The organism is Flavobacterium covae, assembly GCF_001534645.1.
Lineage (GTDB): Bacteria > Bacteroidota > Bacteroidia > Flavobacteriales > Flavobacteriaceae > Flavobacterium > Flavobacterium covae.
The window spans coordinates 627,672-685,342 of the sequence record NZ_CP013992.1; the positions used below are offsets into that span (position 1 = coordinate 627,672).

Below are 57,671 nucleotides of genomic sequence, written 5' to 3' on the forward strand. Positions count from 1 at the left end.
TCTCCTATTAATTCGTGTTTTTCAATTCCTGTTTTCCATGTTTCTGGAGTTTTGTCAAAAGAAATGAAAATAAATTTAGTATCAGGATTTTCTATTTGTAATTTTTTTAGATTGGGCATATTTTTAATGCAATCTCCACACCATGAAGCCCAAAATTCTAGAACAATACTTTTTCCTGCATTTTGAGATATTATTTCTTTTAATGTAATTTTTTGACCGTTAATGTCAGTTAAAGAATAATTTAAGGTTTCATTGTTGAGTTGTGTATCTTGTGCTTTTGAGCATGAGATATTAAGTATCATTGTGAGTATTAATGTTATTATTTTTTTCATTTATTTTAATTGTGTAAAGGGTTTATTAATTAATTCTTGGTAGTCTTTAGGATTGAATTGATTTTCGTTTATTCCAAAATAGTATTTATATTCATTTCCGTTCCATAAATATTTTACACCAGGGGTATCTTTTCCTGTTCCTAATAATTTCCAGAAGGGTATGATTTCTATGATTTTATAAGGGTATTCTGCGCCTGTTTCTTTGAAGAAATCAGGTATTTTTTCTGGTTCTTCGTTCATGAATAGAACTAGGATTTCAGGGAAATTTTTATTTGTGCGTTTTAACTCTGTTAGTTCTTTTGCTGCTTGACGACAATGATCACAACCAGGAACAAAGAAGCACAAGGTTTTACGACCATTATCAATTTTAGAAAAGAATTGAGTATAGCCTGATTTCTTTTTTAGAGGTTCATTGGTTGTTTTTTCTTTCTCTTCTTTTTTCTTTTCTGAGTTTTTTATTATAGAATCTTGAATAGTTATTTGTTCTTTTATACTATCTTTTTTAGTTGTAGAGGTGTCTATGGAAGTTGTATTTGTTACAATTTCAGTTGGTAATGCTAACTCACTTGCTGATTTGATAGGGGCTAATATGAAAATTATAAGGATAGAGACTAATGTGATTAGATTTATTGGCCAAATTTTATGGATTTGTGTATTGTCTTTTGGTAGCATAAAAAGAATTAAGCCAAGAATGATAATAGCAATGAAGTTTTTGATGATGGCTTCTATGGGAGTCATAGGTATTAATTCTCCAAAACAACCGCAGTTCCCTGAATTACCACCATTAATGAAAGTTTCATAAGACAAATGAATAATAAAAACAATAAGCAACGTAATGGTTGCAGGAATAATTACTTTTTTAAGATAATTATTTTGTAGAATTAGTATTCCTAGCGCCATTTCGATACCTATCAAAATTCTTGAAAACCAAGGGGCTATGCTTTCAGAAAATCCTAAAGGATACAATTGTTTTACTTCAAAAGTTGAAATTGCAAAATAGGGTGATGGGTACATTTTTGCAATAGCTGATATAATAAAGAGTAATGCTATTATAATTCGTAATAGGAGCGTCAGGTTTTTTTTCATTTTTTTATTTTTAAAGCATATAAATCCTGTATATTTCAGGATTTATAAAGTTGAGATTATTTCATGTTTTCTAATAAAATTAAGGCAAAAACGGAATAATTAATCATGTCTTGATAATTTGCATCAATGCCTTCACTTACTAAGGTTTTTCCTTTGTTGTCTTCAATTTGTTTTACTCGTAAAATTTTTTGTAAAATAAGATCTGTTAATGAACTTACTCGCATATCACGCCAAGCTTCTCCATAATCATGATTTTTAGCTTCCATAAGTTGTTTGGTGATTAGTACTTTTTCATCATATAGTTTTGTGGCTTCTTCTACATTTAGATCGGGTTGTGTTGCAACGCCTTTATCCAATTGGATTAGAGCCATGATAGAGTAGTTTATGATTCCTATAAATTCAGAGGTTTCTCCTTCATTTATTTTTCTTATTTCGTTTTCTTGTAAGGAACGAATACGTTGAGCTTTTATAAAAATTTGATCTGTAAGAGAAGGTAAACGTAAAATACGCCAAGCACTACCATAATCTTTCATTTTTTTAGTGTATAAATCGCGACAGTTGTTTATTATTGTGTCGTATTGTTGAGATGTATTACTCATTTGTATGCTATATTTGTGTCAAATTTTTCCAAAAATAGGGATTTTAAAATAAAATGTTGTTAATAAAATGCAAATGACTACGATAAATTGTAAAGGTAAACTTATTGATTTGATGATTCCAAGGGTTATGGGGATCTTAAATATAACGCCTGATTCTTTTTATGATGGAGGAAAATTAAAAACGGATGTTTCTGTTTTAAAACAAGCGGAAAAAATGCTGCTTGATGGAGCTACTTTTTTAGATATAGGAGGTCAATCAACAAGACCTAATGCACAGTTCTTGTCTGCAGATGAGGAATTAGGTAGGATAGAAGCAATTGTTTCGCTTTTGATAACTAAATTTCCAGAAGTATTGTTATCTATTGATACTTTTCATAGTAAGGTAGCGGATGAGTGTTTGCAAATAGGTGCTTCTTTGATTAATGATATTTCAGCTGGCGAATTAGATGAGAATATGTTTCGGATTATTGCTAAGCATAATATTCCATTTATTATGATGCATTTGAGAGGAACTCCTAAAACAATGCAGAAAATGGTAGATTATGATGATTTGCTTAAGGAAATATTGTTTTATTTTTCAGGAAAAATAGAAAAGGCAAGGAGTTATGGTATTAACGATTTGATTCTTGATCCTGGTTTTGGATTTTCTAAAACATTGGAACAAAATTTTGAGTTATTATCTAAAATGGAGCTTTTATCTATAGCTGAATTACCTATTTTAGTAGGGATGTCAAGAAAATCTATGATTTATAAGACATTAGATATTACGGTGCAGGAGGCATTAAATGGGACTACTGTTCTAAATACGATTGCAATAACTAAAGGGGCTTCTATTTTGCGTGTGCATGATGTAAAGGAAGCAGTAGAGGCTATCCGCCTTTGTCAAATGATATAGAAGAGACTGTCCAAAAAGTTCGCAATCTTGTCATTTCAATCAAAGGGAGAAATTACATAATGTTGATTATGAGACTCCTCCTTATCGGAGTGGCAAACTGCATATTGATTTATTACTTTTTGGACAGCCTCTTGAATGTTTTGAAATCTATTAGATAAAATTTTATTATATCGGATATTTTTCTAGAAGGAAATATTGTTAAATAAGATTCTTTTAGTTACAATATTTTAATAATTCTTTTTCTTGAGTACCTGATTTTTTCAAATCGTTACATACTGAATCTGTTTTTCCCAGTTCAATATTAGCCTTAGCTCTATAATAATTTAATGCATTTTCCTTTGGACCAATAATTAAACCTTTAGTACAAATTTCAGCACATTCTGAATATTGTTTGTTTTCAAAATAGGCTTGTGCTAAATAAAAATAAGGTATTTTCTGTTCTTTATTAGATGAAATTAATTTGTTTAGCATCTCTATAGCATCAGGGTATTTTTTAGAATTTAATTTTTCTAGTGCTTTAGAAAAAAGAGTATCTTGTTCAGGTGTAAAAGGATTATTAATTATTTCTCCATTTTGAGCAAATGTGATAAGACTTGATAATAAAGTAATAATAAAGATTATTTTTTTCATATTAGTAGGATTTAAAGATCAAATTTAATTAATTTTAATTAGTTGATTATTTGTTTTAGAAAAAAGTTTTATTATTAAATAACTGCTGTTGTAAATAATTGTGCTATTTGTGGGATAGTGTCGGGAGCTACAGGACGACCATTTTTTATAGCTACTCCTGTTATCTTAGCAGATACAATGAGTTTGTTATCGGATACTCGAATGATATTTTGATGAAAGATTACTTTTAGATTTCCTTCTTTTTCAGCACTTACTTCTACTTTAAAATGGTCTCGGCTAACAAGTGAATTTTTAAAATTGATTTCAATATTTTTTACGACTAATAAGATGTTGTTTTGAGCAAATTCAACAAAGTCTACTCCATGGTGGTGTAAAAATTGGTGTCTAGCGTGTTCTAGGTAGTTCTGATAAACGGAATTGTTTACAATTCCTTGTACATCTAATTCGTAATTGCGAACAGACATTTCAATAAAAAATTTTTCCATTGTATTTGGTTTATTTTATGTGATTACTAAATTGTGCTTCGTATAATTTTCTATAGACTCCTTTCTCTTTTTTTAAGAGAGAAGTATGAATGCCTTCTTCTACAATGATTCCTTTGTCTAGGACTAAGATCCGATCTGCATTTATAATTGTTGCTAAACGATGTGCAATGATAATAGAAGTTCTATTTTTTGTTAGGGTTTGCGTTGCTTTTTGAATTTTTTCTTCTAGATAAGGATCTATAGAAGACGTAGCTTCATCTAAAATTAATATGCTAGGATTGCTTACATAGGCTCTTAAAAAAGCGATTAACTGTCTTTGACCTGATGAAAGAGATGCACCTCGTTCTTTGACGTTATAATGATAATTGTTGGGTAAAGTCATGATGAAATCATGTACTCCAATTATTTTGGCGGCTTCTATGACTTGATCTTTAGATATTTTAGGATTTCTTAAGGTAATATTGTGATAGATGCTATCAGCAAATAAGAATACATCTTGAAGAACAATAGCTATTTGGGTTCTTAAGCTTTCTATGGTAAAATCTTTAATGTTTTGATTGTCTATGTAAATAGATCCTGCTTGGATATCGTAAAATCGGTTGAGTAAGTTAATAATAGTTGTTTTGCCAGCTCCAGTAGCTCCTACTATGGCAACGGTTTCGCCAGGGTTTAAACTTAAATTAAGATTTTGGAGTATATAATCATCAGATTTATAACCAAAATAGACGTTTTTGAACTCTATTTTTCCTATAAATTTAGGAGCTTCAATCCTTCCATTTTTTTCTATGTTTTCTTGATAATCAAGAACTTCAAATACTCGTTGAGCAGCAATCATTCCCATTTGCATTTCGTTAAATTTATCTGCTATTTGCCTTAAAGGGGTAAAGAAGATTGTAATATACATAGTATATGCAAAAAGATGTCCTATGTTAGTAAAAGAATCATGTTCTAATAATAAATTACAGCCAAACCAAATTATAGCACTTAAGGTTAAATAGGTAACAATGTCAGCAATTGGAAAAAAAATAGAGTTATACCAAACATTTTTAACCCAAGCTTTACGATGTAAATGGTTTATTTTTTTAAAATTTTCAAATTCTTTTTCTTCTCGTGTGAAAAGTTGAACAATTTTCATTCCTGTTAATCGTTCTTGAATGAAAGTGTTCATGTTGGCAATTTGAGTTCGAACATCTTCAAATGCGTTTTTCATTTTTATTTGAAATATACGAGTGGCGTACAATAATATTGGCATAGCTGCTATTACGATTAGAGTTAGTTTCCAATTCATGTATAGCATAAAAAAAAAGATAGTTCCCATTTTCATTAAATCGCTCATGATCATGAATAAACCTTGACTGAATATACGAGCTATAGCTTCAATGTCAGAGACAGAACGAGTAATTAATTTTCCCACAGGTTCTTTGTCAAAATATTGTATTTTGAAACTACTTATATGATGAAATAATTTTACACGGATATCTTTTACTATATCTTGCCCTAATACATTGGCCCAATAAACGAAGTAAAACTGGGCTAATACTTCAAGTAATAATGTAGTACCCATGATGCTTAGCATAATCAAAAAACCTGTTAGTTTTTTAGGAATGACATAATGATCTATAATGTTTTGTAACAAGTAGGGGCGTAATGCAGCAAAAATAGATAATAGAATAGCCCATATAATAACGCTGTAGTACCGCCATTTGTAGGGTTTGGTATAAGTGAGTATTCTTTTGAATAATGTACTATCAAATGCTTTCATCTATGTAAGGATAGGTTACTTTACTTAAAAATAATCCTTGTGCAGGAACTGAAAAACCTGCTTTTTTCCGGTCTTTACTTTCAATAATGGAAATTAAATCTTCTTTGGTGATTTTATGAGTACCAATATTAACCATAGTTCCTACAATAGCTCTTACCATATTTCGTAAGAAACGATCGGCAGTGATGGTGAAAACTAAATTTTGGTTTTCTTTACGCCAGTAGGCTTCTGTTATTTTGCAGTTAAAAGTGTGTACGTCTGTATGTGTTTTTGAAAAGCATTCAAAGTCAATGTATTTAAAAAGAATTTTGCATGCGTTATTCATGGCATCTATATCTAAAATATGATGATTATACCAAGCAAGTTCTGTATTAAAGGCATTTTTTTGAGTGCTGATATAATAATGGTAGGTTCTAGAGGTGGCATCAAAACGAGCATGTGCTTCATCATGTACTGGAATAATACGAAAGAGAGCAATATCTTTTGGTAAAAAAGAATTAACCCTTTGTTTTAGTTTCGCTAAATCTAGTTCTTTTTGAGTGTCAAAATGCCCATACATTTGCGAAGCGTGTACGCCAGTATCGGTTCTACCAGCTCCTACAATTTCTATATTTTCTTGTAAAAGTGTAGAAAAAACTTTATTTAAAGTCTCTTGTACGGAAATAGCATTGGGTTGATATTGCCAACCGTGATAATGAGTGCCTTTATATGCAAATTCAATAAAATATCTCAAGGTGTAAAAATTTGAGAACAAAGATAAAAGAAATGAAACAGATATTGAATGATCTTATAATACTATTAAAAAAAGCAGTATGTGATATTACTGCTTTTTTGATTTGATTAAAATGTTTTAAAATCGTCTACCATGTGCATGGTTAGGTTCTCTTTCTTCAGTTCTATACTCTTTTTGATCTCTATAGGAATTGTTATTTTCTCTTCTGTCTTCATAATGATCATCATTTCTTCTGTAATAATAATCATGATCATAGTCTCTATTTCTATAAGTTACATAATTTCCTCTTCTTGAATAAGCAGGTCCGTAATATTCGCTATGGTAGTTACGGTAGTTGTTTTTCCAATGATGTTTTTTGTGATAATTAAAAGAGGTCCAAGGACAGTTTCCTCTATAATCTATAATTACTCTAGGTGCTCTTTGTATATCATATTCTCTGCAATAGTCTGGAATAGTACTTGAACGACACCAGCCTCTTGGTCCTAAGTAGATATATGTTTGGTTAAAGTTATCATAATAGCATTCTAATTCAGGTAAATACACATACTGAATTTGGTTTTCAGAATAATTGGTACACCAATTAGGGTGTTCTGCTATGTTTAAATTTACTGAAACCTGAGCAGAAATTTGAAAATTTAGTATAACTAAAAAGACTCCGATTATAAATGATAGTTTTTTCATATTTTATGGTTTTGTTGAATTGTCTTTGTTATACTTTTCAATTATTATGCCAAAAAAATGAAGAATGGATCGTTTAAAAATTTAATAAATATTGGTAAACTTTTTCTGTTGGTAATCCTACTACGTTGGTATAAGAGCCTTCAATTTTTGAAATTCCAATTAAACCTATCCAATCTTGAATACCATAACTTCCCGCTTTGTCAAAAGGTTTGTAGTTTTTTAAATAATAATGTATAGTTTCGTCTGTTAGTAATCCAAAAGTTACTTTTGTTATTTCGTTAATAAGATCTTCTCTTTCTGTGGTTTTAAAACAAACAGAGGTAATGACTTCATGAGTGTCATTAGATAAGCTTTTAAGCATATTAAATGCGTCGTTATAGTCTATGGGTTTTCCTAAAGCTTTGTTGTTATGCCATACTAAAGTATCACTTGTAATAAGTAATTCGTTGGATTGTAATTCTTCATTAAAAGCAGAGGCTTTTAACTTTGCTAAGTAATCAGTAATTTCTAAAAAACTTAATGTTTCAGGGTATTTTTCTTCAATTTCTTTTAATTTAATAGTAAAATGAATGTCTAAATCTTTGAAAAATTGTTGACGACGGGGTGAGCCAGAAGCTAGTATTATTTGATGATTTTTAAATTTAGTGTGTAGCATAAAAATTCATGTTTAAACCAATAATTCCTATAGAAAGACTGCCTAATAATATGATTAGTTTTAATACATTACTCAGATGTTTATAGTCTTTTTGAGATTGAGCATTCCATACTTTTATAGCAAAATAAATAAGAGGTCCTATGATAAAAAAAAGAATATAAAGAGTGGCGTATAGGAGTTCAAAAAGGTTGATATATACATAAGATAAGATTAGGGTGATGGGAATAAAAGTAAGACCAAAAACAAGTTTTAATGTTCTGTTAGTTCCCAAGATAATGGGTAGTGTACGTATATCTTCGTTATAATCGCCTTTTATATCTTCAATATCTTTTATAATTTCTCGTAAAAAATTAATCATAAAGGCTATTATGGAAAAATCAATTAATACTGAGAATAAAAAGAGTAAATGTCCTTTATCTCCCATGGGAAGTACAGGGAAGAGGGTGAATAATCCAATAATAATAACGCTAAAGGCTAATAATAAAGACACAATAATATTCTTAATGAGTACTATTTGTTTTAGATCGGTAGCATATAAATACAATAGAGAAGCACATAAAATAAAAACAATTACAAAGTTGGGATGCTTAATTACGTGTGATAAATAATAGCCTGTAAGAACCCCTATGAGAGTAAAAGCAGTATAGAGATTATATGCTTTAGATTCACTAATGGTGTTACCTATAGGATTTTTGTTGGGTTTGTTAATAGCGTCAGTACCTTGATCAAAAATAGCATTTATAATGTATCCACCTGCTGCAATAAAAAGGGTTGCAACGATTAGTAATATATATTGCCAATTGTTAATAGCCAAAAGAGTAGGTTGTAGTTTTAAAAAACCAAAATAACATACTAATTGCATTAGTGCAATTAGGAGTAAGTTTTTGTATCGTATGAGGTGTAGGAATTTCATATTTTTTAATTTTATTTTGAATGTTTAAAAAAACTTTCCATCAAAATAAGTATTCCATTTTTCTTGGACTTTCATAACTTGTTCAATGACATCTCTAACGGCTCCTTTACCTCCGTTTATGTGTGAAATATATTTGGCAATCATTTTTATTTCAGGACTTGCATCTTGAGGACAAGTAGGAAGACCTACTAATTGCATGACATGATAATCAGGAATATCATCGCCCATATATAATACGTTTTGGGGTTGGATATTATAAATGTCGCAATATTCTTTAAAAGTTTCTACTTTGTTAGTTGATCCAAGGTAAATATCTGTTATGCCTAAGTTTCGTAATCGGATTCGTACGCCTTCATTACTGCCTCCAGAAATAATACACACATTATAGCCACTTTCTATGGCTGCTTTCATGGCAAAACCGTCGCGTATGTTCATTTCTCGAAGCATTTCGCCTGTAGGAGTAATATGTACGGTTCCATTGGTTAAAACACCGTCTATATCCAATACAAATGTATTGATTTCGTTCATTATTTCTTTATAACTTTTATACATTGTCTATAATCGATTTTGTTAATAATTTATAAATTTCTTTATGAGTATCATTTTGTAAAAAATGAAGGTGTTCATTAATTGTAATGGAGTCTTTTCTCTTTGCTGGACCAGTTTGTGCATCTTTTGGGTTAAGTTGTTTTATTTTATTAGCTGTTTCTTTTATGAGAGGATAAAGGATTTCAAAAGGGACTTTATGTTCCATACAAATTTCATGTCCAATTTGGTATAAATGATTTACAAAATTACAAACAAAAACGGCTGATACGTGTAATGATTTTCGCTGATCTGAGTTAATTTTAAATGTGTGATTACTAATGGATTGTGAAATTTTTTCTAATAAAAAATAATCTTGATCAGATTCTGCTTCAATACAAATAGGAATTTCTTGAAAGTTAAGGGGTTTGTTTTTAGAAAAGGTTTGTAGTGGATAAAAAACACCTTTTCTTGCGGTTTTAGGAAGTATTTGAATGTTTAGAGTTCCTGATGTATGTACAATTAATTTGTTTTGAAAAGGTATTTTTTCTGCCAAAGAGTGTACTGCGGTGTCACTAACTGATAGAATATATATATCTGCTTCTTTTAATTCTTCTAAAGTATGAACTATATTTTCTTTTTTAAAATTAGGTATTTCAGTTGTAGTGTTTCGTGTATATACTTGTGTTATTTTTATCTCTTCTGTTAGTAGAAAAGCATTTATAAGATGAGAGGCTACATTTCCTGAGCCTAAAATTACCACTGTTGTCATGAAGCGAAATTACTAAAAAAGAAATTTCGTCCAAAATTTTACCTTAGAATGCTTGGGGGCTAAGAAAAAATAATGAAAAAGTGAATATATTTTTTATTAAATCGACAAACGAAAAGAAAAAAGTTTTATTTTGCGGATATTCAATTTCTAAAAATAATATTTTATGAGAAAATTATTAAGCTTATCCCTATTCTTTATTTGTTCTTATTCTGGTTTTAGTCAGATAAAAGTAATCCCTACGACTCCTTTAGAGCGTTTAGGAAGGGTAGGGAACAATAGTATATATGTGCATAAAGAAGGAAATATTTATACCTTTTTTTATAAAGATATAGAAAATCCAGAAGAATCACCTATACGTAATTTTTCTTTTAAAAATTTAGAGAATGATTATGAAAACTTTTTTAAAATCATAATAGACGGTTTTAGTGCTTCTCCAATGTATGATATAAAATTAGAACTACCAAACGATTTTATTTGGTTACATTACACAAAGTCAACAGCTAAAACAACAGTACAGTTTATGACTACTAATAAAGCTACAGCTACCACAGGTATTTCGGAAGCAATGACGTTAGATGAGGTTAAAAAATTATTTGAGAAATCTTAATATATTTTATAGAGCATTTGTATAACGAGATCTTACTTGTAGGGTCTCGTTTTTTTATTGATAAAAAAATCTTAAAAAAGAGCAAGATAAAAGTATTAAAGAAACAAAATAAGTATTTTTGTGCAGCTTAAAAATTTGAATTTCCCAATCATGGATAAAAAGATCTATTCCTTTCTGTTTTCAACCCGATTGATGGCTCTCTTATTTCTAGTTTTCGCGGCGGCTATGGCGGCTGGAACTTTTATAGAAGATGCCTATAATACAGATACCGCACGTATTATTATTTACAATGCTTGGTGGTTTGAGGTGATAATCGTGTTTTTTATTATTAATTTCTTAGGAAATATAAAACGATATCAATTGTATAAAAAAGAAAAATGGGCTACCCTGATGCTTCATCTTTCTTTTTTATTCATAATATTAGGTGCTTTTATTACCCGTTATATTAGTTATGAAGGAATAATGCCCATTAGAGAAGGTGCTACTGAAAATCAATTTTATTCAGATCGTACTTATTTGACTTATTTTGTAGATGGTATGCGCCAAAATGAATTTAAAAGAAGAATTTTTGAAAAACCTCTATTATTGTCAGCCACTGTTAATAATCACTTTATGGATGAGGAACAATTTGATGAAATTCCATTTAAAGTAGAGCTAGTAGATTTTATAATGGGAGCTAAAGAAATTGTAAAAGAAGATCCAAAAGGTAAATTGTATCTTAAGATGGTAGAAGCAGGAGGAGGACAGCGTCATGAACATTATCTAAAAGAAGGAGAAGTAGCCAGTATACATAATATTTTGTTCTCACTCAATCAATATACAAAAGGAGCTGTTAATATTACAATTAATGGTCAAGAATCTACAATAGAATCACCTTTTGATGGTAATTTTATGAGAATGGCAGATCAGTTAAAAGGAGTTGTTGTAAAAAACAATAAATCCACATTAATGTATCGTTCTTTATATAACGTGGGAGGCGCGCAATTTGTGTTTCCTGAAACAGCAATAAAAGGAGTAAAAGATTATCAGTCTAATGGAAACTATAAAGATAAAGAAAGCAATGACGCTTTGGTACTTAAAATAACAAATGAAGGAAAAGAAAAAAGAATAATTCTATTAGGTCAAAAAGGGAGTCCTGGTGAACCAGTTGCTTTTAAACAAGGAGGTTTAGAATATACCTTTCAGTATGGTAGTAAAATTTATGAATTACCATTTAAAGTTCGTTTGAACAAATTTATAGCCGCTAAATATCCAGGTACCGAAAAAAGCTATTCCGCTTTTGAGAGTCAAGTAAGTATATTAGACGACAAACCATTTGATGCACGTATTTATATGAACCATATTTTAGATTATAGAGGATACCGTTTTTTTCAATCAGGATTTGATCCTGATGAAAAAGGAACAAAATTATCTGTAAATCATGATTTTTGGGGGACTTGGATGACTTATCTAGGTTATACTTTATTATATATAGGATTAATAGCGATATTGTTTTTCGGAGATACTCGTTTTAATGATCTTAAAAGAAAATTAGAAAAAGTACGTAATAAGAAAACTAATATGTTAACTATTGTTATTTTATTTTTTGCATTTTCTTTAAATGCCCAAAAAAAACATGCACACGCAATTCCTACAGAACAACAGATTGATTCAATACTAAATCGTTATAAAGTACCTGAAGAGCAAGCAGCCAAATTCGGTCGTTTAGTAATTCAGGACGAAGGAGGGCGTATGAAGCCAATCAATACTTTTTCATCCGAATTATTGCGTAAAGTCAGTAAAAAAGATACTTATAAAGAAATGAACTCTGACCAAGTTTTTTTGTCTATGACACAATTTCCACAAGTTTGGTATGAAATTCCTATCATTTTTATGCAAAAAGATAATGATAGTATTCATAAACTATTAGGTATTGAAAAGAAAGCTAAATATGCTAAACTAATTGATTTTTTTGATGAAAGAGGGAATTATAAATTATCCCAACAATTGGATAAAGCTTATAAAGCAATAGTGCCTAATCAATTTGAAAAAGATTTTATAGACGCAGATAAAAAAGTAAACTTATTATATTCGGCTATTTCAGGACAAATTTTAAAGATATTTCCAGTACCAGCTGATAAAAATAATAAATGGGTTAGTTTTTTAGAAATTAGCCATTCTACTGGAACTTCACTAGACACAATTAAAAATGTTTTGCCTTTTTATTTGAATTCATTGGATAAAGCAACAGCTTCTAAGGACTATAAATTAGCCAATAGTTTAGTGATAGGATTAGAAAAGTATCAAAAAAAATACGGATCAGCTGTAAGACCTTCGGATAAAAAAATTGATGCAGAAATATTATATAATAAATATGATGTGTTTAAAAAATTGTATTCTTGGTATATGTTAGCAGGACTGTTAATGTTTGTTTTTGTTATTGTGCAAATATTTAATAAGGCAAAATGGGTTCGTCTTTCTGTTAAAATTTTTCATGTACTTTTAGGAGTGTTTTTTCTGATCCACACTTTAGGTCTTGTTGCTAGATGGTATATTTCAGGACATGCTCCTTGGAGTAACGCGTATGAATCTATGATTTATGTAGGATGGTCTATTATGTTATTTGGGTTGTTTTTTGGAAGAAAGTCTAATTTAACAGTGGCTTCAACAGCTTTTGTGGCTTCTATGATTTTATGGGTGGCACATCAGAGCTGGTTAGATCCTCAGATAGCAAATCTTCAACCCGTATTAAATTCGTATTGGTTAATGATTCACGTAGCAGTAATTGTAGGAAGCTATGGTCCCTTTGCTTTAGGTGCCATTTTAGGATTGGTAGCTATGTTCTTAATGTTATTTACTAATAAAAAGAATCAGAAAGTAATGGATTTAAATATTAAAGAAATTACTTATATCAATGAAATGGCATTAACAATAGGTCTAGTTATGTTAACAATAGGTAACTTTTTAGGAGGTCAGTGGGCTAATGAGAGTTGGGGACGTTATTGGGGCTGGGATCCCAAAGAAACATGGGCCTTAATTAGTATTATGGTTTATGGCTTTGTTATTCACATGCGTTTTGTGCCTGCTTTAAGAGGAAAGTTTGTTTATAATTTTTTCAGCGTTTTAGCTTTTGCTTCTGTATTAATGACCTATTTTGGGGTTAATTTTCATTTAAGCGGACTCCATTCCTATGCAACTGGAGAGCGTCAAAATGTAGAAATTTATATTAAAATTCTGACTGGATTTTTATTGTTTTCAATAATAGTATATTATAAAATTTTAAAATTTAAAAAAAATGAATAGAATTATTGCAACTTTATGTATGCTTTTTTGTGCGATAACATGGGCACAAAAAAGTAAATCAAATACTGAAATTGAGAATACCATTTATCAATTTAAAGTAAAAGATATAAACGGAGAAATGTTTGATTTTGCTAAATTAAAAGGCAAAAAGATCATGATTGTTAATACCGCATCAGAATGTGGTTTAACACCTCAGTATGTTCAATTAGAAGAATTATACAAAACTTTTAAAGAACATAATTTTGTTATTGTAGGGTTTCCCGCTAATAATTTTGGAGCGCAAGAACCAGGTAGTAATGAACAGATTGCTACTTTTTGTAAGAAAAATTATGGAGTTTCTTTTCCTATGATGGAAAAAATATCTGTAAAAGGAAGTGATATACACACTCTTTATTCATTTTTAACCGAAAAAAAGAAAAATGGGGTGTTAGATAGTGAAGTAAAATGGAATTTTCAGAAATATTTGATAGATGAAAAAGGAAAACTAGTTAAGGTGGTAGCCCCTCAAACTTTACCAAATGCTGAAGAAGTGATTAATTGGGTGAAATCATAATATAGATGCTATCGTAAAAAATATTGAAACCTTAGTTTTTTTTCAAAAAGAAGATAAAATTTATTACGTATTCTAAGGATCTTTCATTCAAAAAAGATAGAATGATTATAATCTTTTACTATTTACACTTGTTTTTATTAAAAAGATAAGCATAGTCTTAACTTTTTTTTTAAATTCGCTATATCCACAAACAGCAAATTAAAATAAGACCAAAATGAAAAGAGGAGTTTTATTGTTAATGTCTATACTTGTATTTTCATGTAAAAATCAAGAAGAGACGTTAAAAAATGATGATTCAAGTAAAGAAGCTAAGAGTTTACAAGAAATTGTTATTGAAAAAAATTTAGAAGGACAGACTATTTATCAATATCAAGTTGTAGATATAAATGGAAAAATTTTTGATTTTTCAAAATTAAGAGGTAAAAAGGTTATAGTTGTTAATACTGCTACTGACTGCGGTTTTACGGATCAGTTAGAGTCCTTACAAAAAATGTATACTAAATACAAAAGAAGAGGATTAGAAATTGTTGCGTTCCCATCTAATGATTTTGGAGATTCTGAACCTTTGGAAAATGAAGAAATCAATGCTTTTTGTAAGACAAAATATGGTGTAACATTTCCGATAATGAGAAAAGTTAGCTTAAAGGGAAGTAATAGACATCCTGTGTATCAATTTTTGATGAGTAAAAATAAAAACGGTTTAAAAGATAACGTACTCCATTGGAATTTTCAAAAATATTTAATTAATGAAAGCGGTCATGTAGATCAGGTTTTAGGACCTCATGTAGCACCAGATAATCCAGCTGTTTTAGAGTGGATTAAATCATAAAAAATAAATGCGTTATTTCTTAATTGATTAACGCATTTATCTTTTGCCATAGGGTGTTATCAAAATCAGACAAAGCAAAATTAGGATTTTTAGGATTACTAGGTTCTCCCATTCTTATGATAACCATCTTTTTGCTAGGAATTACATATATTCTTTGATCAGAAGCTCCCATGGCAGCATACATATCAGAAGGAGCATTTGGGATTAATGTGCCAGTAAATACATTTTGTGAGTTAGGTAGCATAAAAGAAGTTTTACCATTTAACCACCAAAAATAGCCATAAGCTTGATTTATATTTTGAGAACTTGAAGTACTCTCATTAAAAAAGGTTTCATTTATTATTTGTTCATTATTCCACTTCCCTTTATTGAGAGCTAATAGACCAAAGCGAGCCATACTTCGGGTAGTGCTATAATAAATTCTATAAATAGGTCCCAAATACCAAGAACCATCCATTCCAATTTTATTTTTTAGTTTCAAATTATAATAATCCTCAAAAGAAGAGTTACTAGCATTTGCTATCACATCCATTTGTTTTTGAAAAATGTTATGATAAGCCCATCTATTACCTGCATCTGATTTATAGATAAGATCAGAAGGACTTGTTTTTTCTCCTTGTTCGTCATCAATACCTGAAGTCATCGTTAGGAGGTGTTTACACGTAATTAAATTTTCTTTTTCAATAGGAGTAATAGTCCATCCTATTCCTAAGTATTTAGAAACTTTATCGTTTATATTTAATATTCCTTCTTGTTGTGCAATTCCTGTAAGAGTAGAGATTAGGGTTTTTCCTGCGCTATTCCATTGCCATATTTGAGATACTGAATGACCATTTAAATATTCTTCTACCACAATACGACCGTTAACTAAAATCATAAATGATTTAGTATTCGTTTCTTTTAAATATATTTTTAATGTTTCAAAAGCAGCAGAATTCCAGTTAAGATCACTCTTGTTTTTAGTTTCCCAAGTACCTAAAGAGTTAGGAGGAAAATACATTTCTTCTGTTGTAGTGTTATTTTCAAAGGTTTTCTCGGATTGACAACTGATTATTCCTAAGAAAATAAATAATAACTTAGTCATTAGAATATTTTTTTTCATAAACTATTTTAGATTTTTATAAGTAATGAAACAAAAACAAGATTTTAGATCAATTCATTAATTTGATCAATACTAGAATCTTTATGGTTATGATATACATTAAAATGAAATTCATTTAGTTTTTTGAGTAATGAAAGTAAATTCTTTTTTTCTTCCTCATCTAATTTTGCTGAAAGTATTCTTGCTATTTGAGTTACATCTTCTACGGATTCGTTGAAAAAAGATTTTCCTTTTTGAGTGACTCGTAATCGTGTAATACGTTTGTCTTTTTCGTCAGGAAATTCTTCTAATAAAAGATTTTTTACGAGGCGTTTTATTATTTCAATACCAGTTTGTTTTTCGTGGGCATTTCGTTCAATTAACTGCATTTTTGTCAAGGATTCTTCATCTATGATGCGATACAAATAAGTAAATTCCTCGTTTGCTAATTGAGGGAAATCTTTTAATCCTCTACGAATCATTTGTTTGGAAAAACGACCTAATAAAATGACTTGTTTAGCAATTTCGTTTTCAATATCAAATACCGTCTTTTTTTTCTTTTTGAACAAAGCTGTAGGATTAGTGTTTTGATAAGCTTTTTCGTTCATCCATAGCCTAAAGTCATCAATACTAACATTTGTTTTGATAGGTATTTCTTGTTCAAATTCTTTGACCTGTAGTAATAGTTGTATGAAAAAATCAGTATTCATGTTAATTACAGTTTTATATTACTCATTCCGCCGTCTATGCTAATAATTTGTCCTGTTATCCAAGAGGAGAAATCGGAGAGCAAAAATACGATCATTTTTGCAATATCATTAGGATCGCCAATGTTCTGTAATGGATGTCTTTTTGCAGCGGCTTCTATTTTTTCAGGAGTAGATAGTAATGAAGCGGATAGTTTTGTTGTAGTTAATGATGGAGCTATTGCATTAATGCGGATATTATGTTGAGCAAATTCAGCGGCTAAACTCCGAACCAATCCTTCAATTGCACTTTTACTAGTTGCAATAGAAGCATGAAAAGGCATGCCTATTTTTGCTGCTACACTACTAAAAAGGACTATACTGGCAGAATTGGATTTTTTTAAACGAGGTAATAATTGTTGAATTATTTTAACAGCACCTAATACATTTATTTCAAAATCTGCTCTAAAATCTTCTTCTATAAAACGATGAAAAGGTTTTAAATTAATGCTTCCTGGAGCATAAATAATTCCATCAATAATTTCCGGAAATACAATATCATCTAATTGATCAGTTATGATGTTTTTTTTATAAAACTGAATGTCTAAAGAATCAAATTCTGTAGTATATGTTTTTGAAATACCTATGACATGATTGGTATTATGTAATGCTTTTAAGGTAGCAAGTCCTATACCACTTCCACAACCTATAACAACTATATTTTTCATTTTTTTAATGTTTATAAAATGAATACTTATAATTCTTTTGTAATCAAAAGTTTAACGAAACAACGATTACTAAAACTAGATTACACATTAGTAATTTATGACACATAAAAATGACTTTTAATTAAAAAAAGAAGTTCTTTTTTGTTTTCAATGTGATTCATCTACATTTGTGCAAAAAAAAAAGGTATTGTTATTTTCTTTTTCATCAAAAAGGCCAACGTATAATCTGGGGTAAAAATTCATCCTAGTCTTTTTTAATTAAATGGTCAATCATCCCATTAAATACAAAAACATGAAACGGAGAGACAGCATACCAATAAATTCGACCAAGAACTCCTTTAGGTCTAAAAACAGCTCGTTGATACAATTTGTTTTTCTTGATAGAAAATTCCAACCAAGCTTCGCCAGGTAATTTCATTTCTGCGAATAATAATAAACGTTTTTGTTGTTTATCAGCTAAAATAACTCGCCAAAAATCCAGAGAATCACCTGATTGAATTTCATTTTGATGTGTTCTGCCACGACGCAATCCTACTCCTCCAAAAAATTTATCTACAATACCTCTTAATTCCCACATCCAGTTAAAAGCGTACCATCCGTTTTTTCCTCCTATAGACCAAATTTTTTCTAATGTTAATTTTTCATCAATTATATTTCTTACTCGTAAATCTTTAAAACAACCATAGGAAGGAACTTGTATATAATCATGTAATTGATTCTGAAAAAAACCACTACTCATAGCATCTTTCCAACTAGAAATAACAGCATTTTGCTCTATTTTTTGAAAGGCTAAAGCAACGGATTCTTCATAAGGAATAGGACTAATGTTTAACAACTCATTTATAGTACTTGGTTTTCCTATGACTTCAACCTTTAAACTATCAACTAAAGCTTTAGCTAAATTAAATGAAATAGAAGTAACAAAATACAGCCAATAAGAAGATAACTTTGGGGTCAAGACGGGTAGGGTAAAAATAGATCGTTTTAAGTTTCTAACAGCTCCAAATTTTAACAACATCTGTTTGTAAGTAAGTATTTCTGGACCAAAAATATCAAATGACTTATTATATGTTGCTTTTACTAAAATAGTTTTGGTGAGATAACTTAAAACATCTCTTATTGCTATAGATTGGGTTTTTGTATTGAGCCATTTAGGAGTTATCATAAGAGGCAATTTCTCTACAATATCACGTATAATTTCAAAAGAAGCACTGCCACTTCCGACGATGATGCCTGCTCTAAAAGTTGTTAGAGCATATTTTTCTGATTGTAAGGTTTTTTCAACACACAATCTAGATTGTAAATGTTTTGATAAAGTATTATTGTTTACAATGCCACTTAAATATACGACCTGTACACAATTTGTTTTTTCAATTAATATTTTAAAGTTTTCAGCACAAATTTTTTCCATTTTTTCAAAATCTCCTCCTGAGGCAGACATAGAATGAATTAAATAGTAAGCAACATCAATATCCTGTGGTAACTGAATTGTTTCAATATTTAAAAAATCTATTTTTATAAAAGTAATGTTAGGATGGTTTTCATAGATATAAGGAGTTCGGTTAAAATCGCGAATGCAGCATACCAATCTATGATTTGCTTCTAGCAACAAGGGAATTAAACGTTGTGCTATATATCCTGTAGTCCCTGTAATTAATATCTTCATCTGTAAACATTTTAAAAGTTATTGGTTTTCTTTGAGATAAACTAATACTAAATGTCCTTTTTTGAATTAGTAAAGTGTTTTTTTTATCATTAAAAAACTAAATAATAACTACTTGTTAATTGTGTAAAAAAATATTCTTAAATAAGAAAAATTACTGTATCTTTATGTAAATAGCTGTATTCTAGTTTAATAACTTATTAGGTTAATTCAAATTTAGTAAAATATTTTTCTATTTACAATAAAATAGTATAGATTTGTACTAATTAAATTTTTCAAAATGAAAAAAGCAGTTATCATAGGTTCAGGATTTTCATCGTTAACAGCAGCCTGTTATATGGCAAAGGCGGGCTATAGTGTACAAGTTGTTGAAAAAAATGAACAGCTAGGAGGGAGAGCTTCCATGATGGAAATTGACGGTTTTAAATTTGATATGGGACCCAGTTGGTACTGGATGCCCGATGTGTTTGAACGTTTTTTTGCTGATTTTGGAAAAAAAGTAGAAGATTATTACTCGCTAGAAAAATTAACCCCCGCTTACCGAGTGTTTTTTGGTGAAAATGACTCTATAGATATTGATGATAACCTTGAAAAAATTGTAGACACATTTGAAAATATAGAGCAAGGAAGTGGAAAAATATTAAAACAATTTATAAAAGAAGCACATCATAATTATCAAATAGCTATTCACGACCTAGTATACAATCCAGGAAGATCAATAACGGAATTAATTTCAATACAAACAGCTAAAAGATTACATTTATTTACCACAACCATAGCAAAGCAAGTACGAAGTAGAATAAAAAATACTAAGCTGCGCAGTATTTTAGAATTTCCTGTTTTATTTTTAGGTGCTAAGCCTAGCAAGACTCCTGCTTTTTATAACTTTATGAACTATGCCGATTTTGGTTTAGGAACCTGGTACCCTAAAGGAGGTTTTAATGCTGTAGCATTAGGTATAGTACAGTTAGCTAAAGAACTGGGTGTTGTTTTTCATATAAATGAAGAAGTTCTATCTATTGAAAATATAAAACATAAAATAACTAAAATAGGTACCACAAATAAAGAGTTTGAAGCAGATGTATTTATTTCAGGTGCAGATTATGCTCATACCGAAAATTTATTAAATAGAAATAGAAATTACCCCCCTAATTATTGGTCAAATAAAACATTTGCCCCAAGTTCTTTTTTGTACTATGTGGCATTTAATAAAAAAGTAAAACATTTGTTACACCATAATTTATTTTTTGATACCGATTTTGAACAACATGCAACAGAAATTTACGATACTTTTGAATACCCTAAAAAACCTTTATTCTATGCTAATTTTTCAAGTATAACAGATGATGCCTTGGCTCCAGAAGGAAAAGAAATTGGGTTTTTCTTAATACCCGTAGCAGTGGATCTAAATGATAACCCAACCATACATGAAAAATATTTTGATATCATTTTAGAAAGAATCAAAAAATGCACCGGAGAAGATTTAAAGGAAGCGATAATCTTTAAAAAATCTTTTGGAGTAAATGATTTTAAACAACGCTATCATTCTTGTAAAGGCAATGCCTATGGACTGGCTAATACGCTACTACAAACCTCTGTTTTACGCCCCCGTATAAATAATAAAAAACTCAAAAATTTTTTTTATACAGGCCAACTTACCGTTCCAGGACCAGGAGTACCTCCCGCCTTAATTTCGGGTAAAGTAGTAACTGATTATATTCTAAAAAAACAATTATAAACTTCTAAACTTTAGACTATGAATAACGAGCAACTTTTTGATCATATTTCAGGGCTTACTTCAAAAATGGTAACCCAAAAATATAGCACTTCTTTTTCATGGGCATCTAAATTGTTTAAACCTGAAATAAGACAGCATATTTATAACATTTACGGATTTGTTCGTTTTGCTGATGAAATTGTAGATACCTTTCATCAATACGATAAAGCTAAATTAATGATGCTTTTTGAAAACGAATACCGAGCCTCTATTGAAAATGGTATTTCGCTTAATCCTATTATTAATTCGTTTTGTAAAACCCAGCGCGAAAAGAATATTCCACAACATTTAGTAGATTCTTTCTTGCATTCTATGAAAATGGATTTAGGAGAAATACAAAATCTAAACGATCAAAAATACAACGAATATATTTACGGAAGTGCAGAAGTAGTAGGATTAATGTGTTTAAAAGTGTTTTTAAATGGAAATGTTCTGGAATATGAACAATTAAAACCTTATGCACAAAGTTTAGGAGCTGCTTTTCAAAAAATTAATTTTTTAAGAGATATTAGTGCTGATTTTAACGATTTAGGGCGAACTTATTTTCCTCAGGTTAATTTTAAATGTTTTTCTACGTATGAAAAAATAAATATAGAAAATGACATTGAAAATGATTTTCAAAATGCTTTAATAGGAATAAAACGATTGCCTATTTCTTCTAAAATAGCCGTTTATATGGCTTATAAATATTACTTAAGCCTATTTAAAAAAATTAAGCAGTGTAAACCCGAAGTTTTAATTACCCAAAGAATTAGAGTTTCTAATATTAGAAAAGTTTACCTTTTTGGCGAAATGATGGTATTTAAAAATTTAAATTTAATTAAATAAAATCCCTTACAATAACAAACATAAAAAAAATTATGCAAATGATTTATTACACACTTATTACGCTACTTGTTTTTATAGCAATGGAAGGTATTACTTGGCTTACACATAAATACATTATGCACGGTTTAGGCTGGTATTTTCATGAAGACCACCATCAACCAGGATATCCTCATGTTTTCGAAAAAAATGATTTCTTTTTTATAGTATTTGCCACCCCAAGCATTTTATTATTCTTTTTTGGAGCAAACAACGGGATAAATGCACTTTTTTTTATAGGATTAGGCATCTTTTTTTATGGATTAGCCTATTTCTTAATACATGACATTCTTATTCACAGAAGATTCAAATGGTTTGAAAATACAAATAATTGGTATTTACGAGGACTAAGAAAAGCTCATAAAGTACATCACAAACACCTAGGTAAAACAGATGGCGAATGTTTCGGAATGTTATTTGTACCCATAAAATATTTTAAAGAAGCTAGAAAATCGAATACAAAATATTAAAATCTTGGAAAAATACTACTACCTCATATTAGATATAACCAGTTTTGCCATTCCCTTTCTATTTAGTTTTGAGAAGAAATGGATCCACTTTATTCGTTTTTGGAAACCTTATTTTCTATCCATTATTGTTGTAGGGTTATTTTTTATTATTTGGGATATTTATTTTGCCTATCAAGAAATTTGGGGTTTTAATAACACCTACTTAATGGGTATTCGCTTTTTAAAATTACCCATAGAAGAATGGTTGTTTTTTTTGCTAATACCCTATGCTAGTAACTTTATACATTATTCCATGTGTTATTTTTTTCCTTACATTAAATTGACTAAAAAAGCAACCCAAAACATAAGTGTTAGTCTGTTCATTATTAGCGTATTATTACTTTTTTTTAATTTAGAAAAAAAATACACCGCTTCAAGTTTAGGTCTTTTTGCATTAATTATGTTCTTACAAAGCATATATCAATGGTGTTATGCTCGTCAGTTTTATATAAGTTTTGTTATTATTTACATTCCTTTTTTTTTAGTTAATTCAGCACTTACAGGAATGTTTACCTCGCAAGCTGTTGTGTATTACAACAATACCGAAAACTTAAATATTCAAATAGGAACCATGCCTTTAGAAGACAATTTTTATTGTTTTACAATGCTTTATAGTAGCATACTCCTGTTTGAATATCTTAGAGAAAAATGGAACTATACTACTCAATTATCCTATAAAAATTTAAAAAGATGAATATTAGCATAAAAAAACAATCAGGTATTTATACCCTAACTTCTAAGCAAATACTACCTATTAGTTTAGATGAAGCATGGCATTTTTTTACTTTGCCCAAAAATCTTGATAAAATTACACCTAAGGATATGGATTTTCGTATTACTAATAACCCCAGTAATACTACCTATGCAGGGCAAATTATTACCTACAAAATAGGTGTTTTTCCTTTTTTTAAAAATAATTGGATAACCGAAATTACACATTTAGAGAACCAAAAAATTTTTGTAGATGAACAACGTTTTGGTCCCTATACTATGTGGCATCATGAACATCATTTTGAAGAAACACCACAAGGAAACGTATTAATGACCGATATTGTTAATTTTAAACTACCACTAGGGCTTCTAGGTAATTTAATGGCAGGATGGTGGGTGTCTAATAAAGTGCGTTATATTTTTCAGAGTCGATACCGTATTTTAGCTAACATGTTTCAATAATTAATTAAAAATGACAATTTTTTGGTACAGAAGAGATTTACGAGTAGAGGACAATGCAGCCTTATACTTTGCTTTGCAAGAAAACCAGAGCGTATTACCCATTTTTATTTTTGATACTACTATTTTAAATCAATTAGAAAAAACGGATGCTCGGGTTTCCTTTATTCATCAACAATTACAATATATAAACAAGCAGTTTAAAGTAGTAAACAAGTCTTTAGCTATTTTTTATGGCAATCCGGTAGAAATTTTTTCAGAACTTATAAAAAAGCATAAAATTGAAAATGTTTACACAAACCATGATTATGAGCCAGCCGCCAGAAAACGGGATAAAGCCATTAATGAGCTACTAAAATCACACCAAGTAGCTTTTAAAACATGTAAAGATCAAGTTATTTTTGAAAAATCAGAAATACTAAAAAACAATCAAACACCTTATGTGGTTTATACACCCTATTCTAAAAAATGGAAAGAAAAATTAAATACAATACAATTACCATATTACCCCTCTGAAAAATTAATACATAAAATAATACAACATAATTACCCTTTTTTAAGTTTAAATGACATTAGTTTTAAACCTACTACTATTGTAGTACCTAAATATAATATTTCAGATGCCTTGATAAACCATTACGAAACCACTCGTAATTATCCCAGTTTACCAGGAACCTCATTATTAAGCATTCATTTACGTTTTGGAACTCTAAGCATACGAAAATTAGTAGAACATGTGCGCACCTTTGAAAACCCAACGTTTCTAAACGAACTGATTTGGAGAGAATTTTTTATGCAAATTTTATGGCATTTTCCCCATACAATTCACAAGAGTTTCAAGGATAAATATGATCATATACCATGGGAAAATAATGAGCTTTTTTTTCAAAAATGGTGTCAAGGACAAACAGGTTATCCCTTTGTAGATGCAGGTATGCGAGAGCTTAATGCAACAGGGCACATGCACAACCGCGTACGAATGATTGTGGCAAGCTTTTTATGCAAACATTTATTAATAGACTGGCGTTGGGGTGAAGCTTATTTTGCTACAAAATTATTAGATTATGAACAATCAAGTAATGTAGGTAACTGGCAATGGGCTGCAGGGAGTGGGGTAGATGCAGCACCTTATTTTAGGATTTTTAACCCAACCGAGCAGATTAAAAAGTTTGACCCCAATTTACAATACATCAAAAAATGGATTCCAGAGCTAGAAACTCCTAACTATCCTAAACCTATAGTAGACCATAAAATAGCTCGTGAAAAATGTTTAACAATATATAAAATAACAGTAGGTTAAGTGTGTTTTTAGTGTTTATTGTTATAAAAAATAGAAAAAATACAAGGTTTTTTTATAAAAAATTCTATAAAATAGTTTTATTATCGTTTTATACTCCTTATTTTCGTCCACATAATAATAACAATAAATATGAGGTTAACCAGTAATATTCTACTTGTTTTTTTACTTATTTCATGTACTAAAAAAATAGAATTAAAAGAATTAAATAAATTAAACGGTTATTGGCAAATAGAAAAAGTAAAAGTTGTTGAAGGAGAGGATAAAAAATATGAAATAAATGAAAATTATGATTATTTTGAGGTCATAGAAAATCAAGGATTTCATAAAAAAGTACGTTGGCAACCTACAGGTAAATTTTTAATTAACGATTTACAAGAAACAATAAAAGGAATAGAAAAAGAAGGTAAGATTTATTTAGAATTTAGTTCCAAATTTGGAAAACACAAGGATAAACTCCTAAAAATTACAGACCAAGAAATGATTTTAGAAACAGAAAATGGAAATGAAAATTATTATACTAAAGTAATGAAAGATGGCAAAACGATTGAATAATGATAGTCCAATAGGAGATATTCTAAAACAAATTATTCAGACCAACAAATTAGAGAAAGGACTAAATCAAATTTCGGTAGTTGATGCTTGGAAAAATTTAATGGGAAATGGAGTAAATTATTATACACAAGGAGTTATATTAAAGGGCTCTGTTTTATATGTTGAATTAACATCTGCCGTTTTAAGAGAAGAATTAAGTTATGGAAAAGATAAAATTATAAAAATGATAAACGAAGAGTTAGGAGGAGAAATTGTAAAAGACGTTGTTTTACGGTAACTTTTCAATTTATCCAAAACAACTAGAGTTATGTATAATGTTTAAAATAAAGAATAAGCTTATTGATTAGATAATTACAAATAAATGTGTATGAATTTTTTAAAACTAAATGCTAGGTTGGCATTACTATTTGTAATGCAAATGTCAGTCTTGAGTTGTAACAACGAAGACGTTTCGGGTAATGAATCCTTAAAAGAGGATAAAGTTCTTAATGAGAAAGGGATTTATGCTGGTCCTAAAACAGAATTAAAAATTAGTAGAAGAATCCTTTCTCCATCATCAAATGAAAGAGGCTATTCAAGCTGTCAAATTATTAAAGAAAATTTTGACAAAACATTTGGTAACTTTTCAAAATTAGGAACGGGATCTCACCTAATGTGGCCAGGTAACCTGATTCAAGGAAGCACTATTGCTACAGGAAACTTAGGTTCTATTCCTGTAGATGCAAGTGGAAGAAATAGCATTGAAGTAAAAGTTGATGCCTTCTCATCCAGTTCATCCAGTCCATCCAGTTTAAATGTAGAAAATCCAACAGCAGGAAAAGTACAAGGTGCCTTAGAAAAAATCATTGAAGGATATTATACATCAGGAACTAAATTTCCTGCTAACTATACCATTGATATTAAAAGAACGTATGATAGCAAACAATTACAAGTGGCTTTGGGGGTTGGTTATACAGGACCAGCTATAGGGTTGTCAGGTAGTTTTGGAATAGACTTTAAAAAGAATAAAACCTATTATGCTGTTACGCTTAAACAAAAATTCTTTAACGTGTCAGTATCTGCAAAACCAGGACTTCAAGGCGATTTTGGTTGGATAAAAAAAGAATATCCAAGATCTGAATTTGATAAATATATAGGAGTAGATAATCCAGCAGTTTATATATCGTCTGTAACGTATGGTAGATTATACGCATTGGTTTATGAATCGGATGAAAGTTCTTTAGAAATAGAGCAAGCTTTAAACTTTGCTTATAAAAACCCTACGGCTAATATTACAGTAGATCAAAAAATAAAATATGCTAATACACTACAAAATACAAGAGTATATGTAAAACAATTAGGAGGTAATGCAACCAGTGGATTAGAATCTTCATTAGGAGCTTTTGCAGGAAATTTTGATAAAGTAAGAGACTTTATAGTTAAAGGAGCAGAAGTTTCTAAAGAAAACCCAGGATACCCAATAGAGTATACCGCTGTAAATATTGAATCAAACCTTGATGTTACCATTAATGTTAACGGAGTATCAAACTATTCAGAATGTGAAGAAACTTTATATACAGCAAAGACTTATGATGAAGCCAAAAAAGCAGTGGATAAACTAAAATCAGATTACGGTATAGCTAATTGTGCCAGAATTATCATATTCAATAATACAGATAGAGAAATTGTATTGAAAAATTATACACCTTGGTATGGAAGTTATTTTTACAATACACCACCAACCTCTATTCCAGTAAAAAAATACGGATATGTTTTAGCAGTTCATAAAACAGGAGCGTCAACAGGTACATTTAACCAAATAGCATATACTATAGATGATAAAACAGTAAGTTTTGGAACCTATGCACCTTGGGATCAGTTTAGAACCAATAATGTTTTAGTTGATTTTAAAGAAATAACAGAATCAGAGTTATATAATAATAGTGTGCGTCCTTCTATTGAAAAACTACAAGGCTCTTTTAGAGTAAGAGGTACTATTGCAACAGGAGATGCTCCTTATGTAAATTTTGAAGTTAATGGAAAAGGAAATAGCTATGTAAACTAAATAGTATTTAATTTAGAGAGGCTGTTTGAAAAGTAAAAAATTAACGTTAATTTTTTACTTTTCAAACAGCCTCTTTTTATTTCCGAAAACGAAGAGGAAAATAAGGTTTAATAGTCAAAAATAATATCATTTAAACTTAAAATATACTGGATTTAAAAGTAAAGTTCTCGATACGTTTTTTAAAAAACAACTTGGACAGACGGTTGAGTATATAATTGAAATCATCGTTCGTTCGAACGCGAAGTTCATCGAGAACCAACACTAATTTTTGTTGTTTTTGTAGATACCCTATTTTTAAAAAGAAAATTCAAAGTTTAAATGATATATGCACTTTATCTGATTCCTACTAGGGTCGGGATGACAAGAAGAACCCTAAATAAAATACCTCATGTTTATCACTCCGGTAAGGAGGAGTCACATAATCAATATTTAAAAAAGGAATCATAATTAGGGTTATTTCATAAAATAAAAAAACCAGCCTTTAAAGACTGGTTTTAGGTATTTAATTATGCTATTTTATTACGTTTTCTGTCATTTTCATTTAAAAAGATTTTACGTAAACGAAGTGATTTAGGAGTTACTTCCACATACTCATCTTTTTGAATATATTCTAATGCTTCTTCTAATGTGAATTTTATAGCAGGAACAATTCTAGTTTTATCATCAGCGCCCGCACTACGGAAGTTTGTTAACTGTTTCGTTTTAGTGATATTTACAACCATATCGTCACCACGAGAGTTCTCGCCAATTACTTGACCTTCGTATACATCTTCATTTGGATCTACGAAAAACTTACCTCTTTCTTGTAATTTATTAATTGAATAAGGAATTGCTTTTCCGTTTTCCATACAAATTAAAGAGCCGCTGATACGACCTGCAATTTCACCTTTATATGGTTGATATTCTAAGAAACGGTGTGCCATAATAGCTTCACCCGCTGTAGCTGTTAATAATTGGTTACGTAATCCAATGATACCACGAGAAGGAATGATAAATTTAATAATCATACGTTCACCTCTTGGCTCCATACTTAACATTTCACCTTTACGAACCGTTACAAATTCTACTGCTTTACCTGATACGTTTTCAGGTAAATCAATTGTTAATTCTTCAACAGGCTCACATTTTACGCCATTAATTTCTTTAATAATAACTTGAGGTTGACCAATTTGTAATTCATAACCTTCGCGGCGCATCGTTTCAATTAAAACAGATAAGTGTAATACACCACGACCAAAAACCATAAATTTATCAGCAGAATCAGTTTCGTTAACACGTAATGCTAAGTTTTTTTCTAATTCTTTTGTTAAACGATCTTTAATGTGACGAGAAGTTACAAATTTACCTTCTTTTCCGAAGAAAGGTGAGTCGTTAATTGTAAAAAGCATACTCATCGTAGGTTCATCAATAGCAATAGTAGCTAACGCTTCTGGATTTTCAAAATCAGCTACAGTATCACCAATATCAAAACCTTCTAAACCTACAATAGCACAAATGTCACCTGCAACGACTTCTTGTACTTTTTTACGACCAAGACCTTCAAAAGTATGTAATTCTTTAATTCTAGACTTTGTGATTGATCCGTCACGTTTTACGAGTGAAATATTCATTCCTTCACTCAAAATACCTCTCTGTAAACGGCCAATTGCTATACGACCTGTAAATGATGAGAAGTCTAATGAGGTAATTAACATTTGCGGAGTACCTTCAGAAACTTTAGGAGCAGGTACATTGTTTAAAACCATGTCTAAAAGAGGTTCTATAGATGAAGTTTGAACTTTCCAATCCTCGCTCATCCAGTTGTTTTTTGCAGAACCATATACACAAGGGAAATCTAATTGTTCTTCAGTAGCTCCTAACTCAAACATTAAGTCGAAAACTTTCTCGTGTACTTCTTCAGGAGTACAGTTTTCTTTGTCTACTTTGTTTATAACCACACATGGTTTTAAACCTAAATCAATTGCTTTTTGTAATACAAAACGGGTTTGTGGCATAGGTCCTTCAAAAGCATCTACTAACAAGCATACTCCGTCAGCCATATTTAATACTCGTTCTACTTCTCCTCCAAAATCCGCGTGACCAGGAGTGTCTATAATATTAATTTTTGTCCCTTTGTAGGTAACTGATACGTTTTTAGAAGTAATTGTGATACCGCGTTCGCGTTCTAAATCATTATTGTCAAGAATTAAATCCCCTGTGTTTTCATTTTCTCTGAATAATTGACAGTGGTACATAATTTTGTCAACCAAAGTTGTTTTACCGTGGTCAACGTGTGCGATAATGGCAATATTTCTAATTGATTCCATGTGTGTGATTTTTGAAGGTGCAAAATTACAATTATTTTTTTCTAATTCAATCGTTAAGTGATGATTAGTTTAAAAAGATTTATCTCCTTTATAGTAAATTTGATATTATGTATTAAGATATTTGGTTTTTGGAATGAATTTATAAGGAGATGTCTTTTATGTGTATAGATTGTTGATCTTATTCTGGGTTTATAATGAAGTTTTGATTTGTATTATAAAGAAAAAATCCCGAATAATTCGGGATTTGCTTTTGAACACTTAATTATAAATTATAAAGCTGCTACGTGTCTTGTTAGTTTTGACTTTAAGTTAGAAGCTTTATTGTCGTGTATGATGTTTTTCTTAGCTAATTTGTCGATCATTGAAATAACGATTGGTAACTTAGCAACTGCTTCTGCTTTATCTGTAGCTAAACGGATAGTTTTGATAGCGTTACGAGTAGTTTTGTGTTGGTATCTGTTTAATACTCTTCTTTTTTCGTTACTTCTAATTCTTTTTAAAGCGGACTTATGATTTGCCATTTTTTTTAATGTTAATTGTAATAATAATTTATAAACTATTAGTTAAAAAAGAAAAACCTCCCATAATTACTTGAATAATCACTTTGGTTTTAACTAATAAAATAATACTTGAGACACTAAGTAGTTATTTTATAAAACTTATTTACAACTAATTTGTAGCCCGTAGGGGAATCGAACCCCTCTTGCAAGAATGAAAATCTTGAGTCCTAACCGATAGACGAACGGGCCAAGATGCCTTATAGTGTTTTAAAGTTGTAGCCCGTAGGGGAATCGAACCCCTCTTGCAAGAATGAAAATCTTGAGTCCTAACCGATAGACGAACGGGCCATAAGGCATTTGTTTTTTTTCAGTATTTCAATTTTTGTAGCCCGTAGGGGAATCGAACCCCTCTTGCAAGAATGAAAATCTTGAGTCCTAACCGATAGACGAACGGGCCTTTTTGTACTTTGATTGCTTTTGTTGAGCGATCATTTCCGTATTGCGAGTGCAAAGATACACACATTTTTTGTTTTTGCAATAGCACTCGCAATTTTTTTTTGTTTTTTTTTGTCTTTTTTTAGTAAGCCTTTGCAAATAAGACTCTTCCGTTTGAAGGATTTCCTGAAAAAATACAAATTCCATTTTCTTCTTTTCGTTCCAAAGGAATGCAACGTATAGTTGCTTTGGTTAATTCTTTTATTTTTTCTTCCGTTTCTGGGGTTCCGTCCCAATGAGCAGATACAAATCCTCCTTTGTTTTCTAAGATATCTTTAAACTCATCAAATGTGTTTACTTCTGTAATATGGGTATTTCTATAATGTAAAGCTTTGGCAAACATTTCGGTTTGGATTTCTTCCATTAAGCTTTGAATAAAGGATACTACTTTCTCTTTGGTTACTACTTGTTTAGATAAAGTGTCACGACGAGCAATTTCAAAAGTTTCATTTTCTAAATCTTTAGGTCCTATAGCTACGCGAACAGGGACTCCTTTTAGTTCCCATTCAGCAAATTTAAACCCTGGCTTTTGTGTGGTTCTGTTGTCAAACTTAACAGAAAGTTCTAGTTTTCTTAAGGAGTCAGTTAGTTCATCAGCTGCTGCTGTGATCTTCTTTAATTCTTCATCTGATTTAAAAATAGGGACTATAACGACTTGAATAGGAGCTAAGTTAGGAGGTAGTACTAATCCGTTATCGTCAGAGTGAGTCATAATTAAAGCTCCCATTAAACGAGTAGAAACTCCCCAAGAGGTTCCCCATACATATTCTTGTTTTCCTTCAGCATTTGTGAATTTTACATCAAAAGCATTTGCAAAATTTTGACCTAAAAAATGAGATGTTCCTGCTTGTAATGCTTTTCCGTCTTGCATTAATGCTTCAATGCAAAAAGTTTCTTCAGCTCCTGCAAAACGCTCATTAGCGGTTTTTACCCCTTTTACTACTGGTATAGCCATAAAGTTTTCAACGAAATGAGCGTATACATTCATCATTTGTACTGTTTCGTCTAATGCTTCTTGTTTTGTAGCATGTGCTGTGTGGCCTTCTTGCCACAAAAACTCAGCTGTACGTAAGAATAAGCGTGTGCGCATTTCCCAGCGTACTACATTGGCCCACTGGTTAATTAATAATGGAAGGTCTCTATATGATTGAATCCAGTTTTTGTAGGTACTCCAAATAATGGCTTCAGAAGTAGGGCGTACAATTAGTTCTTCTTCTAATTTAGCATTAGGGTCAACTATTAATTTACCAGGTCTATCTTCATCATTTTTTAAACGATAGTGTGTAACCACAGCACATTCTTTTGCAAAACCTTCTGCATTTTTTTCTTCGGCTTCAAACATGCTTTTAGGGACAAAAAGAGGAAAATAAGCGTTGCTGTGTCCTGTCTCTTTAAACATTTTATCTAATTGCGCTTGCATTTTTTCCCAAATGGCGTATCCGTAGGGTTTAATAACCATACATCCTCTAACTGCTGAATTTTCAGCTAAATCTGCTTTTACTACTAGTTCATTATACCATTTAGAATAATCGTCTGCGCGTTTTGTCAAGTTCTTGCTCATTATCAATATTTTGGCACAAAAATTGTGATTTGTTAAAGTTGAAATAATTTGTGCAAAACTAGTTATTTTTGTATTGTCCAACAATAAAAAATTGAGAAATGAAAACAAACTTTCAATATTTAAGAAATGCTGTTGTTAAAATAGTATTGGTAAGCATAAGTATACTTATACAGGCTTGTGCTTCTTATCAAAATATTTCCTATTATGATAATGATGGGATTTATGGTTCTACTCATAAGGAAACCAAAATAATTCAAGAGGTTAGAGATCAAAATAATGATGGTGGACGTTATAAAGAGTATTTTGGTGCTAAAGCAAATGATTTTAAAATCTCTAATAAAGAAGTGTTTACAGATATTGCTAGTTATACTTCAACTTTAGATACTACTAAAATAGTATCTAGAAAGAATTATGAAGGTTGGGGAGGCAATAATAAAGAGGTAACGGTAAATGTATACAATAATTCTTGGAATCATTGGGGTTGGAGTTATGGAACATGGTGGAACCATTGGGGATATAGACCTTATTATTCTGGATTTAGTTATTGGAATGATTGGTATTATAGCCCTCATTGGGGATATACTTATTATGGTCCTTATTGGGGATCTGGTTGGTATGACCCTTACTATACTAATACGTATTATGGTTGGAATAATTCTTATTATTATGGAAGAAATTACAGTTATAGTGGAGAAAGAAGGTTAGGAGGATATGATGGAGGAAGTTATTTAAACTATTCAAATTCGTTCTTAAATTTTGATAGAACTACGGATGTATTGTATAAAAGAAATTATAATACGAATCCACATTATATTGGTTCAAGAAGAAATGGGGGAGATACACAAGATTATATAACTAATACTAGATCTAGAAACTATGAATCTTCATCAAGGAGTTATGAAACACCTAGAAACTATGAATCTTCACCAAGGAGTTATGAAACACCTAGAAACTATGAATCTTCACCAAGGAGCTATGAAACACCTAGAAACTATGAATCTTCACCAAGAAGCTATGAAACACCTAGAAACTATGAATCTTCACCAAGGAGCTATGAAACACCTAGAAATTATGAATCTTCGCCAAGGAGTTATGAAGCGCCTAGAAATTATGAATCTTCACCAAGGAGTTATGAAGCGCCTAGAAATTATGAATCTTCACCAAGGAGTTATGAAGCACCTAGAAATTATGAGTCTTCACCTAGATTTTATAATAATGGAGGACGTAGGTAATCATAGTTTAAGATTCAAAATTTGTTAAATGCTATCTTATATTTAAGGTTTTATAAGTAAAAAAATGAAAAAGTTTTATTTAGTATTTATTATTCTTATAAGTTTTTTGAATAGTAATGCACAAGGAGTAAAAGAAGCTCTGCAATATTCCATAATAGATATGAATGGAACCGCTCGATTTAGGGCTCTAAGCGGTGCTTTCGGTGCTTTGGGAGGAGATTTGTCAGCGATAAGTATAAATCCAGCTAGTTCTGTGGTATTTGCAAATAATCAATTTGCTTTTACCCTGAATAATAGATACAATGCTATTAGATCTCAATATTTTGAAACAAGTACAAATACAAATACTAGTAATTTGAATTTTAATCAAATAGGAGGTGTTTTTGTTTTTGAAAATAATAATAAGTATTCAGATTGGAACAAATTTGCTTTAGCGTTGAATTATGATAATCAAGCAAATTTTAAAAATGCTGTAACTGTATTAGGTGAAAATTCAATAAATTCTATTGATAAATATTTTTTAAACCATGCAAGAGGAATGCGCTTTTCTGATATTGCGGGTTTAAATTATGATCAAATGGGCTTTACTCAAACTCAGGTAGCTCTAGGTTATAGGTCTCAATTGTTAGATTATGATACAGTAAATAATGTATTTTATGCTAATATTTCACATGCTTCCGATGGTAAGAAATATACACAACAAAGTTACATAACAAATACAGGATATAATGGCAAATTAGCTTTTAATTTTTCTACAGAATATGATAAAAAATGGATGTTAGGTCTTAATTTAAATGCTCATTTTTCTGATTATACACAACAAAAAACGTTTACAGAAAAAAATGACAAAGCATATTATTCAAAAGGAGCTACTATTAATGAGGTGTTATTTTATAATGAATTAACTACAAAAGGTTCGGGGTTTTCATTTCAAGTAGGGGCTATTTATAAACCTGTTGCGGGGTTGAGACTAGGGCTTACGTATGAATCGCCTACTTGGATGGTTTTAGAAGACCAACTAATACAAAGAATTACTACTTCAGGAGTCGTTGTCAAACCAGTAGGAGGAAGTACGATTTATAGTCCTGTTGCTAATAAAGTAGATCCGAGAACAACCATTATTTTTGCGCCCTATACAGTAGTTACACCTAGTAAATGGAGTTTTAGTGGGGGATATGTTTTTGGTAAACAAGGGTTTATTAGTTTTGATTATAGTGTAAAAGACTATTCTGCAATTATTTTCAAGCCTATTAACCAATTTAATAATCCAAATGAAAATAATTCTAACAATATATTCTCAAATTTATTTAGAACATCTAATGAGTTTAGAGTAGGTGTTGAGAAAAAAATAAAACAATGGAGTTTACGTGGAGGGTATAGATATGAAGAGTCACCTTATAAAGAGAAAAATTTAATGAGCGATTTAATTGGTTTTTCAGGAGGTTTTGGATGTAATTGGGGAGGCACAAAATTAGATTTTGCTTTTTCTACTTCAAAAAGAAACTATAAAGAATTGATTTTTGAAGGAGTTCCTGATTTTGTTAGTTATTCTAGAAGGAATAATAATGCAACCCTAACACTTTCATTTGAGTTATAAGTAAATTAAATAAAAATATATTAAACCTCTTGTTTATAAAGACTAACAAGAGGTTTTGCTTTAAAGTAATAGGTGTTTTTGAATTAGAGTGTCTTATCTTTCAAAATTTTATCGTAATTTTGCACTCCAATTTTTTACAGTCATGAGAACCAAGTCGTTAAAAAAAAATAAAATCAATGTAATTACCTTAGGTTGTTCTAAGAATGTATATGATAGCGAAGTCTTAATGGGGCAACTAAAAGCAAGTGGCAAAGAAGTAGCGCATGAACAAGAAGGGAATATTGTAGTAATTAATACTTGCGGTTTTATTAATAATGCAAAAGAAGAATCGGTTAATACAATATTAGAATACGTAGATAAGAAAGAACAGGGTTTGATTGATAAAATTTTCGTTACAGGATGTTTATCGGAAAGATACCGTCCCGATTTAGAAAATGAAATTCCAGACGTAGATCAGTATTTTGGAACTACAGATTTGCCTTTGCTTTTAAAAGCTTTAGGAGCTGATTATAAACATGAATTATTGGGTGAACGTTTAACGACTACCCCCAAAAATTATGCGTTTTTAAAAATAGCAGAAGGCTGTGATCGTCCTTGTAGTTTTTGTGCGATTCCTATTATGAGAGGAAAACACGTATCACAATCTATAGAAAAATTAGTTAAAGAAGCTGAAAATTTAGCCAAAGACGGTGTAAAAGAATTAATTTTAATTGCGCAAGATCTAACTTACTATGGATTGGATTTATATAAAAAAAGAAATTTAGCAGAGTTATTAGAAAACTTAGCAAAAGTAGAAGGTATAGAATGGATTCGTTTGCATTATGCTTTTCCTACAGGGTTTCCTATGGATGTATTGGAGTTAATGAAACGAGAGCCTAAAATTTGTAACTATCTAGATATTCCTTTGCAGCATATTTCAGATAGAATTTTAAAATCAATGCGTAGAGGTACTACGTATGAAAAGACAACCCAATTGATACATGATTTTAGAAAATTAGTTCCTAACATGACCATCCGTACAACGCTTATTGTTGGGTATCCAGGTGAAACAGAAGAAGATTTCCAGATACTTAAAAATTGGGTTGAAGAAATGCGATTTGAGCGTTTAGGTTGTTTTGCTTATTCTCATGAAGAAAATACAACTGCTTTTGAATTAGAAGATGATGTGCCAGATGAAGTAAAACAAGCACGTGCTAATGAAATTATGGAAATTCAGGCTCAAATTTCGTGGGAATTAAATCAAGAAAAAATAGGTAAAACTTTTAAATGTATTATAGATCGCAAAGAAGGACCTTATTTTGTAGGAAGAACGGAATTTGATAGCCCAGATGTAGATAATGAGGTTTTGATAGATGCTTCCAAGTTTTACTTAAAAACAGGAGAGTTTGCAACTATTACTATTATTGATGCAAGTGAGTTTGATTTGTATGGCGAGCCCGTTTAAAATAGTAGATTATTGATAAAAAAGACTGTATAAAAAAGGAAGTTGTTGTGTTATTTGGATTCTCTAAAAAACACAGAAGTGAATGCCCGTCAACAATAGAAGAAGAGCAATTGAATCTTAAATATTCTTTTTTATACAGTTCTTTTATAAAAAGAACACCAAATGAAATTAGTGAAATTCTTTAATTTAGTATAAAGAAGTCTATAATAACTCGTAAAATGAATATATAGATTATAGTATAAACTGATAGACATAATTTAAAATAATACTATAAACATATTAAACCATTTTCTTTAATTAGGTTTAATGATTTTGAAAACCAAAATATTTCAAAATCTTCAAATTTTTCTTCAAAGCTATTTTTCATTTGCCCTAAATTTTGTACAACATTGTTTCTAATATCTAAATCAGTTAGCTTTTGAAGTAGCCAGAGGCCGTGTTCTTTTTCTAGATGAATTGAAAAACGGTTTGTTTTTGTATCAAAAATCATTTCTGCCATTTCCCAAGATTTTCCTTTTTTATTTTTTGTAAAAAATTTAATTTGAGGAAGAGGAGCTATGTAATAAACTTTTTGATTAGGTTTAAAGTTAAATGAATCTTCAGTTAAGAGGCAATTTTCAATAAAATTAGGGGCAATTTTAGTTCGAGGAATTTTAAAATCAAACCAATCTTGCAAAGGAAAATCAAAACATAAACCGTGCATATAATTGAAAAGTGATTTTTTTAAACCAAAACTAAACTGATCGTGATTAATTCCTGTTTTATCTCTAAATACAATATCATTATTAGCAAAAGTGATCTCGTTTATTTCTGGAATTACACCAAAATCATCAGGATTCATTCCCACAGGGCTATGTGCAGTCATGGCAAACTGATGCCAAAAACCACTTTGTAATACACCCATCTCAAAAAGTTGACGTACCATTTCTAGACTGTCAATTGTTTCTTGAATTGTTTGGGTTGGATACCCATACATGAGATAAGCATGTACCATAATACCTGCTTCGGTAAAATTACGTGTTACACGAGCCACTTGTTCTACTGTTACACCCTTTTTTATTAAAGTTAATAAACGATCAGAGGCTACTTCTAATCCGCCTGATACAGCTATACAACCTGAGAGTTTTAGAAGCAAGCACAGATCTCTCGAGAAACTTTTTTCAAAACGAATGTTTGTCCACCAAGTTACCACTAGATTTCTTCTTAAAATTTCTAATGCCACTTCTCTCATAAGAGCAGGAGGAGCTGCTTCATCAACAAAATGAAAACCACTTTCACCTGTTTGCTGAATGAGGTCTTCCATACGGTCTACTATAATTCGGGCATGAATAGGTTCGTAAATTTTAATGTAATCTAATGAAATATCGCAAAACGTACATTTTCCCCAATAGCAACCATGTGCCATAGTAAGTTTATTCCAACGACCATCACTCCATAAACTGTGCATAGGATTGGCTATTTCTATTACTGATATGTATTGATCAAGTAATAAGTCAGAATAATCAGGAGTACCTACCTCACTTTGTTTATAATCAGGTTGTGTACAATTGTTTTTAAATATAACTTCATCATTTTTAAGGATAAAAGTTCGTTTTAGTTGTATTTCTTTAGAGTTCGTATTGTGAATATGAGTGTATAATAATTCTAATGGTAACTCACCATCATCAAGAGTAATGAAATCAAAGAATTCAAAAACTCTTTTGTCCTTTAAATCGCGGAGTTCTGTATTTGGAAAACCTCCCCCCATAGCGGTTTTTATTTCAGGATAATGTTTTTTAATGAATTGTGCGCAACGAAAAGCACTATATAAATTACCTGGAAAAGGAACAGAAAGACAAATGAGTTTTGGTGCTGTATTTTTAATTTTCTCTTGTAGAATTTCTAGTGTAATAGAATCTATATAAGTAGGTTTTTCTTTTAGGAAATTATATAATTCATCAAAAGAATTAGCACTTCTTCCTAATCGTTCAGCGTAACGACTAAAACCGAAATTTTCATCAACACATTCTATAATAAAATCAGATAAATCTTCAAGATATAAAGTGGCTAAATGTTTTGCTTTATCTTGCATCCCCATATTACCAAAAGCCCAATCCATGTCGTCTAATTGTTGGAAACGAGAGGCTTCGGGTAAGAAATTTCCTGAACAGATCTGGCGCGCTAGTGACGGTTTTTTCCCTTGTAAAAAGGCAATAACACTTTCAATTGTTTTTATGTAGTCATTTCTAAGAGAATAGATTCGTTGAGTGTTTTTAGTTAAATGTTTGATTTTTAAATTTTTAATTTCAAATATTTTTTCAATACCTTCTTTAGAAAATAATTTTAAAATAACTTCAATACCTAGATCCATTTGAAAAGAAGAAATAGATTTAGTATTCAAAAAACCCTTTATATAGGCAGTAGCTGGGTAGGGTGTATTTAGTTGGGTAAAAGGAGGAGTTATGAGTAAAATGGTTTTCAAGGGATTATTTTTTTTGCAAAGGTAAATCTAAAAAAGCATTTTGTTAAGGTTTTAAATCTATGAAATTGTTTTTTTTTATACTTTTTGAGTGATCTATAAAAAGGATTAAGAAGCAATTACTGCTTATGAGTTTTAAATAATTTTATATCCTAATAAATTAGTACATAATTCATTCATAACTCTACTAAAGCTTCTTCTTTTTTCTTATCTTTAAGAGCTTATAGTTTATTTACTATTCAATCGACTATGTCATAATCAACATTACTTAGTGTAAAATTCAAAACGATTATTTTGCTTTGTTTAAATTTTAAAAACACTTCATTCAATGCTACTTTTTAATTTCAAAAATATTTGTTTTATTTAATTTACCATTTAAAATAGCCTCCTTAAATTCACATTCTAATCCCTTTTTCTTATTTATAATAAAAGTATCAAATTTGAAACTATAGATTTTAAATAAATTATTATCAATGTTTATTTTGATTGTATCTTCTAATTCAAAACCATATTCATATTTATATTCACAATAGTAATCGATAAAGTACTCCCATTTTATCAAGAACAAGATGTTTCTTTACTTAGAATACTTACCGATAGAGGAACAGAGTATTATGGTTCAGAAGATCACGATTTTCAACTTTATCTAGCTATTGAAGGCATAGATCATACTAAAACCAAAGTTAGAAGTCCTCAAACTAATGGTATTTGCGAACGTTTTCATAGAACTATACAAAATGAATTTTATGCCATAGCTTTTAGAAAAAAGTTTATAACTTAATTGAACAACTTCAAATAGACCTTGACCTTTGGCTGATAGAATACAATCAAAACAGACCTCATTCTGGTAAGTTTTGTTATGGACAAACTCCTTTAAAAACTTTTTTAGATACCAAATATTTGGCAGATGAAAAAAACTTGAATAAATTGCATCAGAATCATTTTTTTCTTTCATCTGAAAAAGCCCCTCAAGGAATTGAAAAAACAAACAATCTGACAAACTTAATTTAACTTACAACTGTCAGGTAAAGTAGTGGCTATTACATCATTGTAAGGTAAGAGTAAATACCACAACTATCTACTTTGATCGTTGCGGTTTCTAAATCTATTTTTTTTTCTTGTTTCATTTGGCAACTTACATTTATGAAACTTAAAAGGATCAGATATAGATAAAAACTTAACTCCATAATTTAGTACTATTAGTTATTTTTTCTGTATTCTTTCCTGAATTCATAATTTGTTTTCTCTTCACGAGCTATTTTAAGGAACTCTAGTGTTCCGTTAGAGGTAAAAGTTAATTCATAATACTGTAACCTACCGTCTTTACACTCGCAACCTGGTGCGCGATAATCGCCTCCAAAAGTATCTGTTGAATTGTGAGAATCATTCACGCCATCAATATCTTGATCAACATAGCCAAACCGATCTGAAAAAGATAATTTTTCACGATTTTCATTGATTTCTTTAACTTTCATTCCTGCTCCTACTGGATTTCCATGTAAATTAACCATTCCTTGATAAGTGGTAAAAGGATAGACAAATTTTTTAGGGTGATTTTCTTCCTTTATTCTTTTTATTGAATTTAAGATATCTTCGTCTGATTCTCCTTCTATTCGAATTTTTTTCATTCTTTCTTCGTCTTCTTTTGTGACTGTTTCAAAGTCTCTAGCTTTACTTAATAATCCAGCTTTTCCATCAGGACTGTCCAAATTGACAAAATAAATATAAATAGCATCTACTACGTTTTCTCCTATTTCCCAATCGCTTATGGAAATTCCTAATTTATCCCAAGTGTAACCTTGATCCGTAGTTCTATCTGGTTTTCCTAAAACTTTTTCCCATTGTGCCACCGAGTCGCCTAAATCTAAGCGATGGCCTTTGTAATAAATACCACAACTATCTACTTTGATCGTAGCGGTTTCTAAATCTATTTTTTTTTCTTGTTTCATTTGGCAACTTACATTTATGAAACTTAAAAGGATCAGATATAGATAAAAACTTAACTTCATGACTTAGTACTATTAGTTATTTTTTCTGTATTCTTTCCTGAATTCATAATTTGTTTTCTCTTCACGAGCTATTTTAAGGAACTCTAGTGTTCCGTTAGAGGTAAAAGTTAATTCATAATACTGTAACCTACCGTCTTTACACTCGCAACCTGGTGCGCGATAATCGCCTCCAAAAGTATCTGTTGAATTGTGAGAATCATTCACGCCATCAATATCTTGATCAACATAACCAAACCGATCTGAAAAAGATAATTTCTCACGATTTTCATTAATCTCTTTAATATTCATTCCTGCTCCTACTGGATTTCCATGTAGATTAACTATTCCTTGATAAGTGGTAAAAGGATAGACAAATTTTTTAGGGTGATTTTCTTCCTTTATTCTTTTTATTCTATTTTCTCTATCATTGTCTGTTTCATCATCATATCTCGATTTTCTAATTCTATCTTCCCATTCTTTTGTCAAAGGTTCATAACTTTTAGCCTTACTTAATAATCCAGCTTTTCCATCAGGACTGTCCAAATTGACAAAATAAATGTAAATAGCATCTACCACGTTTTCTCCTATTTCCCAATCGCTTATGGAAATTCCTAATTTATCCCAAGTGTAACCTTGATCCGTAGTTCTATCTGGTTTTCCTAAAACTTTTTCCCATTGTGCCACCGAGTCGCCTAAATCTAAGCGATGGCCTTTGTAATAAATACCACAACTATCTACTTTGATCGTAGCGGTTTCTAAATCTATTTTTTTTTCTTGTTTCATTTGGCAACTTACATTTATGAAACTTAAAAGGATCAGATATAGATAAAAACTTAACTTCATGACTTAGTACTATTAGTTATTTTTTCTGTATTCTTTCCTGAATTCATAATTTGTTTTCTCTTCACGAGCTATTTTAAGGAACTCTAGTGTTCCGTTAGAGGTAAAAGTTAATTCATAATACTGTAACCTACCGTCTTTACACTCGCAACCTGGTGCGCGATAATCGCCTCCAAAAGTATCTGTTGAATTGTGAGAATCATTCACGCCATCAATATCTTGATCAACATAACCAAACCGATCTGAAAAAGATAATTTTTCACGATTTTCGTTGATTTCTTTAACTTTCATTCCTGCTCCTACTGGATTTCCATGTAAATTAACTATTCCTTGATAAGTGGTAAAAGGATAGTCATAATTTTTTTTATATAATTCATCAATTTGTCCCTTAATAATTTGAAAATCTTCTTCTTTTTTGTATTCAGGAAGTTTTTTCATTTCTTCCGCCCATTTTTCAGCCTCTTTTATTTCTTCATCTGTACTCTGTTTCCACTCTCTAGCTTTACTTAATAATCCAGCTTTTCCATCAGGACTGTCCAAATTGACAAAATAAATGTAAATAGCATCTACTACGTTTTCTCCTATTTCCCAATCGCTTATGGAAATCCCTAATTTATCCCAAGTATAACCTTGATCCGTAGTCCTGTCAGGTTTTCCTAATACCCTTTCCCATTGAGAAACTGAGTCGCCTAAATCTAAGCGCTTGCCCTTGTAGTAAATACCACAGCTATCAACTTTGATAGTAGCGATTTCTAAATCTATTTTTTTATCTTGTTTCACTTGGCAACTTACATTTAAAAAAGTTAATATGATAATGCATAAAAATGATTTTATTTTCATTGAGTGTTTTCTTTAAAATAGTTCATTATTTCTTTTATTTTTTTGACCGTTTTATCATTGAGAACTTCTGTCTTATGATGGCTATGCTCATAGATAGTAGCATATTTTAATTTTTCTAGAATACTTTGAGGGGTGTCTTTTAACCAATCGTTTATTTTTTTATTTGTCCACATCGTTTTAGTTGATGAAGGATGAACAAAGTAGGTTTCTGCTACATAATTGGCTAATTGAGTACCATTCATCCCTTGTTTAAATTTTCTACCCACATCTTCAACGGCAATTTTTGACAATTCGGCAGAGAGTTTGTTGAGAGGGTGGGTTAATGAATCTTTTGCTAGTTGAGAATGAGAGGGACTGTTACCATATTTTGTATTGATGTGACTTTGTGCTTCTGGGATTACTTCGTCAAAAGAATTGAGTATAATATTGATGACTAGCTTTGGGAATATAGACATTATCTGGGCACTATAATCCATCGATTTTTGAGTAGCTTCTAATACTTTAACACCAGCTTTTTCAGCAAAAGTAGTAATGCCCCATTCTTTTTTATCAGCGTTTTGATACATAGTTGCCATAGCATCTTGAAATTTCAAATAGCTCTCAAACCAATTAAGCCAAGTAGAAATTTCAACACCTACATATGATGAACTCTTTTTTGCCGTATCACTTTTCTGTCCTTTAGCCAAATCTTGTAATGCTTGCAAAACAAACATTTCTCCTAAAGTTCTTTCTTTTGGTTTTCTACGTTTATACTCTTCAATATGAGGCTTAAAAAAAAGCTCGGCAACTTTAGGTCCTACACTGGCAATGGTATCATCAGTAAGAAAAGTTCCACTTACTACAGGCAATTCTTTGTAACTTTTTCCTTTGTATTTTTCAATCCAAGGATAAACATCTGCTCCAGCTTTTCGCAATAATAATTCTACGAAATTAGTATGGGCAAAAAAATCTTCCAGTACGTGTAAGGCAGCACCTAAATGTCTGAATCCTTCTACAGTTTGACCTTTAGAACAAGCTAAAACTATTTGTTCCTTCATATAGGTCACGGTTGCTGGACGTTCAGGATAATCTATCCAGAAAAAGTTGGACATATTGCGAGTTTTGTCAATTTTCCAAGATATACCATTATCGCCTGCATAAAGCGTTTTTAACTTTCCATTGTAAGTAAATGAAATTATTTTGCCTTTATCATCAGTAATTTTAGATTCATCAAGTAAACCTTTAGGATTGTCAATATGTTCTTCAGGTCTATAAATTCCCAAAATATCTTTTGTTAATCCGCCAAAATTTTTATTGAATTTTTCTCTGAGAGTATAATAATTTTCAGAAGGTGTTCTTTTATCTTCCTTTTCGGCTTCATAAACGAATTCTTTAATTGCTAATATTTCCATCAATGAAACTAATCCTTGATGTGAAAATTTCATCGGAGCTGCCTCTCTAACTACTTTGTATTTTTTCTGAACCTCTGTTGCTACATTTGTACTTCTAATAGAAATTCCTACGATAATTTGAGAAAAATCACGGAGCCAATTCCCATAATAAATATTTCTGACTTGCTGGCTAGAAAATAAATCTTTCTTCCTCAGAGCTTCAAACTCAATATCCCCGTGTGCGTATGCATTATTTTTATTTTCTTTACGGTTTCTTCCTGCGCCATAGTTAGAAATGTCTTCTCCTGATACTTCATCAAATTGATTCGTTTCATCTACAAATTTTGTAATTTCATTTTGTAATTTAGAAAAATCTACTTTTAAATCTCCTTTATAAGATGGTATCTCTGCTTTTGCATAAGTTAAAGTGGTCTCTTTAAATATGTCGAATTTGAATAGTTGATATGCAAATCTAGCTCCTTCATCAATTACATCTTCATCAGCAATTTCATTAGTTAACAATTCAGTTCTTAATAAATTATCTATATGATGGCCATATTCTTCAACTAATGTAGCGAGAAGTTCCGCACTTTTTTCATTGTCCTTGGAAGCTTCTTCTATAAATTTTTCATACACAATTATTTGTTTTCTTTTATTGCTATAGCCAGCTGGTTTTCCTTGAACAGGATATATTGAAACTAAAATCTCTGGATTATTGATTTTACGATCACTTAATGCTCTGTATAGTTTACTTAAAGCTTGAGTTTCAATATCGGATCCAAAAATTTTATACGCAAAAAGCATAAACGTTATTTCGCCTAATTCATCAGCTAAATTACATAATTGATTGTGTGCATAATCACTTTCCAGTTTGTATGTTGATTTTTCTACGGTTATTTCTGGACTTTCAGGCTTCCCATAACTCACACCTTTTTCATCACCTTTAAAACTTATAGATTTAAGTGAATTTAATACTATATCTTCTTTGGCATACCAAATATCATTTCCTTTTGTTGTCTCTATAATTTTTCCGCCAACATTTCTTATCCTAGTCATTTTTTAAAAAGATTTAGATTGTTCAGCACTGTTTATTTTTGCTTCTTTTTTTGAATGTTTAGCTATTTCGCCTTCACTACTAGAGGTAATTCCTTTTTGGCTATTTGTAATCCTTTCCTTTTCAGTGTGCGATTCTAGATTTCCAATAATATTCTCTATTAAGTTACCTTTGACATCTATTAAACTATTGCCTGCTACAAATAAACTATTCATCATACCCACTGTTACTGATTTATTAGCTCTAGCACTTTCAGTTATATTCATACCAGCGGAGGTTGTAATATTCATTCCTGCTGTCATGCTAATATTTCCACCAGCATTCATAGTAATATCATTAGGCGCATTCACATTAATATTCCCATGACCGTCCATCGTCCAAGTGTTGCCACTAGGATCCTCTATAAAAACAGAACCTTGGGCATCGTTTAGAATAATTTTAGTTCCAGATCGGGTATGAATGGCTTTTACATCATTGCCGCTAGTATGGTACCCACTGGTTTCGCTTCCGTTATAATGAGTGCCTAGTACAAAAGGTTTTTCTGCATTGCCGCTTTCAAAACCTACAAGAACTTCTTCGCCTATTTCGGGGATAAAATGAAATCCTTTGCCTGCTCCTGAGTGGGGTTGTATTAGGCGAATCCATGGGGTTTTTTGGTTTTTTCTTTCTTGCCATGGAAATTGTACGCGTATACGCCCCATACTCATAGGATCGTTGTTGTCTACTACCCGTGCGGTTTGTTCTTCGCAATTAGGATAGGTGTTGTCGTCAAAATAAGGAGGGGTCCATAAATCGGGAATGGCTACGAACTCGTTGTAATAGCTATTGCCATCATGAAAATGTTGAATTTCTATGATGCGATAGGTTTCCATAGGACGGTCGTTTATATCAACTAGTTTGGTTAGATCGCCTTGTTTGAGTTGGGGGTCTTTGCTTTTGCCTTTTACGATCATCAGGTTTTCTCTGAGTTCTTTTTGTTTTCGTACGGCATCTTGTAACTCTCTATCGGTTCGGTTGTTGATACCCGTGGGGTTGTGGAGTTTGTTGGGTTTTTTATGGAATACGTTTTTTGAGGCTTTTAGGGCTACTTGTTGATAGGGGTTGACTTTATTTTGTAATTGAGCCGAGGCGCTATCTCGTTGTAGGCTGGTGCCTGATTCTACATCGTAGGTGGTGTAGGTAAATTGTTGTGGTTTTACTGATATTTCAAAGGATACGTGTACTAGGTCTACACTTTCGTCTAGGTTTATGATTTTAGGACCTACTTTGTTGCCTAACACTAGGCTCTGTCCGTTGTAATACAGGTATTCGCCATAGCGTATGGCAAGTTGTTGTAAAAATTGATAATCTGTTTGGTTGTATTGTACGGTGTAAGGCAACACATTTTGGGTGTTGTTGTTTCGGACAATGGTATGAAGGGTGTCTTTGGGGTATTGGGCGGTTATGTCTTGAAAGATTTCTTCTAGGGTTTTGTTTTCAAAACTTTGGGATTCAAGTCCTTGTTCTAACATAATGGTAGGAGCGTGTCCTGTAATATATAGCCTGCCGTAACCGTCTTTTTTTAAAAGGTTTAAATGGGTTATAATGCCTGTAAAGGTTTGTTTTATTTCTCCAAATCGGTGCAGGTGGATGTGTATGGTTTTTCCTAGATAATTTTTAGAATTTTCCATGATGTAGGCTTCTTCATTGTCTAGGGAATCGGCACGGGTATCTAGGGTAAAGGTGTCGTGTTCGTTGGTTTTTTGATGGAACTGTAGGTTAAAATGGGATTTTTCTAGGAAGGATTTGCCTTCTATGGTAAGGGTGCAGTAGACTAATGGACTGGATTTGTCGGCTAAAAAGTCTTTAAAGGAACGTAATGAGGCGTATTGTGCTATATCATCAGGATGATTGAGTCTTCCGTAGTCACTGTTATAAGTATCCATATCGTGTGTGTGTTTTAGTTGTTGTTTAATCTTTCCATTTCTTTTCGTGTGTAGCTTCGTTTAGAACAAATCGTTTGGCCATTAGGCGTAGGGCTATTTGTAGCGGTTCGTTGTTTTTAGCATCAAAGTATTCGGAAAAGGAAACACAATAGGCTTTTTCAAATTTTAACTCTTGTAGTTTGCTCATGGCATCTCTTCTAAAGAATGTAATGGTACCGTTTTTGGTTTGACTGTGGTCGAGCATCCATTGTAATAGGTTGGATTTTCCGTTGCTTTCTATACGGATATTAATTTCGCCTCCTTGAGGCATTCCTTCGGGTTTTCCTGTAGCGTCTATTTGTTGTGTAAAATTATAGTCGAAACTGAGTATGTTATAGGTGTTTCCGTCTAGTTCTAATTTAGCTAAAAAGGACATGTTTGTTTGTTTTTAGGGTTGTTTATTTGAAAGAAAAAAGAAAAAAGGCGATCCCAAAAGATCGCAACTATCATTTAATGGAGTTCTTTTTAGACTAGGGTTGACCAGTGTAAAACCTAGGGGTAATACAATGATTGATCTAGCCAATGTCATTTCCTTATGGAAAGTAACAAAGAACTGGGGGTTAAAAAGTTGCTTTTAGGGAACGCCTTTTTGAAGGGATTATACCCATTCGTTTTCGTAAGCTCCTGAACCTAGTTCAATTTTTTTAGCTGAAATGGTAAAGGTTTCTGTTAATGGATTTACGCCTGTTGAATCAAAGTTTTCTCTGAATTTTACTACGTAAGCTTCTGAAAATTTTAATTCTTTTAGAACTGCTTCGCTGTCTCTTTTAAAGAATTTTACACTTCCGTCTTTTCTTTCAAATGAGTTGGTCATCCACTCGAAGAATGAAGTGTCTGCAGTACCTTCAATTGTTAATTCAATTTTTCCTCCTCTAGTTACAGTAGAAGGTCTACCCGTTGCGTCTGTTTCTTGAAATAAACCGTAGTTTACATTTAATACTGTGTACTCTTTTCCTGCTACTGCTAATTTTGCTTTAAATGACATAATTATAAATATTTAAAAAATTAAGAAATACATAAGGATATACCTATAAAGGTATAGAGTAGGTTAAAAAATGATTTGGGGGTGGGTTTTGTTAGGTAATAACCAATTTGAGTAGGATCGTTTGGTTTTTGTGCTTTCATAACATATTTTGTTTTTAATAATAATAACCATTTATGGAAATATGATTAAGTCAAATATAGTAAACTTGTTTTATAAAAACAAGTTTTTGTTATAAAAATATTTTGTTTAATTTAATAAAATATAAAATAAGATTTTTGTTTATTATAGGAGGGGTATGTTTTAAATTTTATAATAAAAAAGTAAAAGGAGGAAGTAATATAAAGGATTTTTTTACAGATGTAGTTTTGTTATGTTGTAGGCAAAAAAGAATATTTTTTAGATTTAAAGTTCTTTTTATTTTTAATAAATTTCTATTAATGGGTTTGTGTTTAGTGAGTATGGTTTGTAATTATTCTATGAATTAGATATAAAATAAAACTCCGGTAATCAGCCGGAGTTTCAATCATCAATCAAAAAACGAACAGTCTTGGACTGTTGTTGCGGTATATAATCTTTTAATTATAACTTTTATTGGTAAAGTTAGTAATTATTAGAAAATTGATCTTATCCGAGATAAGTTTTTAAGATTTTGCTTCTAGAGGTATGTTTTAATCTTCGAATTGCTTTTTCTTTAATTTGACGAACACGCTCACGGGTTAAGTCGAAGGTTTCTCCAATTTCTTCTAATGTCATGGGGTGTTGATCGCCTAAACCGAAATATAAACGTACTACATCTGCTTCACGAGGTGTTAGTGTTTCTAAAGAACGCTCGATTTCGGTACGTAGTGACTCATGGATTAATTCTCTATCAGGATTTGGTGATTCTCCAGATCGTAGTACATCATACAAATTAGAGTCTTCACCTTCTACTAACGGGGCATCCATAGATAAATGACGTCCTGAGTTTTTCATTGATTCTTTTACGTCATTTACAGTCATATCTAACTCAGCTGCTATTTCTTCAGCAGATGGAGCGCGTTCGTTAGATTGTTCTAGGAGCGCATACATTTTATTGATTTTGTTAATAGATCCAATTTTATTTAAAGGAAGTCGTACGATACGAGATTGTTCTGCTAAAGCCTGTAGGATAGATTGACGAATCCACCATACAGCGTATGAAATAAATTTGAAACCACGTGTTTCGTCAAAACGCTGAGCTGCTTTAATTAGTCCTAAATTTCCTTCGTTGATTAAATCGGGAAGGGTTAAACCTTGATTTTGATATTGTTTTGCCACGGATACTACGAAACGTAGGTTCGCTTTTGTTAATTTTTCTAAGGCTCTTTGATCCCCTGCCTTGATGCGTTGTGCTAATTCTACTTCTTCATCTGCAGTGATTAGATCTACTTTACCAATTTCTTGTAGGTATTTGTCTAGGGAAGCAGTTTCACGGTTGGTTACCTGCTTAGTAATTTTGAGCTGTCTCATTTAAAAATCTCTTTGCTTTTTAAAAGTTGTAATGGTTATACGTAAGCACTTGATAAAAAGTTACAAAAAATAAAAAAAAACCTCGAAAAAAAATCGAGGTTTCATCTATTTGAATTAATAAAATTAATTAACCTTGAGGGTTTGTTTTTTTATCATCTTTTTTTTCTTCACGGGGTGGGCGAGGAAGTAATTGTTTTCTTGAAACTTTTTCTTTTCTGTTTTTAGGGTCAATACCTAGGTATTTAACCATAAAAATATCTCCTAAGTTTATGATGTCGCTTGGTTTTTCGGTGCGCTCCCAAGCCAATTCAGAAACATGTAATAGGACTTCGTTACCAGGTGCTTTGGTGTATTCTACAACCGCGCCAAAGTCTAGCATTTTAGTTACTTTTACTTCGTAAGCTTCTCCTAATTGAGGTTTAAATACCATGGCTTCAATTTTAGCTAATACGGTTTCTATACCTGCTTGATTTGTTCCTAAAATTTCAACAATACCTTTATCTCCTTCTTCTGTTAGTACGATGGTTGTTTCAGTGATTTTTTGTAGTTCTTGAATGTTTTTGCCGCCAGGTCCAATAAACGCTCCAATCATACTGGCAGGTATTGAACTCATAATGATTTTAGGTGCTTTTGGTTTAACAGCGGCTCTTGGTTCAGAAATGGTTTCAATGATTTTATTTAAGATGTGCATACGTCCATCACGAGCTTGAGCTAATGCTTGTTCCATAATGTCGTAGCGTAGTCCATCAATTTTGATATCCATTTGACAGGCTGTGATGCCATCAGCTGTACCTGTTACTTTAAAATCCATATCACCTAAATGGTCTTCATCTCCTAAGATGTCTGATAATACGGCAAACTTTTCTCCGTCTGTAATGAGTCCCATTGCAATACCAGAAACAGGTTTAACCATTTGTATACCAGCATCCATTAATGCTAATGTTCCTGAACATACGGTTGCCATAGAAGAGGAACCGTTAGATTCTAAAACCTCTGATACAACACGAATGGTGTAAGGACAATCTGATGGAATCATGTTTTTTAGTGCACGTTGTGCTAAATTACCATGTCCTATTTCACGACGTGAAGTGCCTCTTAATGGTTTTGCTTCACCTGTAGAGAAAGGAGGGAAGTTGTAGTGTAAGTAAAAACGTTCTTCTCCTTGTTCAGAAGGTAGATCAATAATATTAGCTTCTCTAGAAGTGCCTAAAGTTACAGTAGCTAAAGCTTGTGTTTCGCCACGTGTAAAAATAGCGGAGCCGTGAGCAGATGGTAGATAGTCAATTTCAGACCAAATTGGACGAATTTCAGTTGTTTTACGACCATCTAAACGAATTCCTTTTTCAAGAATTACATTACGAACAGCTGCTTTTTGTGTTTTATAGATATATCTGTTTACTAATTCTTTTAAATCTTCGTTTTCAGTGTATTCTTCTTCTGAATACAAGGCTTTTACTTCCTCTGCAATAGTTGCAAATTTTTCACCTCTTTCGTGTTTTGCTGATGCTTCTTGAGCTACGGCATAAAATTGGTCATAACAAGCATCTTTTACTTTATTGTAAATAGCTTCGTCATTTTTTTCTGGTTCGTATTCACGATAGGTTAAAGTACCAATGGCCTCACGTAGTCTTTCTTGTGCTTCGATTTGAATTTTGATAGCTTCGTGAGCAAATTTGATGGCTTCTATCATTTCGGTTTCTGAAATTTCTTTCATTTCACCTTCTACCATACAAACGGAATCTTTAGAAGCACCAATCATCATGTCAATGTCTGATTTTTCGAGTTCTGTTCTGTTTGGATTGATAATTAGTTTTCCATCTACGCGTCCTACTCGAACTTCTGAAATAAAATTATAGAAAGGAATATCCGAAACGGCTAATGATGCGGATGCAGCTAAACCTGTTAAAGCATCTGGCATTACATTTTCATCATGAGACATTAATTGAATCATGATTTGAGTTTCAGCATGATAATCATCTGGGAAAAGCGGACGTAGTACGCGATCCACTAATCTCATTGTTAATATTTCGCTATCACTAGGACGTGCTTCTCTTTTAAAAAAGCCTCCAGGAAAACGACCTGCTGCCGCAAATTTTTCGCGATAATCTACAGTTAAAGGTAGAAAATCTACCCCAGGGTTGGCTGTTCTAGCAGATACAGCTGTTGCTAAAAGCATCGCGTCGCCCATTCGCACAACTACAGACCCATCGGCTTGCTTGGCTAATTTCCCAGTTTCGATTGTAATAGTTCTTCCATCTCCTAAATCGATAACTTCTTGAAATACTTTTGGGATCATAAAATCTTTTTTTGTTAAATTAAACAATGGGTTCTAGTTGTGTTGTTGATGTGTTGTTGTGTGTGTAGTTGTTTGAAACCCAATGAAAAACCAAACTTTAGTTTTGAAATATTTAAAAAATAAAAAGAGGCGCGCGGGCACCTCTTTTCTTTTGGATTATTTTCTGATGTTTAATTCTTTGATAATCGCACGGTATCTGTTAATCTCCTTGTTTTTTAAGTAGTCAAGAAGGGATCTTCTTTTACCTACTAACTTTACTAATGAGCGCTCAGTGTTGTAATCATGACGATTTTTCTTTAAGTGCTCAGTTAAGTGATTAATTCTGAAAGTAAATAATGCTATTTGACCTTCTGCAGAACCAGTGTTTTCAGCTTTTCCTCCGTGTTGAGCGAAGATTTCAGATTTTTTTTCTTTTGATAAATACATTCTAATATTATTTAAATGATTATTATGTAGACTGAGATATTCTCAATACGGGTGCAAAGTTAAAAATATTTATGAATTATAAATTATGATTTATGAATTATTTTTAAAAAAGTTTAGCAACTTCTGAAGTTACGAATTCTAAAAAGCGTTCGTCCGCTTCTGTAAAAGGGTCTATGACATGACTGTCAATATCTATTTGTCCAATGTTTATGCCATTTACAAATAAAGGAACAACAATTTCAGATTTTACGGTAAAACTGCAAGCTATGTAATTGTCTTGTGCTTTTACATCAGGTACTACAAAATTCTGATTAGATTCTGCTACTTGTCCGCAAATTCCTTTCCCAAAAGGAATAATAGTATGATCTGTTTCTGCTCCCGCATAAGGGCCTAAATGCAAGGTGCGTGTTTCATGATTAGCAAAGTAAAATCCAACCCAATTATAATAGGATATTTTATCTTGTAATAATTGACAGATGTTTAATAGTTTTTCATTTTTGGATAATGAATCATTTGCTATGATAGATATGATCTGTGGTTTTAGATTTTCGAATGGCATGATTTTTAAGTTTTTTGCAAATGTAAATGACTTGTTTTTTAAAAATTATATAAATTTGTTAAAAAATGATTTTTTGAAGACATTGTTAAAAGAATATCGCCCCTTTTTTCTTTTTTTAGGAAAATTTTTTGTTTCTTATTTGATGCTTACAATTCTTTATAGGCTTTATTTGTCAGGTTTTGTAAATCAGGTAGATGGTTTTACTGAAAATGTGTCTTATACAACGGGAAAAATATTAGTCTTTTTAGGTCAAAGAGTTCAAATTGTAGAAGACGCTCTGAATGAACAGTATCAGTTATATTTTAATGGGAAATATTTGGCTCGTATAATAGAAGGTTGTAATGCAATAAGTGTTATTATTCTTTTTGAATCTTTTGTAATCGCTTTTTCGACAAGTTTTAAAAAAACATTTATGTTCTTGTGGTTTGGAAGTGTTCTTATATATGTTGTCAATATTTTAAGAATCGTTTTATTAACGATTTTGTATGATCTTTATCCTGAATATGAACATTTTTTACATTCAGTATTGTTTCCTTTCATTATTTATGGTATAGTGTGTTTACTTTGGTTGTATTGGATAAAAAAATATGCGAAATATATTTCAAAATAAATATAAGATTGCAATAATTATTCTGTCAGTATTTGGTTTGATATTGATTAGGAATTATGAATCAAATTGGTTTTATGATCCTTTTATAGCGTATTTTAGAGGAGAATTTCAAGGAAGTTTATATCCAGAATATAGTTTGTTTAAGCTAGTGTTTAGTTGGTTGATTCGTTATAGCTTAAATACAGTATTAAGTTTGGTTATTTTGTATATGCTATTCCAAAAAAAATCGATCATTAAAATTTCAATTTTTCTTTATGTTGTTCTTTTCTTTTTTCTAGTTTCTTTAATTGTTTTAGTTTTAGAATTTTGTGATGAAACTTTTGTAATGACCTTGTTTTATATGCGTCGATTTCTAATTCAACCGTTGTTTTTAATTTTGTTTATTCCTGCTTTTTATTACCAAAAAAAGAATTTGGAAAATAATTAACATTTGTTTTAGAATTATGGATTGTAAATAATTAATATATTTGTGGTGATGAAACTCCGCCGTTTTATAAATATTTGTTTGGCTTTTCTTGTATTGATTTCTAATACAGGTTTTGCGATTAATGTCCATTATTGCGGTGAGGTAGTTGCAGCTGTTACTGTTGAACATGTTGAAAAACAAAGTGATTCAGATTGTTGTGAAAATAAAGTACAGATACAAGATTCTTGTTGTAAAGACAAAAAGGTTGAAATTAAAAAAACGACTTCAGAAAATGTTTTAATAAAATCATTTCAACTTAAAATTCCTTCTTTTGTTGTTTTAGAATCGTTCAAACTTATATTAAAGAGATATAAAGTAGCTTTAATAAAAAAAGACAATCTACTTGCTTATTATTGTGATACACATGCGCCACCGCTCTATAGATTATATTCTAGGCTAGTATTTTACGCTTAATTGAATTAGTGAAATTGGTTTTCGGAAATTTTTTCGATTGTAAATTTTTACTAATTTAATTAAAAAGATGAAATATAGCTATTTATTTATATGTTTGTTAGTTAGCACTGTACTACTCGGACAAGATGTAGACACTCTACAAACGATCACGGTTCAATCTAAGCGTGAAAAAATACAAAAATCATTACTAAAGCCCACTAATACCACCGTTTTGTCTAGTAAGGAGTTGTTAAAGGCAGCTTGTTGTAACCTAGCCGAAAGCTTTGAAACGAATCCTACTATTGATGTTAATTATTCAGATGCTCTGACGGGAACCAAGCAGATAAAAATGCTAGGATTAACTTCTCCTTATTTATTAATCACGGAAGAAAATATACCTTCTGTTCGGGGTGCTTCACAGGTATATGGTATGTCTTTTACTCCAGGAACTTGGGTAGAAAATATTCAAGTCACAAAAGGAGCAGGAAGTGTGATTAATGGATACGAAAGTATTTCGGGGCAAATAAATACAGAGTTGTTAAAGCCAGCTAAAGAAATACCTTTCTACTTGAATTTTTATGGTTCTACTGATTCTCGTTTTGAATTAAATACACATCTCACAGAAAAAATAGGCACTAAGTGGAGCACTCTTTTATTAACGCATTCTAATATGAGGGTATCTAAAATGGATATAAATGGAGATGGATTCTTGGATAATCCATTAGGTCGTCAAGTAAATGTGATGAATCGTTGGCAATATGCTAACGCTGAAACAGGGTGGGTGAGTTTTTTGAATTTTCGTTATATGAAAGATGAAAAATTAACAGGACAAATAGAGTTTAATCCGATGGTAGATAAATTGACTAAAAATAGATGGGGTTCAGAGATTAATACGGATCGGATGGATTTTTCTTCTAAAATTGGTTATGTATGGAGAGATGCTCCTTATCAAAGTATTGGTTTACAAAACGCATTTACAACACATAATCAAAATTCTTATTTTGGGTTACGAACTTATGATATAAAACAAAACAGTTTTTATTCTAATTTAATTTTCAATTCCATTATACAAAATACAAAGAACAAATTTGCCGTGGGTTTGAATTTTACTTCTGATGATTATAATGAATTTGTTTTGGGGAAAGATGTAAGTCGAAGAGATAATTCTATTGGAGCATTTTTTGAGTATACGTATGATAATATGGATAAATTTAGTATTATTTTAGGCGGACGTACAGATTATCATAATCGTTTAGGTTTTTTTATTACGCCTCGTGTTCATGCTCGTTATAATCCATGGAAAGATGCTGTTTTCAGAATTTCAATAGGAAGAGGGAAACGAGCAGCTAATGTTTTTGCCGAAAATCAAGTTCTTTTTGCAAGTAATAGAAACTTGAATGTTTTGGGAGATTCAGGTAAGATTTATGGTTTACACCCAGAAATAGCATGGAATTATGGCTTTGGGTTTTTACAGAAATTTAAATTTTTTGGGATGAATGCTGATGCTTCGGTCGATATTTATCGTACTGATTTTCAAAATCAGGTGGTGATAGATGTTTTGCAATCATATCAAGATGTGAATTTTTATAACCTAGAAGGACGTTCATTTGCCAATAGTTTTCAGACAGAATTTAATATAGAAATTATTAAACAATTAAACTTGCGTTCAGCATATAAATTATATGACATCGAAACAGATTATAAATTGGGTAGATACCAACGTCCTTTACAACCAAAACATCGTTTTTTCTTTAATATCGAGTATGCAACAAGGATGAAAGAAAAAGGAAAGCAATGGCGTTTTGATTTTACACTGAATTGGACAGGTAAGCAACAATTACCTAATACAAATCTAGAATTAACTTCATTTTCACCTGATTTTGTTGTAATGAATTCACAGATAACCCATACATTTTCTTCAGTCTTTGAGATATATACAGGAGTTGAAAATTTAAGTAACTATAAACAACAAAAGGCTATTGTAGGAGCAGAAAATCCATTTGGGGAAAATTTTGATAGTTCAGTAGTATACGCGCCCATTTTTGGACAAATGATTTATGCTGGCTTGCGTTTTAAAGTAAACAAATGATACTTTTATTGAATAATATTTAATACTTTTTAAAAATTTAATATTCTAAAAAAATGAAAAAAATAATTCTAATTTTAGCTGTATTGATGAGTATTTTGAGTTTTGCTCAAGAGAAAAAAAATAAAAAAGCAAAATACGATATAGAAGTAAATGGTAATTGCGAAATGTGTAAAAAACGAATAGAAAAAGCTGCTTTTTCTATTTCAGGAGTAAAAATGGCACAGTATACTATTGAAGGAAAAGTATTGCATTTAGTAATAAATGAAGAAAAATGCACATTGTTAGATGTGGAGAAAGCTATAGGGAAAATAGGTCATGACACTAAAAATGTAAAAGCAAGTCAAGAAGATTACGAAAAACTTCATGGTTGCTGTCAATATGAACGGAAATAAATAAAAAGCGTGTTAAAAAAAACTTATTAATTATAAAATGAATATTATATTTGGTATTTTAGCTCTATGAAACCATTAATTAAAATAGTGTTACTATTTTTATTCCTTTTTCAATTTACTCCAAGTGTTATTTCTTTGGTAGATAGAGAGAAGGGAGCTAAGTTATCATTGGTTTTACTAGAAGAAGAAGAGGAAGAAGAGTCTACTAAAGAATCTAAAGAAACTAAAGAAATTAAGGAAATAAAAACGGAATTTATTTCTTTTTTTATTGACTATCAAATAACTTCTAATTTTACAGATTTACAAAAAGTTGTAGATATGTATCTTTTGTTAGATTATACTACTGAATTTACATTGCAGATATTACCTCCTGAATGGATTTAAGGCAAAAATGAGTTGAGTGTTTTTTATGCTCAAATGTTTTATGGATTTAAATTTAATTAGGATGACAAAAAAAATAAATATTTTTGGAAACCTTGGTTCTGACTTGCCAGCAGGACTAGTGGTTTTCTTAGTAGCATTGCCTTTGTGTTTAGGTATTGCGTTAGCTTCTGGTGCGCCTCTTTTTGCAGGAATTATTTCGGGAGTAATAGGCGGTATAGTTG

General features: G+C 31.0%; 55 protein-coding genes, 3 tRNA genes and 1 pseudogene (2 of these 59 cut by a window edge). 25 read left to right on the top strand and 34 right to left on the bottom strand.

Annotated features, from left to right (window positions below; translation table 11 throughout):
* The 3 genes in view from AWN65_RS02645 to AWN65_RS02655 are tightly spaced (at most 56 nt apart) and all read right to left on the bottom strand, a layout consistent with a single transcriptional unit that may run on beyond the window.
* Nucleotides 1-332, bottom strand: partial view of a TlpA family protein disulfide reductase gene (locus AWN65_RS02645; protein ID WP_060381744.1) — the 5' portion only. The gene continues 163 nt to the left of window position 1, outside the view; the window shows 332 of its 495 coding nt (coding positions 1-332); it begins with the start codon at nt 330-332; its stop codon lies off the left edge, out of view.
* Complete coding sequence (locus AWN65_RS02650; protein WP_060381745.1) at nt 333-1,418, bottom strand: MauE/DoxX family redox-associated membrane protein; 1,086 nt, start codon at nt 1,416-1,418, stop codon at nt 333-335. It lies immediately after the preceding gene.
* Between the two features lie 56 nt (nt 1,419-1,474).
* On the bottom strand, nt 1,475-2,017 hold the full coding sequence (locus tag AWN65_RS02655) for a DUF1599 domain-containing protein (protein WP_060381746.1): 543 nt from the start codon (nt 2,015-2,017) through the stop codon (nt 1,475-1,477).
* A gap of 67 nt (nt 2,018-2,084) precedes the next feature.
* Here AWN65_RS02655 and folP point away from each other — a divergent pair, with 67 nt between their 5' ends.
* A complete protein-coding gene (gene folP / locus AWN65_RS02660; protein ID WP_060381747.1) occupies nt 2,085-2,912 on the top strand; it encodes a dihydropteroate synthase in 828 nt (275 codons plus the stop codon).
* Between the two features lie 213 nt (nt 2,913-3,125).
* Here the strand turns inward: folP and AWN65_RS02665 are convergent, their stop codons facing one another.
* From AWN65_RS02665 to AWN65_RS02705, 9 genes are all read right to left on the bottom strand, one after another.
* Entirely contained in the window at nt 3,126-3,542 is a 417-nt protein-coding gene (locus AWN65_RS02665; RefSeq protein ID WP_060381748.1) for a tetratricopeptide repeat protein, read from the bottom strand.
* 74 nt (nt 3,543-3,616) lie between these two features.
* The gene (locus tag AWN65_RS02670) at nt 3,617-4,027 is read right to left on the bottom strand and encodes an acyl-CoA thioesterase (RefSeq protein WP_060381749.1); all 411 of its coding nucleotides are present in this window, start codon (nt 4,025-4,027) and stop codon (nt 3,617-3,619) included.
* 10 nt (nt 4,028-4,037) lie between these two features.
* Nucleotides 4,038-5,789, bottom strand: a complete 1,752-nt coding sequence (locus AWN65_RS02675; RefSeq protein WP_060381750.1) for an ABC transporter ATP-binding protein — start codon at nt 5,787-5,789, stop codon at nt 4,038-4,040.
* Nucleotides 5,776-6,522 carry a tRNA pseudouridine(38-40) synthase TruA gene (truA, locus tag AWN65_RS02680; protein ID WP_060381751.1) on the bottom strand — a complete coding sequence of 249 codons (747 nt, stop codon included), beginning with the start codon at nt 6,520-6,522 and terminating at the stop codon, nt 5,776-5,778. Before truA ends, AWN65_RS02675 begins: the two co-directional genes overlap by 14 nt.
* A gap of 117 nt (nt 6,523-6,639) precedes the next feature.
* Entirely contained in the window at nt 6,640-7,203 is a 564-nt protein-coding gene (locus AWN65_RS02685) for a hypothetical protein (protein ID WP_060381752.1), read from the bottom strand.
* Between the two features lie 73 nt (nt 7,204-7,276).
* Nucleotides 7,277-7,858, bottom strand: coding sequence for a Maf-like protein (locus tag AWN65_RS02690; RefSeq protein ID WP_060381753.1), 582 nt, complete (start codon nt 7,856-7,858; stop codon nt 7,277-7,279).
* Nucleotides 7,845-8,771, bottom strand: a complete 927-nt coding sequence (locus tag AWN65_RS02695; protein ID WP_060381754.1) for a geranylgeranylglycerol-phosphate geranylgeranyltransferase — start codon at nt 8,769-8,771, stop codon at nt 7,845-7,847. Before AWN65_RS02695 ends, AWN65_RS02690 begins: the two co-directional genes overlap by 14 nt.
* Before the next feature lie 24 nt (nt 8,772-8,795).
* A complete protein-coding gene (locus tag AWN65_RS02700) occupies nt 8,796-9,323 on the bottom strand; it encodes a KdsC family phosphatase (protein WP_060381755.1) in 528 nt (175 codons plus the stop codon).
* Complete coding sequence (locus tag AWN65_RS02705; protein ID WP_060381756.1) at nt 9,316-10,068, bottom strand: Rossmann-like and DUF2520 domain-containing protein; 753 nt, start codon at nt 10,066-10,068, stop codon at nt 9,316-9,318. The genes AWN65_RS02700 and AWN65_RS02705 overlap by 8 nt, the downstream gene beginning before the upstream one ends.
* A gap of 163 nt (nt 10,069-10,231) precedes the next feature.
* On the opposite strand from AWN65_RS02705, the gene AWN65_RS02710 reads away from it, so the two are divergent.
* From AWN65_RS02710 to AWN65_RS02725, 4 genes are all read left to right on the top strand, one after another.
* Complete coding sequence (locus tag AWN65_RS02710; RefSeq protein WP_060381757.1) at nt 10,232-10,675, top strand: hypothetical protein; 444 nt, start codon at nt 10,232-10,234, stop codon at nt 10,673-10,675.
* Nucleotides 10,676-10,825: 150 nt separating this feature from the next.
* Nucleotides 10,826-13,957: a cytochrome c biogenesis protein gene (ccsA, locus tag AWN65_RS02715; protein WP_060381758.1), complete on the top strand. Its 3,132-nt coding sequence runs from the start codon at nt 10,826-10,828 to the stop codon at nt 13,955-13,957.
* Nucleotides 13,958-13,976: 19 nt separating this feature from the next.
* A complete protein-coding gene (locus AWN65_RS02720) occupies nt 13,977-14,510 on the top strand; it encodes a glutathione peroxidase (protein WP_060383802.1) in 534 nt (177 codons plus the stop codon).
* Between the two features lie 214 nt (nt 14,511-14,724).
* On the top strand, nt 14,725-15,339 hold the full coding sequence (locus AWN65_RS02725; RefSeq protein ID WP_060381759.1) for a glutathione peroxidase: 615 nt from the start codon (nt 14,725-14,727) through the stop codon (nt 15,337-15,339).
* 19 nt (nt 15,340-15,358) lie between these two features.
* On the opposite strand, the gene AWN65_RS02730 is transcribed toward AWN65_RS02725, so the two are convergent.
* From AWN65_RS02730 to AWN65_RS02745, 4 genes are all read right to left on the bottom strand, one after another.
* Nucleotides 15,359-16,423 carry a serine hydrolase domain-containing protein gene (locus AWN65_RS02730; RefSeq protein WP_235588339.1) on the bottom strand — a complete coding sequence of 355 codons (1,065 nt, stop codon included), beginning with the start codon at nt 16,421-16,423 and terminating at the stop codon, nt 15,359-15,361.
* A 62-nt stretch (nt 16,424-16,485) separates the two neighbouring features.
* Nucleotides 16,486-17,130 (bottom strand): MarR family winged helix-turn-helix transcriptional regulator, encoded by a 645-nt coding sequence (locus AWN65_RS02735; protein ID WP_060381761.1) that lies wholly within the window; start codon nt 17,128-17,130, stop codon nt 16,486-16,488.
* A gap of 5 nt (nt 17,131-17,135) precedes the next feature.
* A complete protein-coding gene (locus AWN65_RS02740; RefSeq protein ID WP_060381762.1) occupies nt 17,136-17,834 on the bottom strand; it encodes an SDR family NAD(P)-dependent oxidoreductase in 699 nt (232 codons plus the stop codon).
* A 244-nt stretch (nt 17,835-18,078) separates the two neighbouring features.
* On the bottom strand, nt 18,079-19,500 hold the full coding sequence (locus AWN65_RS02745) for an SDR family oxidoreductase (RefSeq protein ID WP_060381763.1): 1,422 nt from the start codon (nt 19,498-19,500) through the stop codon (nt 18,079-18,081).
* A 277-nt stretch (nt 19,501-19,777) separates the two neighbouring features.
* Here AWN65_RS02745 and AWN65_RS02750 point away from each other — a divergent pair, with 277 nt between their 5' ends.
* The 9 genes from AWN65_RS02750 (at nt 19,778) to AWN65_RS02790 (ending at nt 27,713) form a co-directional block, all read left to right on the top strand.
* Nucleotides 19,778-21,235 carry a phytoene desaturase family protein gene (locus AWN65_RS02750; RefSeq protein ID WP_060381764.1) on the top strand — a complete coding sequence of 486 codons (1,458 nt, stop codon included), beginning with the start codon at nt 19,778-19,780 and terminating at the stop codon, nt 21,233-21,235.
* 18 nt (nt 21,236-21,253) lie between these two features.
* Nucleotides 21,254-22,102: a phytoene/squalene synthase family protein gene (locus AWN65_RS02755; RefSeq protein WP_060381765.1), complete on the top strand. Its 849-nt coding sequence runs from the start codon at nt 21,254-21,256 to the stop codon at nt 22,100-22,102.
* Nucleotides 22,103-22,134: 32 nt separating this feature from the next.
* Nucleotides 22,135-22,608, top strand: a complete 474-nt coding sequence (locus tag AWN65_RS02760; protein WP_174647494.1) for a sterol desaturase family protein — start codon at nt 22,135-22,137, stop codon at nt 22,606-22,608.
* A gap of 4 nt (nt 22,609-22,612) precedes the next feature.
* On the top strand, nt 22,613-23,341 hold the full coding sequence (locus AWN65_RS02765) for a lycopene cyclase domain-containing protein (RefSeq protein ID WP_060381766.1): 729 nt from the start codon (nt 22,613-22,615) through the stop codon (nt 23,339-23,341).
* Nucleotides 23,338-23,820: an SRPBCC family protein gene (locus AWN65_RS02770; protein WP_060381767.1), complete on the top strand. Its 483-nt coding sequence runs from the start codon at nt 23,338-23,340 to the stop codon at nt 23,818-23,820. The genes AWN65_RS02765 and AWN65_RS02770 overlap by 4 nt, the downstream gene beginning before the upstream one ends.
* 10 nt (nt 23,821-23,830) lie before the next feature.
* Nucleotides 23,831-25,117 (top strand): cryptochrome/photolyase family protein, encoded by a 1,287-nt coding sequence (locus tag AWN65_RS02775; RefSeq protein WP_060381768.1) that lies wholly within the window; start codon nt 23,831-23,833, stop codon nt 25,115-25,117.
* Nucleotides 25,118-25,246: 129 nt separating this feature from the next.
* Nucleotides 25,247-25,669 (top strand): hypothetical protein, encoded by a 423-nt coding sequence (locus AWN65_RS02780; RefSeq protein ID WP_060381769.1) that lies wholly within the window; start codon nt 25,247-25,249, stop codon nt 25,667-25,669.
* The gene (locus AWN65_RS02785; RefSeq protein ID WP_060381770.1) at nt 25,650-25,946 is read left to right on the top strand and encodes a DUF721 domain-containing protein; all 297 of its coding nucleotides are present in this window, start codon (nt 25,650-25,652) and stop codon (nt 25,944-25,946) included. Before AWN65_RS02780 ends, AWN65_RS02785 begins: the two co-directional genes overlap by 20 nt.
* 90 nt (nt 25,947-26,036) lie before the next feature.
* Nucleotides 26,037-27,713: a thiol-activated cytolysin family protein gene (locus AWN65_RS02790; RefSeq protein WP_081078383.1), complete on the top strand. Its 1,677-nt coding sequence runs from the start codon at nt 26,037-26,039 to the stop codon at nt 27,711-27,713.
* 506 nt (nt 27,714-28,219) lie between these two features.
* Here the strand turns inward: AWN65_RS02790 and typA are convergent.
* From typA to proS, 6 genes are all read right to left on the bottom strand, one after another.
* On the bottom strand, nt 28,220-30,019 hold the full coding sequence (gene typA / locus AWN65_RS02795) for a translational GTPase TypA (RefSeq protein WP_060381772.1): 1,800 nt from the start codon (nt 30,017-30,019) through the stop codon (nt 28,220-28,222).
* 269 nt (nt 30,020-30,288) lie between these two features.
* A complete protein-coding gene (rpsT, locus tag AWN65_RS02800) occupies nt 30,289-30,540 on the bottom strand; it encodes a 30S ribosomal protein S20 (protein ID WP_014165564.1) in 252 nt (83 codons plus the stop codon).
* Nucleotides 30,541-30,696: 156 nt separating this feature from the next.
* Nucleotides 30,697-30,768 (bottom strand) — tRNA-Glu (locus AWN65_RS02805).
* Between the two features lie 27 nt (nt 30,769-30,795).
* A tRNA-Glu gene (locus AWN65_RS02810) sits at nt 30,796-30,867 on the bottom strand.
* Between the two features lie 37 nt (nt 30,868-30,904).
* Nucleotides 30,905-30,976, bottom strand: a tRNA-Glu gene (locus AWN65_RS02815).
* A 120-nt stretch (nt 30,977-31,096) separates the two neighbouring features.
* Nucleotides 31,097-32,575 (bottom strand): proline--tRNA ligase, encoded by a 1,479-nt coding sequence (gene proS, locus AWN65_RS02820; RefSeq protein ID WP_060383804.1) that lies wholly within the window; start codon nt 32,573-32,575, stop codon nt 31,097-31,099.
* 98 nt (nt 32,576-32,673) lie between these two features.
* Here proS and AWN65_RS02825 point away from each other — a divergent pair, with 98 nt between their 5' ends.
* The 3 genes from AWN65_RS02825 (at nt 32,674) to rimO (ending at nt 36,848) form a co-directional block, all read left to right on the top strand.
* Nucleotides 32,674-33,807: an alkaline phosphatase family protein gene (locus AWN65_RS02825; protein WP_060381773.1), complete on the top strand. Its 1,134-nt coding sequence runs from the start codon at nt 32,674-32,676 to the stop codon at nt 33,805-33,807.
* Nucleotides 33,808-33,871: 64 nt separating this feature from the next.
* Complete coding sequence (locus tag AWN65_RS02830) at nt 33,872-35,404, top strand: OmpP1/FadL family transporter (protein ID WP_060381774.1); 1,533 nt, start codon at nt 33,872-33,874, stop codon at nt 35,402-35,404.
* A 142-nt stretch (nt 35,405-35,546) separates the two neighbouring features.
* Nucleotides 35,547-36,848 (top strand): 30S ribosomal protein S12 methylthiotransferase RimO, encoded by a 1,302-nt coding sequence (gene rimO, locus AWN65_RS02835; RefSeq protein WP_060381775.1) that lies wholly within the window; start codon nt 35,547-35,549, stop codon nt 36,846-36,848.
* A 268-nt stretch (nt 36,849-37,116) separates the two neighbouring features.
* On the opposite strand, the gene AWN65_RS02840 is transcribed toward rimO, so the two are convergent.
* The gene (locus tag AWN65_RS02840) at nt 37,117-39,309 is read right to left on the bottom strand and encodes a B12-binding domain-containing radical SAM protein (protein WP_060381776.1); all 2,193 of its coding nucleotides are present in this window, start codon (nt 39,307-39,309) and stop codon (nt 37,117-37,119) included.
* Between the two features lie 535 nt (nt 39,310-39,844).
* On the opposite strand from AWN65_RS02840, the pseudogene AWN65_RS14525 reads away from it, so the two are divergent.
* Nucleotides 39,845-40,317: pseudogene (locus AWN65_RS14525) on the top strand (integrase core domain-containing protein); the annotation flags it as partial.
* A 188-nt stretch (nt 40,318-40,505) separates the two neighbouring features.
* Here AWN65_RS14525 and AWN65_RS02855 read toward each other — a convergent pair.
* The 11 genes from AWN65_RS02855 to AWN65_RS02910 all read right to left on the bottom strand — a co-directional run bounded on the left by AWN65_RS02855 (nt 40,506) and on the right by AWN65_RS02910 (nt 53,116).
* The gene (locus AWN65_RS02855; RefSeq protein ID WP_060381779.1) at nt 40,506-41,255 is read right to left on the bottom strand and encodes a DUF7738 domain-containing protein; all 750 of its coding nucleotides are present in this window, start codon (nt 41,253-41,255) and stop codon (nt 40,506-40,508) included.
* A gap of 72 nt (nt 41,256-41,327) precedes the next feature.
* Nucleotides 41,328-42,077 (bottom strand): DUF7738 domain-containing protein, encoded by a 750-nt coding sequence (locus AWN65_RS02860; RefSeq protein ID WP_060381780.1) that lies wholly within the window; start codon nt 42,075-42,077, stop codon nt 41,328-41,330.
* Nucleotides 42,078-42,149: 72 nt separating this feature from the next.
* A complete protein-coding gene (locus AWN65_RS02865) occupies nt 42,150-42,974 on the bottom strand; it encodes a DUF7738 domain-containing protein (RefSeq protein ID WP_060381781.1) in 825 nt (274 codons plus the stop codon).
* Nucleotides 42,971-45,400: an HET-C-related protein gene (locus AWN65_RS02870; RefSeq protein ID WP_060381782.1), complete on the bottom strand. Its 2,430-nt coding sequence runs from the start codon at nt 45,398-45,400 to the stop codon at nt 42,971-42,973. The genes AWN65_RS02865 and AWN65_RS02870 overlap by 4 nt, the downstream gene beginning before the upstream one ends.
* A 3-nt stretch (nt 45,401-45,403) precedes the next feature.
* On the bottom strand, nt 45,404-47,323 hold the full coding sequence (locus tag AWN65_RS02875) for a type VI secretion system Vgr family protein (protein WP_060381783.1): 1,920 nt from the start codon (nt 47,321-47,323) through the stop codon (nt 45,404-45,406).
* Between the two features lie 25 nt (nt 47,324-47,348).
* Nucleotides 47,349-47,738, bottom strand: coding sequence for a type VI secretion system tube protein TssD (tssD, locus tag AWN65_RS02880; protein ID WP_060381784.1), 390 nt, complete (start codon nt 47,736-47,738; stop codon nt 47,349-47,351).
* Between the two features lie 222 nt (nt 47,739-47,960).
* On the bottom strand, nt 47,961-48,347 hold the full coding sequence (gene tssD / locus AWN65_RS02885) for a type VI secretion system tube protein TssD (RefSeq protein ID WP_060381383.1): 387 nt from the start codon (nt 48,345-48,347) through the stop codon (nt 47,961-47,963).
* A gap of 624 nt (nt 48,348-48,971) precedes the next feature.
* Complete coding sequence (locus tag AWN65_RS02895; protein ID WP_014164868.1) at nt 48,972-49,835, bottom strand: sigma-70 family RNA polymerase sigma factor; 864 nt, start codon at nt 49,833-49,835, stop codon at nt 48,972-48,974.
* Between the two features lie 127 nt (nt 49,836-49,962).
* Nucleotides 49,963-52,131 carry a polyribonucleotide nucleotidyltransferase gene (locus AWN65_RS02900; protein ID WP_060381786.1) on the bottom strand — a complete coding sequence of 723 codons (2,169 nt, stop codon included), beginning with the start codon at nt 52,129-52,131 and terminating at the stop codon, nt 49,963-49,965.
* Between the two features lie 156 nt (nt 52,132-52,287).
* A complete protein-coding gene (gene rpsO, locus AWN65_RS02905) occupies nt 52,288-52,557 on the bottom strand; it encodes a 30S ribosomal protein S15 (protein WP_060381787.1) in 270 nt (89 codons plus the stop codon).
* 103 nt (nt 52,558-52,660) lie between these two features.
* On the bottom strand, nt 52,661-53,116 hold the full coding sequence (locus AWN65_RS02910; RefSeq protein WP_060381788.1) for a GAF domain-containing protein: 456 nt from the start codon (nt 53,114-53,116) through the stop codon (nt 52,661-52,663).
* Between the two features lie 73 nt (nt 53,117-53,189).
* Here AWN65_RS02910 and xrtF point away from each other — a divergent pair, with 73 nt between their 5' ends.
* The 7 genes from xrtF to AWN65_RS02945 all read left to right on the top strand — a co-directional run.
* Complete coding sequence (gene xrtF, locus AWN65_RS02915) at nt 53,190-53,726, top strand: exosortase family protein XrtF (protein ID WP_063744201.1); 537 nt, start codon at nt 53,190-53,192, stop codon at nt 53,724-53,726.
* Nucleotides 53,704-54,153 (top strand): exosortase F system-associated membrane protein, encoded by a 450-nt coding sequence (locus AWN65_RS02920; RefSeq protein WP_060381789.1) that lies wholly within the window; start codon nt 53,704-53,706, stop codon nt 54,151-54,153. Before xrtF ends, AWN65_RS02920 begins: the two co-directional genes overlap by 23 nt.
* Before the next feature lie 48 nt (nt 54,154-54,201).
* A complete protein-coding gene (locus tag AWN65_RS02925; RefSeq protein WP_063744093.1) occupies nt 54,202-54,606 on the top strand; it encodes an HYC_CC_PP family protein in 405 nt (134 codons plus the stop codon).
* A 67-nt stretch (nt 54,607-54,673) separates the two neighbouring features.
* Entirely contained in the window at nt 54,674-56,674 is a 2,001-nt protein-coding gene (locus AWN65_RS02930; protein WP_060381791.1) for a TonB-dependent receptor plug domain-containing protein, read from the top strand.
* Between the two features lie 53 nt (nt 56,675-56,727).
* Entirely contained in the window at nt 56,728-57,066 is a 339-nt protein-coding gene (locus AWN65_RS02935; protein ID WP_060381792.1) for a heavy-metal-associated domain-containing protein, read from the top strand.
* 66 nt (nt 57,067-57,132) lie between these two features.
* Nucleotides 57,133-57,450: a hypothetical protein gene (locus AWN65_RS02940; RefSeq protein ID WP_060381793.1), complete on the top strand. Its 318-nt coding sequence runs from the start codon at nt 57,133-57,135 to the stop codon at nt 57,448-57,450.
* A 61-nt stretch (nt 57,451-57,511) separates the two neighbouring features.
* A protein-coding gene (locus tag AWN65_RS02945; protein WP_060383806.1) for a SulP family inorganic anion transporter crosses the window boundary here: on the top strand, nt 57,512-57,671 show its beginning. Its footprint extends 1,442 nt past the window's final position; 160 of the gene's 1,602 nt are visible here — the first part of the coding sequence; its start codon is at nt 57,512-57,514; its stop codon lies beyond the right edge, outside the window.

Excerpts from the sequence above, each read along its gene's own strand:
- AWN65_RS02870 (WP_060381782.1), bottom strand. The coding sequence starts at position 45,400 with ATGACTAGGATAAGAAATGTTGGCGGAAAAATTATAGAGACAACAAAA.
- AWN65_RS02650 (WP_060381745.1), bottom strand. The coding sequence starts at position 1,418 with ATGAAAAAAAACCTGACGCTCCTATTACGAATTATAATAGCATTACTC.
- proS (WP_060383804.1), bottom strand. The coding sequence starts at position 32,575 with ATGAGCAAGAACTTGACAAAACGCGCAGACGATTATTCTAAATGGTAT.
- AWN65_RS02780 (WP_060381769.1), top strand. The coding sequence starts at position 25,247 with ATGAGGTTAACCAGTAATATTCTACTTGTTTTTTTACTTATTTCATGT.
- AWN65_RS02710 (WP_060381757.1), top strand. The coding sequence starts at position 10,232 with ATGAGAAAATTATTAAGCTTATCCCTATTCTTTATTTGTTCTTATTCT.
- AWN65_RS02655 (WP_060381746.1), bottom strand. The coding sequence starts at position 2,017 with ATGAGTAATACATCTCAACAATACGACACAATAATAAACAACTGTCGC.
- typA (WP_060381772.1), bottom strand. The coding sequence starts at position 30,019 with ATGGAATCAATTAGAAATATTGCCATTATCGCACACGTTGACCACGGT.
- AWN65_RS02665 (WP_060381748.1), bottom strand. The coding sequence starts at position 3,542 with ATGAAAAAAATAATCTTTATTATTACTTTATTATCAAGTCTTATCACA.
- AWN65_RS02920 (WP_060381789.1), top strand. The coding sequence starts at position 53,704 with ATGCGAAATATATTTCAAAATAAATATAAGATTGCAATAATTATTCTG.
- AWN65_RS02700 (WP_060381755.1), bottom strand. The coding sequence starts at position 9,323 with ATGTATAAAAGTTATAAAGAAATAATGAACGAAATCAATACATTTGTA.
- tssD (WP_060381784.1), bottom strand. The coding sequence starts at position 47,738 with ATGTCCTTTTTAGCTAAATTAGAACTAGACGGAAACACCTATAACATA.
- AWN65_RS02685 (WP_060381752.1), bottom strand. The coding sequence starts at position 7,203 with ATGAAAAAACTATCATTTATAATCGGAGTCTTTTTAGTTATACTAAAT.
- ccsA (WP_060381758.1), top strand. The coding sequence starts at position 10,826 with ATGGATAAAAAGATCTATTCCTTTCTGTTTTCAACCCGATTGATGGCT.
- tssD (WP_060381383.1), bottom strand. The coding sequence starts at position 48,347 with ATGTCATTTAAAGCAAAATTAGCAGTAGCAGGAAAAGAGTACACAGTA.
- folP (WP_060381747.1), top strand. The coding sequence starts at position 2,085 with ATGCAAATGACTACGATAAATTGTAAAGGTAAACTTATTGATTTGATG.
- AWN65_RS02910 (WP_060381788.1), bottom strand. The coding sequence starts at position 53,116 with ATGCCATTCGAAAATCTAAAACCACAGATCATATCTATCATAGCAAAT.
- AWN65_RS02830 (WP_060381774.1), top strand. The coding sequence starts at position 33,872 with ATGAAAAAGTTTTATTTAGTATTTATTATTCTTATAAGTTTTTTGAAT.
- AWN65_RS02750 (WP_060381764.1), top strand. The coding sequence starts at position 19,778 with ATGAAAAAAGCAGTTATCATAGGTTCAGGATTTTCATCGTTAACAGCA.
- rpsO (WP_060381787.1), bottom strand. The coding sequence starts at position 52,557 with ATGTATTTATCAAAAGAAAAAAAATCTGAAATCTTCGCTCAACACGGA.
- AWN65_RS02860 (WP_060381780.1), bottom strand. The coding sequence starts at position 42,077 with ATGAAACAAGAAAAAAAAATAGATTTAGAAACCGCTACGATCAAAGTA.
- AWN65_RS02755 (WP_060381765.1), top strand. The coding sequence starts at position 21,254 with ATGAATAACGAGCAACTTTTTGATCATATTTCAGGGCTTACTTCAAAA.
- AWN65_RS02900 (WP_060381786.1), bottom strand. The coding sequence starts at position 52,131 with ATGATCCCAAAAGTATTTCAAGAAGTTATCGATTTAGGAGATGGAAGA.
- AWN65_RS02730 (WP_235588339.1), bottom strand. The coding sequence starts at position 16,423 with ATGACTAAGTTATTATTTATTTTCTTAGGAATAATCAGTTGTCAATCC.
- AWN65_RS02690 (WP_060381753.1), bottom strand. The coding sequence starts at position 7,858 with ATGCTACACACTAAATTTAAAAATCATCAAATAATACTAGCTTCTGGC.
- AWN65_RS02670 (WP_060381749.1), bottom strand. The coding sequence starts at position 4,027 with ATGGAAAAATTTTTTATTGAAATGTCTGTTCGCAATTACGAATTAGAT.
- AWN65_RS02740 (WP_060381762.1), bottom strand. The coding sequence starts at position 17,834 with ATGAAAAATATAGTTGTTATAGGTTGTGGAAGTGGTATAGGACTTGCT.
- AWN65_RS02930 (WP_060381791.1), top strand. The coding sequence starts at position 54,674 with ATGAAATATAGCTATTTATTTATATGTTTGTTAGTTAGCACTGTACTA.
- rimO (WP_060381775.1), top strand. The coding sequence starts at position 35,547 with ATGAGAACCAAGTCGTTAAAAAAAAATAAAATCAATGTAATTACCTTA.
- AWN65_RS02735 (WP_060381761.1), bottom strand. The coding sequence starts at position 17,130 with ATGAATACTGATTTTTTCATACAACTATTACTACAGGTCAAAGAATTT.
- AWN65_RS02865 (WP_060381781.1), bottom strand. The coding sequence starts at position 42,974 with ATGAAAATAAAATCATTTTTATGCATTATCATATTAACTTTTTTAAAT.
- AWN65_RS02725 (WP_060381759.1), top strand. The coding sequence starts at position 14,725 with ATGAAAAGAGGAGTTTTATTGTTAATGTCTATACTTGTATTTTCATGT.
- AWN65_RS02940 (WP_060381793.1), top strand. The coding sequence starts at position 57,133 with ATGAAACCATTAATTAAAATAGTGTTACTATTTTTATTCCTTTTTCAA.
- AWN65_RS02785 (WP_060381770.1), top strand. The coding sequence starts at position 25,650 with ATGGCAAAACGATTGAATAATGATAGTCCAATAGGAGATATTCTAAAA.
- AWN65_RS02770 (WP_060381767.1), top strand. The coding sequence starts at position 23,338 with ATGAATATTAGCATAAAAAAACAATCAGGTATTTATACCCTAACTTCT.
- AWN65_RS02935 (WP_060381792.1), top strand. The coding sequence starts at position 56,728 with ATGAAAAAAATAATTCTAATTTTAGCTGTATTGATGAGTATTTTGAGT.
- rpsT (WP_014165564.1), bottom strand. The coding sequence starts at position 30,540 with ATGGCAAATCATAAGTCCGCTTTAAAAAGAATTAGAAGTAACGAAAAA.
- AWN65_RS02695 (WP_060381754.1), bottom strand. The coding sequence starts at position 8,771 with ATGAAATTCCTACACCTCATACGATACAAAAACTTACTCCTAATTGCA.
- AWN65_RS02705 (WP_060381756.1), bottom strand. The coding sequence starts at position 10,068 with ATGACAACAGTGGTAATTTTAGGCTCAGGAAATGTAGCCTCTCATCTT.
- AWN65_RS02760 (WP_174647494.1), top strand. The coding sequence starts at position 22,135 with ATGCAAATGATTTATTACACACTTATTACGCTACTTGTTTTTATAGCA.
- AWN65_RS02790 (WP_081078383.1), top strand. The coding sequence starts at position 26,037 with ATGAATTTTTTAAAACTAAATGCTAGGTTGGCATTACTATTTGTAATG.
- AWN65_RS02745 (WP_060381763.1), bottom strand. The coding sequence starts at position 19,500 with ATGAAGATATTAATTACAGGGACTACAGGATATATAGCACAACGTTTA.
- AWN65_RS02825 (WP_060381773.1), top strand. The coding sequence starts at position 32,674 with ATGAAAACAAACTTTCAATATTTAAGAAATGCTGTTGTTAAAATAGTA.
- AWN65_RS02720 (WP_060383802.1), top strand. The coding sequence starts at position 13,977 with ATGCTTTTTTGTGCGATAACATGGGCACAAAAAAGTAAATCAAATACT.
- AWN65_RS02875 (WP_060381783.1), bottom strand. The coding sequence starts at position 47,323 with ATGGATACTTATAACAGTGACTACGGAAGACTCAATCATCCTGATGAT.
- AWN65_RS02675 (WP_060381750.1), bottom strand. The coding sequence starts at position 5,789 with ATGAAAGCATTTGATAGTACATTATTCAAAAGAATACTCACTTATACC.
- AWN65_RS02895 (WP_014164868.1), bottom strand. The coding sequence starts at position 49,835 with ATGAGACAGCTCAAAATTACTAAGCAGGTAACCAACCGTGAAACTGCT.
- AWN65_RS02925 (WP_063744093.1), top strand. The coding sequence starts at position 54,202 with ATGAAACTCCGCCGTTTTATAAATATTTGTTTGGCTTTTCTTGTATTG.
- AWN65_RS02855 (WP_060381779.1), bottom strand. The coding sequence starts at position 41,255 with ATGAAACAAGAAAAAAAAATAGATTTAGAAACCGCTACGATCAAAGTA.
- AWN65_RS02775 (WP_060381768.1), top strand. The coding sequence starts at position 23,831 with ATGACAATTTTTTGGTACAGAAGAGATTTACGAGTAGAGGACAATGCA.